Annotated in this window: 51 protein-coding genes and 2 pseudogenes (1 of these 53 running past the window's edge); 34 read left to right on the plus strand and 19 right to left on the minus strand. The window is 67.0% G+C overall.

Features of this window, described 5'->3' with window-relative positions:
* The 12 genes and pseudogenes from WS62_RS23450 to WS62_RS23500 form a co-directional block, all read left to right on the plus strand.
* Positions 1–212 (plus strand): annotated as a pseudogene (locus tag WS62_RS23450) (multidrug transporter); the annotation flags it as partial.
* Between the two features lie 27 nt (positions 213–239).
* Positions 240–442, plus strand: a pseudogene (locus WS62_RS38400) (hypothetical protein); the annotation flags it as partial.
* 18 nt (positions 443–460) lie between these two features.
* Entirely contained in the window at positions 461–1105 is a 645-nt protein-coding gene (locus tag WS62_RS23455; protein WP_066575911.1) for a GTP cyclohydrolase II, read from the plus strand.
* The gene (locus tag WS62_RS23460) at positions 1102–2796 is read left to right on the plus strand and encodes a WD40 repeat domain-containing protein (RefSeq protein ID WP_066575918.1); all 1695 of its coding nucleotides are present in this window, start codon (positions 1102–1104) and stop codon (positions 2794–2796) included. Before WS62_RS23455 ends, WS62_RS23460 begins: the two co-directional genes overlap by 4 nt.
* Positions 2793–3485 (plus strand): 1,6-didemethyltoxoflavin N1-methyltransferase, encoded by a 693-nt coding sequence (locus tag WS62_RS23465; protein ID WP_066575921.1) that lies wholly within the window; start codon positions 2793–2795, stop codon positions 3483–3485. The genes WS62_RS23460 and WS62_RS23465 overlap by 4 nt, the downstream gene beginning before the upstream one ends.
* A 15-nt stretch (positions 3486–3500) precedes the next feature.
* Positions 3501–4484 (plus strand): formylglycine-generating enzyme family protein, encoded by a 984-nt coding sequence (locus WS62_RS23470; RefSeq protein WP_066575924.1) that lies wholly within the window; start codon positions 3501–3503, stop codon positions 4482–4484.
* A 106-nt stretch (positions 4485–4590) separates the two neighbouring features.
* Positions 4591–5712 (plus strand): bifunctional diaminohydroxyphosphoribosylaminopyrimidine deaminase/5-amino-6-(5-phosphoribosylamino)uracil reductase RibD, encoded by a 1122-nt coding sequence (ribD, locus tag WS62_RS23475; protein WP_066575926.1) that lies wholly within the window; start codon positions 4591–4593, stop codon positions 5710–5712.
* 61 nt (positions 5713–5773) lie between these two features.
* Complete coding sequence (locus WS62_RS23480) at positions 5774–6826, plus strand: methyltransferase (RefSeq protein ID WP_066575928.1); 1053 nt, start codon at positions 5774–5776, stop codon at positions 6824–6826.
* 2 nt (positions 6827–6828) lie between these two features.
* Positions 6829–7692, plus strand: coding sequence for a VOC family protein (locus WS62_RS23485; protein ID WP_066575929.1), 864 nt, complete (start codon positions 6829–6831; stop codon positions 7690–7692).
* Positions 7693–7724: 32 nt separating this feature from the next.
* On the plus strand, positions 7725–9128 hold the full coding sequence (locus WS62_RS23490) for an MFS transporter (protein WP_066575936.1): 1404 nt from the start codon (positions 7725–7727) through the stop codon (positions 9126–9128).
* Between the two features lie 64 nt (positions 9129–9192).
* Positions 9193–9684, plus strand: coding sequence for a DUF2165 domain-containing protein (locus tag WS62_RS23495; protein ID WP_066575939.1), 492 nt, complete (start codon positions 9193–9195; stop codon positions 9682–9684).
* Positions 9685–9702: 18 nt separating this feature from the next.
* The gene (locus WS62_RS23500; RefSeq protein WP_066575942.1) at positions 9703–11100 is read left to right on the plus strand and encodes a DUF6687 family protein; all 1398 of its coding nucleotides are present in this window, start codon (positions 9703–9705) and stop codon (positions 11098–11100) included.
* Here WS62_RS23500 and WS62_RS23505 read toward each other — a convergent pair.
* The 3 genes from WS62_RS23505 to WS62_RS23520 form a co-directional block, all read right to left on the minus strand.
* Positions 11097–11882, minus strand: a complete 786-nt coding sequence (locus WS62_RS23505; RefSeq protein ID WP_066575945.1) for a helix-turn-helix transcriptional regulator — start codon at positions 11880–11882, stop codon at positions 11097–11099. The genes WS62_RS23500 and WS62_RS23505 overlap by 4 nt on opposite strands.
* 402 nt (positions 11883–12284) lie before the next feature.
* Positions 12285–12725, minus strand: a complete 441-nt coding sequence (locus WS62_RS23515) for a nuclear transport factor 2 family protein (RefSeq protein WP_066575949.1) — start codon at positions 12723–12725, stop codon at positions 12285–12287.
* Positions 12726–12820: 95 nt separating this feature from the next.
* Complete coding sequence (locus WS62_RS23520) at positions 12821–14842, minus strand: NADPH-dependent 2,4-dienoyl-CoA reductase (protein WP_066575950.1); 2022 nt, start codon at positions 14840–14842, stop codon at positions 12821–12823.
* A gap of 151 nt (positions 14843–14993) precedes the next feature.
* Here WS62_RS23520 and WS62_RS23525 point away from each other — a divergent pair, with 151 nt between their 5' ends.
* The 5 genes from WS62_RS23525 to WS62_RS23545 all read left to right on the plus strand — a co-directional run bounded on the left by WS62_RS23525 (position 14994) and on the right by WS62_RS23545 (position 20403).
* Positions 14994–15551, plus strand: coding sequence for a PadR family transcriptional regulator (locus tag WS62_RS23525; protein ID WP_066575951.1), 558 nt, complete (start codon positions 14994–14996; stop codon positions 15549–15551).
* Positions 15552–15797: 246 nt separating this feature from the next.
* Positions 15798–16580, plus strand: coding sequence for a hydroxyethylthiazole kinase (gene thiM / locus WS62_RS23530; RefSeq protein ID WP_066576482.1), 783 nt, complete (start codon positions 15798–15800; stop codon positions 16578–16580).
* Between the two features lie 593 nt (positions 16581–17173).
* The gene (locus WS62_RS23535; RefSeq protein WP_066575953.1) at positions 17174–18007 is read left to right on the plus strand and encodes a TauD/TfdA family dioxygenase; all 834 of its coding nucleotides are present in this window, start codon (positions 17174–17176) and stop codon (positions 18005–18007) included.
* Positions 18008–18171: 164 nt separating this feature from the next.
* On the plus strand, positions 18172–19059 hold the full coding sequence (locus WS62_RS23540) for an AEC family transporter (protein ID WP_066575956.1): 888 nt from the start codon (positions 18172–18174) through the stop codon (positions 19057–19059).
* 384 nt (positions 19060–19443) lie between these two features.
* Positions 19444–20403, plus strand: coding sequence for a universal stress protein (locus WS62_RS23545; protein WP_066575958.1), 960 nt, complete (start codon positions 19444–19446; stop codon positions 20401–20403).
* 448 nt (positions 20404–20851) lie between these two features.
* Here the strand turns inward: WS62_RS23545 and WS62_RS23550 are convergent, their stop codons facing one another.
* The 7 genes from WS62_RS23550 to hyfB form a co-directional block, all read right to left on the minus strand.
* Complete coding sequence (locus WS62_RS23550; protein WP_066575959.1) at positions 20852–21268, minus strand: hypothetical protein; 417 nt, start codon at positions 21266–21268, stop codon at positions 20852–20854.
* 447 nt (positions 21269–21715) lie between these two features.
* A complete protein-coding gene (locus tag WS62_RS23555; protein ID WP_066575962.1) occupies positions 21716–22240 on the minus strand; it encodes an NADH-quinone oxidoreductase subunit B family protein in 525 nt (174 codons plus the stop codon).
* A complete protein-coding gene (locus WS62_RS23560) occupies positions 22240–23853 on the minus strand; it encodes a hydrogenase large subunit (protein ID WP_066575964.1) in 1614 nt (537 codons plus the stop codon). Before WS62_RS23560 ends, WS62_RS23555 begins: the two co-directional genes overlap by 1 nt.
* Before the next feature lie 3 nt (positions 23854–23856).
* Complete coding sequence (locus WS62_RS23565; protein ID WP_066575965.1) at positions 23857–25317, minus strand: hydrogenase 4 subunit F; 1461 nt, start codon at positions 25315–25317, stop codon at positions 23857–23859.
* Complete coding sequence (locus WS62_RS23570) at positions 25310–25969, minus strand: formate hydrogenlyase (RefSeq protein ID WP_010118847.1); 660 nt, start codon at positions 25967–25969, stop codon at positions 25310–25312. The genes WS62_RS23565 and WS62_RS23570 overlap by 8 nt, the downstream gene beginning before the upstream one ends.
* Positions 25970–26920, minus strand: a complete 951-nt coding sequence (locus WS62_RS23575) for a respiratory chain complex I subunit 1 family protein (protein ID WP_066575968.1) — start codon at positions 26918–26920, stop codon at positions 25970–25972.
* The gene (hyfB, locus tag WS62_RS23580) at positions 26914–28920 is read right to left on the minus strand and encodes a hydrogenase 4 subunit B (protein WP_066575970.1); all 2007 of its coding nucleotides are present in this window, start codon (positions 28918–28920) and stop codon (positions 26914–26916) included. The genes WS62_RS23575 and hyfB overlap by 7 nt, the downstream gene beginning before the upstream one ends.
* A 377-nt stretch (positions 28921–29297) precedes the next feature.
* Here hyfB and WS62_RS23585 point away from each other — a divergent pair, with 377 nt between their 5' ends.
* The 6 genes from WS62_RS23585 to WS62_RS23610 all read left to right on the plus strand — a co-directional run bounded on the left by WS62_RS23585 (position 29298) and on the right by WS62_RS23610 (position 32915).
* Positions 29298–30071: a YoaK family protein gene (locus WS62_RS23585; RefSeq protein WP_066575972.1), complete on the plus strand. Its 774-nt coding sequence runs from the start codon at positions 29298–29300 to the stop codon at positions 30069–30071.
* A gap of 536 nt (positions 30072–30607) precedes the next feature.
* Entirely contained in the window at positions 30608–31054 is a 447-nt protein-coding gene (locus WS62_RS23590) for a hypothetical protein (protein WP_066576485.1), read from the plus strand.
* Between the two features lie 63 nt (positions 31055–31117).
* Positions 31118–31381 (plus strand): HPr family phosphocarrier protein, encoded by a 264-nt coding sequence (locus WS62_RS23595; RefSeq protein WP_066493549.1) that lies wholly within the window; start codon positions 31118–31120, stop codon positions 31379–31381.
* A gap of 35 nt (positions 31382–31416) precedes the next feature.
* Positions 31417–32223 carry a fused MFS/spermidine synthase gene (locus WS62_RS23600; protein ID WP_066575975.1) on the plus strand — a complete coding sequence of 269 codons (807 nt, stop codon included), beginning with the start codon at positions 31417–31419 and terminating at the stop codon, positions 32221–32223.
* Between the two features lie 106 nt (positions 32224–32329).
* Positions 32330–32548: a ribbon-helix-helix protein, CopG family gene (locus WS62_RS23605; protein ID WP_010109026.1), complete on the plus strand. Its 219-nt coding sequence runs from the start codon at positions 32330–32332 to the stop codon at positions 32546–32548.
* Between the two features lie 40 nt (positions 32549–32588).
* Positions 32589–32915, plus strand: coding sequence for a hypothetical protein (locus tag WS62_RS23610; protein ID WP_066493554.1), 327 nt, complete (start codon positions 32589–32591; stop codon positions 32913–32915).
* 4 nt (positions 32916–32919) lie between these two features.
* Here the strand turns inward: WS62_RS23610 and WS62_RS23615 are convergent, their stop codons facing one another.
* From WS62_RS23615 to WS62_RS23640, 6 genes are all read right to left on the minus strand, one after another.
* Complete coding sequence (locus WS62_RS23615; RefSeq protein ID WP_066575978.1) at positions 32920–34194, minus strand: MFS transporter; 1275 nt, start codon at positions 34192–34194, stop codon at positions 32920–32922.
* Between the two features lie 24 nt (positions 34195–34218).
* Complete coding sequence (locus WS62_RS23620; RefSeq protein ID WP_066575981.1) at positions 34219–35016, minus strand: peptidylprolyl isomerase; 798 nt, start codon at positions 35014–35016, stop codon at positions 34219–34221.
* Positions 35017–35023: 7 nt separating this feature from the next.
* On the minus strand, positions 35024–35707 hold the full coding sequence (gene narI, locus WS62_RS23625; protein WP_066575984.1) for a respiratory nitrate reductase subunit gamma: 684 nt from the start codon (positions 35705–35707) through the stop codon (positions 35024–35026).
* Positions 35708–35846: 139 nt separating this feature from the next.
* Complete coding sequence (gene narJ, locus WS62_RS23630; RefSeq protein WP_066575986.1) at positions 35847–36539, minus strand: nitrate reductase molybdenum cofactor assembly chaperone; 693 nt, start codon at positions 36537–36539, stop codon at positions 35847–35849.
* Positions 36536–38065 (minus strand): nitrate reductase subunit beta, encoded by a 1530-nt coding sequence (gene narH / locus WS62_RS23635; RefSeq protein WP_066575988.1) that lies wholly within the window; start codon positions 38063–38065, stop codon positions 36536–36538. The genes narJ and narH overlap by 4 nt, the downstream gene beginning before the upstream one ends.
* Positions 38062–41868 (minus strand): nitrate reductase subunit alpha, encoded by a 3807-nt coding sequence (locus tag WS62_RS23640; RefSeq protein WP_066575990.1) that lies wholly within the window; start codon positions 41866–41868, stop codon positions 38062–38064. Before WS62_RS23640 ends, narH begins: the two co-directional genes overlap by 4 nt.
* A 68-nt stretch (positions 41869–41936) precedes the next feature.
* On the opposite strand from WS62_RS23640, the gene WS62_RS36850 reads away from it, so the two are divergent.
* From WS62_RS36850 to fnr, 6 genes are all read left to right on the plus strand, one after another.
* Positions 41937–42479, plus strand: a complete 543-nt coding sequence (locus WS62_RS36850) for a hypothetical protein (RefSeq protein WP_156441101.1) — start codon at positions 41937–41939, stop codon at positions 42477–42479.
* Complete coding sequence (locus WS62_RS37585) at positions 42476–42616, plus strand: hypothetical protein (RefSeq protein ID WP_197422915.1); 141 nt, start codon at positions 42476–42478, stop codon at positions 42614–42616. The genes WS62_RS36850 and WS62_RS37585 overlap by 4 nt, the downstream gene beginning before the upstream one ends.
* Before the next feature lie 20 nt (positions 42617–42636).
* Positions 42637–44685 carry a PAS domain S-box protein gene (locus WS62_RS23645; protein WP_066575992.1) on the plus strand — a complete coding sequence of 683 codons (2049 nt, stop codon included), beginning with the start codon at positions 42637–42639 and terminating at the stop codon, positions 44683–44685.
* Positions 44682–45329: a response regulator gene (locus tag WS62_RS23650; protein WP_066493562.1), complete on the plus strand. Its 648-nt coding sequence runs from the start codon at positions 44682–44684 to the stop codon at positions 45327–45329. The genes WS62_RS23645 and WS62_RS23650 overlap by 4 nt, the downstream gene beginning before the upstream one ends.
* A 402-nt stretch (positions 45330–45731) precedes the next feature.
* A complete protein-coding gene (locus WS62_RS23655; RefSeq protein ID WP_066493564.1) occupies positions 45732–46142 on the plus strand; it encodes a response regulator in 411 nt (136 codons plus the stop codon).
* Positions 46143–46154: 12 nt separating this feature from the next.
* Positions 46155–46937, plus strand: a complete 783-nt coding sequence (fnr, locus tag WS62_RS23660; RefSeq protein WP_156441102.1) for a fumarate/nitrate reduction transcriptional regulator Fnr — start codon at positions 46155–46157, stop codon at positions 46935–46937.
* A gap of 327 nt (positions 46938–47264) precedes the next feature.
* Here fnr and WS62_RS23665 read toward each other — a convergent pair whose 3' ends face one another.
* Both WS62_RS23665 and WS62_RS37590 read right to left on the minus strand, forming a co-directional pair.
* Positions 47265–48983 (minus strand): CocE/NonD family hydrolase, encoded by a 1719-nt coding sequence (locus WS62_RS23665; protein WP_066575995.1) that lies wholly within the window; start codon positions 48981–48983, stop codon positions 47265–47267.
* A 162-nt stretch (positions 48984–49145) separates the two neighbouring features.
* Entirely contained in the window at positions 49146–49511 is a 366-nt protein-coding gene (locus WS62_RS37590) for a hypothetical protein (RefSeq protein ID WP_197422908.1), read from the minus strand.
* 450 nt (positions 49512–49961) lie between these two features.
* Between WS62_RS37590 and WS62_RS23670 the strand changes: the two genes are divergently transcribed.
* The 3 genes from WS62_RS23670 to WS62_RS23680 all read left to right on the plus strand — a co-directional run bounded on the left by WS62_RS23670 (position 49962) and on the right by WS62_RS23680 (position 54335).
* Positions 49962–51173, plus strand: a complete 1212-nt coding sequence (locus WS62_RS23670; RefSeq protein ID WP_066575998.1) for a Rieske 2Fe-2S domain-containing protein — start codon at positions 49962–49964, stop codon at positions 51171–51173.
* A 330-nt stretch (positions 51174–51503) separates the two neighbouring features.
* Entirely contained in the window at positions 51504–52724 is a 1221-nt protein-coding gene (locus tag WS62_RS23675; protein ID WP_066576001.1) for a 3-oxoacyl-[acyl-carrier-protein] synthase III C-terminal domain-containing protein, read from the plus strand.
* A 192-nt stretch (positions 52725–52916) separates the two neighbouring features.
* Entirely contained in the window at positions 52917–54335 is a 1419-nt protein-coding gene (locus tag WS62_RS23680; RefSeq protein WP_066576005.1) for an amidase, read from the plus strand.
* Between the two features lie 501 nt (positions 54336–54836).
* Here WS62_RS23680 and WS62_RS23685 read toward each other — a convergent pair.
* Complete coding sequence (locus WS62_RS23685; RefSeq protein WP_066494448.1) at positions 54837–54971, minus strand: entericidin A/B family lipoprotein; 135 nt, start codon at positions 54969–54971, stop codon at positions 54837–54839.
* 264 nt (positions 54972–55235) lie between these two features.
* On the opposite strand from WS62_RS23685, the gene WS62_RS23690 reads away from it, so the two are divergent.
* Positions 55236–56531, plus strand: a complete 1296-nt coding sequence (locus tag WS62_RS23690) for an aspartate carbamoyltransferase (protein WP_066576008.1) — start codon at positions 55236–55238, stop codon at positions 56529–56531.
* Between the two features lie 593 nt (positions 56532–57124).
* Positions 57125–57527 carry the 5' end (the start) of a TonB-dependent receptor gene (locus WS62_RS23695; RefSeq protein WP_066576010.1) on the plus strand. It continues 1844 nt past the right edge of the window, so only the first 403 of its 2247 coding nucleotides appear in the window; the start codon lies at positions 57125–57127; its stop codon lies beyond the right edge, outside the window.

Here is a 57527-nt window from a genome sequence, read left to right on the forward strand (position 1 = left end):
CGGATCTGTACTCGGCGCAGCAGCAGCTCATCAGCGCGCGGCTCGCACGCTGGTCGAATCTCGTCGACCTGTATCGTTCGCTCGGCGGCGGCTGGATCGAGCGCGCGGGCGAGACGCCGCGCCCGGCTGACGCGCCGGTCGACTACGGCAAGGCGGCGGTGGGTGCGGCCGCGGGTGCGGGTGCGGGTGCGGGTGCAATTACGATTGGTTGAGCACGCAACCAATCGCGTGACGAAGACACGGATCGATCAATGATCGGCGATACCGTAATCGGTACGGATGCACAATCGGCGATGCTTTTGCACAATCGGACGCAGCAGCCAATCAAGAGCTCGCCGAGAACCCGAGAGACAGCAACAAACCGGAAGTCGATTCACCCCTTCGACATAACAACAAAGCAGCAAAGCTTCCGTGTTCTTCGCGATGCGAATCTCAATGTTGAATAACCTTGAGGCACAGCATGAATGATGGTCGAATCCCCCCAACGCTGAGCGCATCCGTCCGTACGCGCGTGAACGTGCCCATTCGCCCGCGCACCGCTCAGCAGAAGTTCGAGCCCGAGATGGTGACGTTCCAGGGCCTTTGCGACAACGCGGAGCATCTCGCGCTCGTCTTCGGGCCGCTCGCCGAGGCACCGCTCGTGCGCGTGCATTCCGAGTGCCTGACGGGCGACGTGTTCGGCTCCGCGCGCTGCGATTGCGGCGAGCAGCTCGACGAGTCGGTCGCGATGTTCGGCCGCGAAGGCGGTATCCTGCTCTATCTGCGCCAGGAGGGCCGCGGCATCGGGCTGTACAACAAGCTCGACGCGTACCGCCTGCAGATTTCGCAGGGCCTCGACACGTTCGCCGCGAACCGCGCGCTGAACTTCCCCGACGACTTGCGCGATTTCCGCGTCGCCGCGCAGATGCTGCAGGCGCTCGGCGTCATCGATATCTCGCTCGTCACCAACAACCCGGACAAGATTTCGCAGATCGAGAAGTACGGCATCCGGATCATGCGCGTGCTGCAGACCGGCGTGTTCGTCAACAGCACGAACCACGGCTACCTGCGCGCGAAGATCGATCACCACCGTCACGCCATCAACCTCAGCCAGGAACTTCAATGATCACTCACCGCGCACCGATCAGCGGGATTGCCGCGCACCGCGACAAATACGTCCTGACGGCGGGTTACGACAACCAGGTCATCCTGTGGGACGCGAAAACCCAGCGGCCGCTCGCCCGCGCGATGCACGACCACCTCGCGAACCAGGGGGCGTTCTCGCCCGACGGCGCATACGTCGTCACGTCGTCGTCCGATTACAGCGCCCGCCTCTGGACCGTGCCCGACCTGCGGCTCGTCGCGGTGTTCGCCGACCAGGAAGACGACGTCGAAATGAGCGTGTTCCATCCGGACAAGCCGCTTGTCGCGACCGCGTCGCGCGATCACCGCGTGCGGGTCTACGACTTCAGCGGCAAGCTGCTGAACACGTTCAGCGGCCACGCCGCCGACGTGATCTCGGTCGAATGGATGCGCGGCACCGACGAGATCGTGTCGTCAAGCGACGACGGCACGATCAAGCGCTGGTCGCTCGGCCACAACGGCCTCGTCGCCGACATCGATCTCGACGGCATCGAGACCGACACGATCGCGATCGCCGCCGACGGCCGCATTTTCGCGGGCAACGACGAAGGCGAGATCATCGTGATCGGCGACGGCGAACGCGCGACGCTGCAGGCGCACGATGCGGGCGTGAAACGCCTCGTGCTCGACAGCGATCGCGGCCTGCTCGTGTCGCTGTCGTACGACCGCACGATGCGGCTGTGGAAGATCGGCGCGTCCGGACAGCCGGAGGCGCTCGGCGGCGCGGCGCTGCCGCCCGAAGTGTGGCCGCGTTCGTGCTCGTTCGAAGGCGAAGAGCACATCGTGTTCTCGACGTTCCATTCGAGCTACCGCCGCTACAACTGGAAGGCCGAGCGCTGGGATGCGGCCGAGCTGCCGCCGACGCACGGCGTGAACGCGGCGCTGGCCGTCGACGGCCATCTGTGGACGATCGGCGACGCGGGCATCGTGCGCGTCGACCAGCGCGAGCATGCGCGCACAGGCAGCCTGTGCAACTTCCTGACGCCCGCGGGCGAGCTGATCCTGACGGGCGGCCAGCTCGGCAAGGTGTTCGACGCGCGCAGCGGCCGCGAGCTGCACCAGCACCGCTCGCCGCTCAACTGCGGCGTGTCGTTCGCGCGCGACGGCGCAGCGCATGCGGTGATCGGCGCGTACACGGGCGAAGGCATCGTGCTGCGGATCGACGGCACGAAGGCGACCCACGTCGCCGACCTGCCGCTGCACGCGAACGCGGTCAAGGGCATCGCGATCTCGGGCGACCTGATCTTCTCGGTCGCGGCCGACGCGTCGGCCACGTGGTATCGCGCGTCGACGCTCGAGCCGGTGTTCACGCTCAAGCGCGCGCACGACAAGATCGCGAACGGCTGCGCGGGCCTCGACAACGGCTTCTTCGCGTCGGTGAGCCGCGATCTTAAGCTGCGGATCTGGTCGCCCGACCATCACGCGGACGTGATCGCGACGCCGCACACGCACTCGATCAAGTGCGTCGCGGCGAGCGCCGACGGCCGCTACGTCGCGACGGGCAGCTACAACGGCCGCGTCGCCGTCTACGACCGTACCGACGCGCGCTGGACGCTCGACGTGCGCGTGACGACCGCAGGCGCGTCGTCGCTCAGCTACGACCCCGCCGCGCATGCGTTCCTCGCGAGCTCGTACGACGGCAACGTCTACCGCATTCCGCTGGAGCGCGTATGAGCGCCGCCGAACCGCACTACATCGACGCGCAGCGCACGATCGCGCCCGTCGACGGACCGCTCGCGGCGCCGCACGAGTACGCGGCGGTGCTGCGCTCGGATTTCGTGTCGAGCTACCACGACGGCCGCGACGTCTGGACCGACGAGGCGGCGATGCGTCCGGCGAGCGCGATCCTGCACGAGCATCTCGGCAGCCCGGCCGACGTCCTCGACGCGGGCGCGGGCCGCGGCCGCGACACTGCGTACTTTCTCGAGCACGGTCACCGGGTGACGGCGGTCGACCTCGTCGAGCCGCCAGAGTGGGCGCAGCTCTCGCAGCGCTGGGGCGAACGCGTGCGCTTCGTGGCGAGTCCCGTGTCCGAGCTCCAGGGCGAAGCCCAGTTCGACGGCGCGCTCGACAACGGTTGCCTGCACCACCAGCATCCGGACGCGTACGCCGCGTATCTCGCGCGCGTCCATGCGCTGCTGCGGCCCGAGGGGCTCTTCACGATCTCGGTGTTCGAGGCCGACGGCGCGGGGCGGCTGTACGCGAACCACGCACAACGCCTCTATCGCGAGTTCACCGAGCCCGAGCTCGTCGAACTGCTAGGCGCCGCGCATTTCACGCCCGTCAGCAGCCACCGGGTGCCGCGGCCGAAGGCCGGGCTGCACTACCTGGTGCTGACGGTCCGCAAATCCCGTCCCGACTGACGCGAGTTCATGCCCATGACACTCAAGCTGGCCGACAACCCGAACTCTCTCAGCGACCGCGCGGCGATGGCGCTGCCGGAAGATCTGTTCGTCGCGCGCACGCCCGCGACGGTCTTCTCGACGCATCTCGACCTGCTGCGCCTCGCGCCGGCGCAGTGGGTCGCGATCGCGCAGGATCCGGGCGCACCGTTCGAGCGGCGCTACGCGGCGGGCGCGCTGCTCGGTTTTGCCGGCGACCCGCGCATCCGCGCGCTCGATCCGGAGATGTGCGACGTGCCCGCCGCGCAGGCGCGGCTCGGCACCGAGCCGGAGCAAGTGCCGCAGGTGATCGCCGAATGGGAGCGCGTCGGCGTGATCGAGGAATGGATCGCGAAGGAATGCCCACGCTACACGACCGAGCTCGCCGCGTACCGGATGATGCGCTACCCGGTCACGAACCTCGAATACCGGCGCTTTCTCGAAGAGACGGGCGCGCCGTGGCTGCCGACGTCGTGGGCGTTCGGCGTCTATCCGGTCGAGCGCGCGAATCATCCGGTCTGGTCGGTGCCCGCCGAGGCGGCCGACGCCTACGCGGCCTGGCTGAGCGAAGCGACCGGCCGGCGCTTCCGGCTGCCGAGCGAGGCCGAGTGGGAATACGCGGCGTCGGGCGGCACGGGCGTCGAGTATCCGTGGGGCGACGCGTTCGATCCGCGCGCGGCGAACACGGTCGAAGCCGGGCCGCTGTCGACGACGCCCGTTGGCATCTTCCCGCTCGGCCGCAGCGTGTTCGGGATCGACGACCTCGCCGGCAACGTCGAGGAATACGTCGCGGACGACTATCACCCGTATCCGGGCGGTGCGGCGATCGACGACGACCTCGCGCTCACGCAAGGCAGCTACCGGATCGCGCGCGGCGGCAGCTTCACGCGCTTCGGCGATCTCGCACGCTGCGCGCGCCGTCACGGCCGCTATCAGCGCGACATCTACGCGATGGGCTTCCGGCTCGTGGAGACGCGATGAGCGCGAAACGGACCGCCATTCGGCGCGCGCGCCGCGCATCGGCTTCTCCGGCACGCGGCCGCGCCGGGCATTCGGCACCCGCCGCGCACCAGGCGGACGGCAGACGATGAATACGTTTTCCGATATCGACCGCCTGCACATGGCCCATGCGCTGCGGCTCGCCGAACAGGGCCTGTACACGACGCGCCCGAATCCGCGCGTCGGCTGCGTGATCGCATGCGGCGAACAGGTGCTCGGCGCCGGCTGGCACCGGCGCGCGGGCGAACCGCACGCGGAAGTGCACGCGCTGCGCGAAGCCGGCGAACGCGCGCGCGGCGCGACCGCATACGTGACGCTCGAGCCGTGCGCGCATGACGGCAGGACGCCGCCGTGCGCGAACGCGCTCGTCGCGGCGGGCGTCGCGCGCGTCGTGATCGCGGCGCGCGATCCGTTCGAGCAGGTCGCGGGGCGCGGCGCCGCGCGACTCGCCGACGCGGGCATCGTCGTCGAACAGGGGTTGATGGAAGCCGAGGCGCGCGAGCTGAACATCGGCTTCTTCAGCCGGATCGAGCGCGGCCGCCCGTGGACGCGCGCAAAGCTGATCCTGTCGATCGACGGGCCGCTCGACGAGATCGACCGGACGGTGCTCGACGCGACGGAAGCCGAATCGCGCGACGACGTCCGGCACTGGCGGGCGCGCAGCTCCGTCGTGCTCGCGCCGCACGGCGCGCCCTCCCCAGCGGCGCGCAACGGCGCCGCGTCGGGCTACGTCGTCCGCTCGCGCGACTTCGCGGCGCTCGACGCGTCGCCCGCAACGGTGGAAGGCGTGCCGACGCTCACGCTGCATCGGGAGGACGCGTGCGTCGCCGCCGGTTACGCGACCGCGCGCGCCGATGCGCCGGCCGCATCCGCATCCGCATTCGTATCATCCACCGATGCCGACGCCGACCTCCGCTTGCCCGACGCACTCGCACGCCTTGCGGCGCGAGGCGTCAACGAGCTGTTCATCGACGCCGATCTCGCGCTATGCGACGCGTTGTTCGAAGACGATCTCGCCGACGAGCTGCTGCTGTACGTGCATCCGTCGCGCTGCGGCGTGCCCGTGCCGGCGCCGCGGCTCGTCGCGTCGATCGACGACGTCGCGCACCGCTGGGGCCTGCAGCCGTTCCAGCATCGCGCGATCGGCTGCGGCCAACGCATCCTGCTGCGCCGTCGCGCGCGGCAACCCGAGCAGACAGTACGTCAATAGCCGCGCGGCGCCCGTCGCCGCGCACCGGTTTTTCCCAGGACCACATCGAACGAGGACCTCAATGAACGCATCTGCAGTCGAGACCATCTACGAGTCGACCGAAGACAAGGCGGCACTGACTTCGGTCGTCGACTTGGTGAAGCTGTCCGACCAATACCGGCAATCGGCGATCCTGCATTACGCCGTCGCCGAAAAGCTGTTCGATTTGACGCAAACGAGCCGCACGCCGGCCGAAGTCGCCGCAAGCTTCGGCATGGTCGAGGGCAAGGTCGCGATCCTGCTGCACGCGCTCGTCGCGCTCGGCCTCTTGAACAAGGAAGGCGACGCGTTCCGCAACACCGAGCTGACCGCGCGCTACCTGACGAGCACGAGCGCCGATTACATCGGCCCGATCGTCGAGCACCAGCATCTGCAATGGGACAACTGGCCCCGCCTCGGCGAGATCCTGCGCAGCGAAAAACCGCTCGGCTTCCAGCAGGAGAGCCGCTTCGCGCACGACACCCGCGCGCGCGACGCATTCAACGACGCGATGGTGCGCCTGAGCCAGCCGATGGTCGACGTCGTGAGCGGTCTCGGCGTGTTCGCCCATGCGCGCACCGTGATCGACCTCGCGGGCGGCCACGGCACGTATCTCGCGCAAGTGCTGCGCCGCCACCCTGAGCTGACGGGCCAGATCTGGGATCTGCCGACGACCCGCGACGCCGCGCAGAAGACGATCAAGGCGCACGGCCTCGCCGGCCGCGTCGAGTTCTTCGAGAAGAACCTGCTCGACGCGCGCAACTTCGAGGGCGGCGCGGCGGACGTCGTGATGCTGAACGACTGCCTGCACTACTTCGACGATCCGGAAGCGCGCGCGGTGATCGGCCATGCGGCCGGCCTCGTGAAGCCGGGCGGCGCACTCCTGATCCTCACGATGACGATGGACGACAACCGTGTCACGCCGGCGCTGTCCGCCGATTTCTCGCTGCACATGATGGTGAACACGAATCACGGCGAGCTGCATCCGACGCCGTGGATCGCCGGCGTCGCGCGCGACAACGGCCTGTCGGTCAGCGAGCGGTCGATCGGCCGCTACACGCTTCTCATCGGTCAACGTCCCGCCAGCGAGGTCTAACCATGCTCGTCTTCGAACTGATCAATCTCGACGTCAATCCCGCCGACGCGGAACAGATCACGCGCACGCTGTCCGCGCAATGCACGGCGGCCGGCTACCGGCTGTGCGCGCCGCAAGCGGACGGCGCCGCACCCGACGGCGTGTTCGTGCTGTCGCGCACGGCTTCGGCCGCGGCGAACGCCGAGCGCGTCGGCCCGGCCGGCTGGGCGGCCGCCGCGCAGATCCACATCGATCCGGCCGGCGCGAACGGCGAAGCGCCCGCCGTCTGGCGCGAAGGCCATTCGAGCGCGTTCTGCTATCCGCTCGCGCTCGAACTGACGGCGGCCGACGCATCGTCCGACATCGCGCGCGACTGGCTCGCGAGCTTCGCGACCTTCACCGCTTGCATCAAGATGTGGCGCCGGCTGCGCGACGAGCCCGAGCAAGGCCGGCCGCGCGAATTGCGCGTGAACCACATCAACATCCTCGCCCGCGATCTCGATAAATCGGTCGATTTCTACCGCCGAATCTTCGGAGCCGCCTACTGCTACAACCTCGGTCCGAAGAAGGTTGTAATGGAGCTGAACGGCTTCGATTTCTTCATCGAGCAGGCGGACGTGGTCGCCTACCCGCCCGGCTTTCACTTCGGCGTACGCTCGGATCCGGACGGCGTCAAGTCGATCGCCGAACTCGTCGAGGCGGACGGCGGCATCAAGATCGTCAAGGGCAACGGCCCGGCGCCCGGCTATCACGCAGGCCCGGACCGCGTGCGCACCGCCTTCTACTTCCAGGACCCCGACGGGCTCGAAATCGAAGTCTATTCCCCGGAGATCGAAATGCTCGAGAGCAATCCGCACCTGATCTCGCAGCATCTGTCGCCGTCCTGACGCACCCGACCCAGCAACCGACGAGGTAGTCCATGAGTTCCATCACCGCCCCTTCGTGGGGAGAACTGCTGTCCGGCCGCAACGGCCTGCGCTCGATCGCGCTCGCAGGAGGCGTCGCGCTGCACGCGATCAACATCTATATCGCGACGACGATCCTGCCCTCGGTCGTGCGCGACATCGGCGGACTCGAGTACTACGCATGGAACACCACGCTGTTCATGGCCGCCTCGATCATCGGCGCGCCGCTGTCCGCGAACGTGCTCAGCCGTTTCGGACCGCGCGCCGCCTATCTCGTCGCGCTCGTCGTGTTCTGCGCGGGCACGCTCGCGTGCGCGGGCGCGAAGGACATGCCGTGGATGCTCGTCGGCCGCTTTGCGCAGGGCTTCGGCGGCGGCATCCTGTTCGCGCTCAGCTATGCGCTGATCCGCATCGTGTTCGACGAGCGCCTGTGGTCGCGCGCGATGGCGATGGTGTCCGGCATGTGGGGCGTCGCGACGCTGTGCGGGCCCGCGATCGGCGGGATCTTCGCGCAATCGGGCACCTGGCGGCTCGCGTTCGTCGCGCTCGTGCCCGTCGCCGTCCTGCTTGCGCTGATCGTGATCGTCCAGTTGCCCGCGCGCGAAGCGTCGGGCGCACGGGCCGCGCGGCCCGCGATCGGCAAGATCCTGCTGCTCGCGGTGTCGGTGCTCGTCGTGTCGGTCGCGAGTCTGTCGAAGGAGATCGTCGCGAATGTCGGAGGCGTCGCCGCGGGCCTCGCGATCGCCGTGCTGATCGCGCGCTTCGAGCGCGGCGCGACGATCCGGCTGCTGCCGACGGGCGCGTACGACGTGCGCACGCCGCTCGGCGCAATCTACGCATGCATGAGCCTGCTCGTGATCGGGATGACGACCGAGATCTTCGTGCCGTACTTCCTGCAGATCATCCACGGCTACCCGCCGCTCCTCGCCGGCTACCTGACCGCATTGATGGCGGCGGGCTGGACCGTCGGCTCGCTGTTCAGCTCCGGGCGCAGCGCGCGCACCGCGCAGGCGCTCGTGCGCGGCGGGCCGCTCCTCGTCGTGCTCGCGCTCGTCGCGCTCGCGATCGTCGTGCCGCCGCGGCATCTGCTGAGCGCGGGCCCCGGCCTCGCGCTGCTGTGCGCGGCGCTCGCGGCGGTGGGCTTCGGCATCGGCGTCGGCTGGCCGCATCTGCTCACGCAAGTACTGACGAGCGCGCCGGCCGGCCAGGAGGATCTCGCGTCGACATCGATCACGACCGTCCAGCTCTATGCGACCGCGATCGGCTCCGCGCTCGCCGGCCTCGTCGCGAACCTCGCGGGCTTCTCGGAGCCGGGCGGCCTCGCCGGCGCGCAGCACGCGGCCGCCTGGCTCTTCGCCGTGTTCGCGGCGGCGCCCGTGCTCGCCGCGCTCGTCGCGCGCCGCGTGCGCACCCGATGACCGCCGCGCGCGCCGCACTCGCGGCGCGCGTCGCCCGGACACGCCCCGCAACAGGACAAGCACGATGAGCCCGCCGACCGACATCGATCTGTTCAAGAGCCTTCACGCGTTCGCGATCGCCGGATGGGCGACGATCGTCACGATCAACAACGTGCAGACGTTCGCCGCGACGACGGGCACCGTCGGCCGCACGATGAGCATGGCGCTGCTGAAGCAGGACCCGCCCGTCGACACGCCGCTGCTGCGCCGCGCGGCGACGTCGCGCGGCCTGCACCGGGCCGCGCTCGCGATCATCGTGCTGCTGCAGGCAATCACCGCGATCGCGATGTGGGGCGGCGTCTGCCTGCTGCTGACGACGCCGGCGCCTCACGCGGCCGCGCTGCCGTGGCTCGACGCCGGCGCGACCGGCTTCGCCGCGTGCGCGCTCGTGCTGCTGCTCGGCGGGCTGTGGTACGGCTACTGGATACGTCAGGAAGGCCTGCAATTGACGCATGTCGCGCTCGTCATCTGGTCGATCGCCGCCTACCTGCTGTTCCACCTCGGTACGACAACTTGATTTGACAGGATCCCTGCGATGACGACTCTTCTTCCCCTCCACGACGGCGATCGCGTCGTGCAGCTCGACGACGACGTCGCCGCCCGGCTCGACGGCTTCGAGCTGCGGCTGCTCGCGGGCCGCATCGTCGCGATCCGCGACAACCAGTTCATCGATCTGCAAAACCTGATCGCGGGCAGCGGCGCCGTCACGCGCGACGGCAATCCGTACGACCTGCGACGCCGCAATCTCGGTGCGCTCCATTACGACTTCGGCCGCCACGGCGAGCTCGAACTGCGCGATGCCGCCACCGACGGCGCCGGCCTTGCCGCCGCGCTCGCACCGCAGACAGCGGCCGCGCCGCCGTCTCCGGTTGACGCAGTCCGGCTCGCGCCCGGCGGCCGCCTCGCGTTCCTGCCGTTTGAGCGCGCGCGCGACGTGCCGAACATCTCGGCGGACGCGACCCACAACGCGGCGACGCGGATCACGCTGTCGCACTGGCCGGCTAACCGCACGCCCGCGCGCTACAAGGCGAATCTGTCGACCGAGAGCGTGCTGCGTTTCGTGCCCGAATGGGTCGACGATCCCGACGTGCGGCACGTGACGACCGATCACTTCGATCTCGACGGGCTCGCGTCGGTGTACGGGCTGATCGCGCCCGACCATGCGTTGCGCCATCAGGCGCTGCTCGTCGATGTCGCGCGCTTCGGCGATTTCGCGCGCGGCCGCTCGGACGTCGCCCGCCGGCTTTCGTTCGCGCTGAATGCGGTCGCGGCGCAAGCGGCGCGCGACATCGGCACGCCGTGCGACGAGAGCACGCGCATCGCGCGGGTCTTCCGCGCGCTGCTGCCGGCGCTGCGCGATCTGCTCGACGCGCCGTCGATCCCCGACGCGCTGTGGCGCGACGCCGACCGGCACCACGCGGCGACGGAAGCGCTGCTCGACCATCCGGACGCCACGCTCGAGCAGCATCCGGAACTCGATCTCGCGGTGTTTCGCCTGCCCGCCGCGGAGGCGCTGCGAGGACGCGTGTCGCAGCGCTACTTCGGCCTGTCGCCGATCGGCTTTCACAACCGGACGCCGCTGTCGACGGTCGCGCTCGTCGCGCACGGCGACGTCGTCGTGCATCAGCGCTACGAGGGATGGGTCGAGCGCGTGTCGGCGGCGCCGCGGCCGCGGCGCGATCTGTCGATCTTCGTGCGCGCGCTGCAAGCCGCCGACCCGCACGCGTGCCGCTGGCAATACGACGGCGTGCAGCACATCATGCCGCGGCTCGGCCACGACGGCACCCGGCCGAGCGGCATTCCGGCGGAAACGATCGTGCTCGAGCTGAAGCGCCTGCTCGCGGTCGCGCCCGCCGCGTGGCAGCCGACGCCCGCGCCCGAGCGAAGCGCCGAAGCGCCGCTCGCTCGCGTCGCGGGCGGCGCGCTCGGCTAGAGCATCGCGACGACGGCTGGCGGCGCGGCGGCCGCCAGCACGTCGGCAGGCATCGGCGGCGCCGCGCGCTCGAGCACGACCGAAAGCTGATTGCGCAGCAGCGATTGCGGAATGCGGTTGCAATAGCCGGCGCCCGCCGCGAGATCGATCAGTTCGTTCTTGCTCGACGCGGAGAACTTGCAGCGCAGGCTTTCCATATATTGCTCGATTGTCCGCACCGACAAGCCGAGGATGTTCGCGACGTCCTTCGCTGTCTTGTTGCGCGCGAGGAAGAACAGCACCTGCCGCTCGCGCTCGGTCAGCGCGAGCGCGTCCTTCCGCGAATCGATCCGGTACGAGCCTTGCTCGACCGGATCGCCGACCCGCTTGCCCGCATACGAATCGCCGATCACGCGGCCGAGCGTGATCATGTCGATCTGCGACAGCTCCGCCGCATGAAAGATCGTGCCGACGATTTCCTGGTTCCTGTCGACAAGCGGGATCTTCGTGAAGACGAACGCCATCCAGACGTCCGACGCATACGGATGGACGTCGAGCACCTTGATCGCCCGGCCGGTTTCGCGGACCTCGCGATCCTGCGCCTGGAATTGGTCCGCGCAATTCGACGAGCCGCATGGCAAATCGAATGCGGATTTGTTTTCGAGTTCGCGCGGATTGCGCACGCCGACCACTCGGGCGAACGCATCGTTGACGTGAATGAATCGCGACTGGCGGTCCTGGCAGCCCCAAAGACCGGGATAATGATCGAAAATCAACTTCAGTTGGTCAACGAAACACGTCATCTGGCCTCCAATTGGTATTTTTCGGTCACACCTGCGAGTTCGTCGCGCGCGCAAAAGCGCGCGCGGACGAAACAATCTCCTCCACTGCTTGATCGATCACTGCAAGTCGGCATGCGGAACGACGCCGCGCGATGCGCGTCGGCACACGCGCTCGCTCGAATCCGATCGGGACATCGGTGTTCCGCCACGCCGTGAAACACGGCTGTCGCGCATTCGAAATAAAACGATTCGCGACAACGTTCGCGAATCGTTCATGATAAGGATCGATCACGCGTGCATGGCACAACGACCGCGCGACCTGTTTCGGAGTTTAAAGCAATGCAGTTGTAAGATTTAGCTTGAAAACGCTATTAGTGTTTTATAAAGCGAAAATCTCTATTTCTATTTTTATTCGCTTGTTGTTCACACATTCGACTTGAACTCGGGCAGCCGCGTACCAATGCGCGCCGCCATTTCCGCGCCGAGCGCCTGCAGGCCGCTTGCCGGTCGCACCATCACCTCGAACTCGACGATCTTGCCGCGCTCGTCGAAGCGGATCAGATCGACGCCCTTCAACTGCTTGTCGCCGACTCGCGCGCTGAACTCGAGCACGACGTTCAGGCCGTCGTCGGTCGCGAGCTGACGGTGATAGACGAAATCGTCGAACACCTTCACGACCGTGCCGATCGCGAGCACGAGCGCCTGCGCGCCTGCATAGGCCGAATGCGCGATCGGCGAACGGAACACCGCGTTCGGCTCGGCGATGTCGGCAAGACCGGTCATGTCGCACGCCGCGACCATCGCGTGCCAGCGCTCGAGCGACAGCCGCACGGCCGGCTGCACGCCGGCGGGAATCGAAGTCATGTTGCGTCTCCTTTTCGGTAAGTCGGAAGTGTCGTCATGTCATGCGATGCCGCGCCGCACGAGCCTCCGCGAGCACGGGCGGCGAGCGGCGCTCGTCAGATCGACGCGGCGAGCGTCGTGCCCTGCACGATCGCGCGCTTCGCGTCGAGCTCCGCGGCGACGTGCGCCCCGCCGATCAGATGCACCGAGCAGCCGGCCGCGCGCAGGCCGTCGTACAGTTCGCGCCGCGGCTCCTGGCCCGCGCAGACGACGACGCTGTCGACGGCGAGCGTCTGCGGCTCTCCGTCGATCCGCACATGCAGCCCCGCGTCGTCGATCCGCTCGTACGACACGCCCGACGACATCGCGACGCGCCGCGCCTTCAGCGACGTCCGATGAATCCAGCCCGTCGTCTTGCCGAGCCCGTCGCCGACCTTCGACGCCTTGCGCTGCAGCAGATGCACGTTGCGCGGCACGGCCTCGACGTGCGGCGTGCGCACGCCGCCGCGCCCTTCGTAGCCGACGTCGATGCCCCATTCCGAATAGAACTTGGGCGGCGCGACGCTCGCGCTTTCGCCCGTCTGCGTCAAATACTCGCTGACGTCGAAGCCGATCCCGCCCGCGCCGATCACGGCGACGTTCGCGCCGACCGGGCTGCCGTCGCGCAGCACGTCGAGATAGCCGAGCACGTTCGCGCGATCGATGCCGTCGATGTCGGGCACGCGCGGCATGACGCCCGTCGCGAGCACGATTTCGTCGAAGCCGCCGCTCGCGAGCCCCGCGACGTCGACGCGCGTATTCAGATGCAGCTTCACGCCGCTCAATTCGATCTGCCGTTGAAAATAGCGCAGCGTCTCGTGGAATTCCTCCTTGCCGGGCACCTTCTTTGCGATGTTGAACTGTCCGCCGATCTCGGACGATGCTTCGAACAATTCGACGTCGTGCCCGCGCTCGGCTGCCGTGACCGCGAAGCTCAGCCCCGCCGGCCCCGCGCCGACGACCGCGATCCGCTTGCGCGTCGCGGCGGGCTCGATCACGAGCTCGGTCTCGTGGCACGCGCGCGGATTGACGAGGCACGACGTGATCTTGCCGCTGAAGATGTGGTCGAGACACGCCTGGTTGCAGCCGATGCAGGTGTTGATCTCGTCCGCGCGCCCCTCGCGCGCCTTGCGCACGAACTGCGAATCGGCGAGGAACGGCCGCGCCATCGACACCATGTCGCAATAGCCGTCGGCGAGCAGCTGCTCGGCAACGTCGGGCGTGTTGATCCGGTTCGTCGCGATAAGCGCAATGCCGACCTTGCCGACGAGCCGCTTCGTCACCCACGCATACGCGGCGCGCGGCACCTTCGTCGCGATCGTCGGGATGCGCGCTTCGTGCCAGCCGATCCCGGTGTTCAGGATCGTCGCGCCAGCCGCCTCGATCGCCTGCGCGAGCTGGATCACTTCGTCGAGCGTCGAGCCGCCTTCGACCAGATCGAGCATCGACAGCCGATAGATGATGATGAAGCGCGGCCCGACTCGCTCGCGCACGCGCCGCACGATCTCGACCGGAAAGCGAATGCGGTTCTCGTACGGGCCGCCCCATTCGTCGTCGCGATGGTTCGTGCACGCGGCGATGAACTCGTTGATCAGATAGCCCTCGGAGCCCATGATCTCGACGCCGTCGTAGCCCGCGTATTGCGCGAGCGCCGCACAGCGCGCGAAATCGTCGATCGTCGCTTCGACCTCGCTTGCCGACAGCGGATGCGGCGTGAACCTGTTGATCGGCGCCTTCAGCGCGCTCGGCGCGACAAGCGTCGGATGATATGCATAGCGGCCGAAATGCAAAATCTGCATCGCGATCTTGCCGTCGGCGTCGTGCACCGCGCGCGTGACGATCCGATGGTGCTCAGCCTCTTCTTCGGTCGTGAGCATCGAGCCGCCCGGCACCATCCGGCCCCGCTCGTTCGGTGCAATCCCGCCCGTGACGATGAGCCCGGCCTCGCCGCGCGCGCGCTCCGCGTAGAACGCGGCCATGCGCTCGAAGCCGTTTGGCGCTTCCTCGAGCCCGACGTGCATCGAGCCCATCAACACGCGATTTTTCAACGACGTGAAACCGAGCTCCAGCGGAGCTGTCAGGTGGGGATAGTGGGTCATCGGTCGCTCTTTTTTGCAACGGGTTGCATAAATATATCGACGTGCGCCTGCGAATGCAACGCGTTGCATAAAGTGGGCGCTCTAAACGGGCAGGCATCCCGCGATATGGCAAGATGCAAGAGTCTCCACCACCCGCTGCGCTCGATCGTCAATGTCCCTGCCTCACGCGCTGCTCACCTCCCTCGCCGAACGCCCGGGCTCCGGCTCCGAGCTGACGCGTCGCTTCGACCGCTCGATCGGCTACTTCTGGCACGCGACTCATCAGCAGATCTACCGCGAGCTTGCGCGGCTCGAGGATGAAGGCTGGGTCGAGTCGGCGCCCGTCGAGCAGGCGCGCGGGCGCAAGCGCGCGTACCGAATTCGGCCGGCAGGCCGCAAGGAGCTGAAGCGCTGGATCGCGCTGCACGACGATCCTAAGCCGCTGCGAGACGAGCTGATGATCCGGCTGCGCGCGGAGGCGGTCGTCGGGCCGACCGGGCTCGCCGACGAAATCAGGCGGCGGCTCGAACTGCATCGGCAAAAGCTCGCGGCCTATCGCGAGATCGAGGCGCGCGATTTCGCGCACGACATGGACACGAAGGATCGGCGCTTGCAGCATCTCGTGCTGCACGCGGGGATCATGCAGGAGAGCCTGAGCGTCGAGCTGATGCAGCATGCGCTGGACATTCTGTCGATGCCGGACGAGAAGTCGAAGCGGCGAAGCACGTGACGTCGTGCACGCATGCGAGCCGACGCATGCACACGCGATCATGCAAGCCGCGAGCTCCTGCGGCAGAGAATCGATCGAAGACCTTTGACGGCGATCCACGCATGCGCGCGCCGCAACGGTTACAGTGCGGCGAGCGCACTTCACGAAGACCGCCGGCAGACATCAGAGCACGCTTCACGCATGCACGAGCAGTCGCGCATGCACGCTCGAATGCTCGAATGCCCGAATGCGACGAGGAACCACCACATGAAATCGATCTCCTGGAATACGCCGTCCGTCCGCCACGAGTTGGCCGCGCTCAGGCAAGCCGCGCCGTTCGTCTACGGACTCACGAACTACGTCGCGGCAAATCTCAGCGCCAACGTATTGCTCGCCGTCGGCGCGGCGCCCGCGATCGGCGCGGCGGCCGACTGGCCCGCCCGCTTCGGCGCCAGCGCCGGCGCGCTTTGGATCAACACCGCCGCACTGATGAGCAGCGGCGCCGACTCGCTGCGAGCGGCCGCGCGCGCCGCCGCCGAAGCGGGCACGCGCTGGGTGCTCGATCCGGTCGCGGTCGGCGCGGGCGCGCCCGAATACGACGCGATCGTGCGCGATCTGCTCGCGTTCAAGCCGACCGTGATCCGCGGCAACGCGAGCGAGCTGATCGCGCTCGCGGGCGGCGCCGCCGCCGGCAAAGGCGTCGACACGACTGCGAGCTCGGAAAACGCGCTCGCGTTCATTGGCGATCTCGCGCGGCGCAGCGGCGCGATCGTCGCGGTGAGCGGGCCGACCGACTACGTGACGGACGGCGTCGACACGCTCGCGATCGCAGGCGGCGACGCGCGCTTGACGCGCGTGACGGGAGCCGGATGCGCACTCGGCGCGTTGATCGCGGCGCTCGTTGCGCAACGCGGCGCGCCGCTGCTCGCGACGGGGGCGGCGCATGCGATCTACGCGATTGCCGCGGAGCGCGCGGCGGATGCGCGCGGCACCGCTTCGTTCGCCGTCCGGTTCGTCGACGAATTGTCGTTGCTCGCGCCGGCCGAATAAGCGTTTGAAACGATTTGCTTGACGAGACGCGCGCCGTTCACGCGTCTCGCGCACGGCCGTCTCGTTCGCCTTTTTCTCCGTCGCATCCGAAGCACGCCGCAATATCCATGGGGCCGCGATCGAATTCTCGAATCGGCACCTGCCGCCAGCCTGCCTCTTCATTGCCCATGTTTTAAAACGTTCGAATTTTTATCACCCAGCACCGAATATCGGATGCGATCGCCAATCAGAAAATATTTAATAATTTCGCCGATTTGCATATCCCGAAACGGTGCCGGCGCTTGTACTGCGCGCCTGACGCTTGAGCAGACACAACATCCGGAATGCAATGCCGCTTGAATTGCGCCATTGCATACGATGCGGAAATAAAACGAGCTCCGTCAGTAAAACAACGCATCACTCCCCACTCCGACTTTCCAATCTGAAATTAGATCTATCAATCTATTTGTAAACTATTTTGCAGCACATTTATGTATTTGTAATATAAACGATAGAAAGTGGAAAGAGAGACAGGCGGAGACGGCGCCCGATAATAAGCATTATCGAAACACTTGGGCGAAAACCGTGTGCAATCCACGTTCCGAGGGCCGATTATGTTGACTTTGACTTCCAGCATTTCTACGCAATCGCTTCGTCAACCGTTCGACAGCACGTTGCCGCTGACCGACGTGACGCTGTCTGTCCACTCTCCCAGCACGATGACCGACGACGAGATCTCCGACATGATCGGAACCTTCAATCGTTACGGCTTCGTGATCCTCGACTGCGAGTCGTCGGAAAGGGAGAACCTGCTCGCGCTCAAGCCGCTGCTCGGCAACGCCGCGCCGCATAAGCGCGCGGATGCCGACGGCGTCGTCCCCATCAACGCGTTCAAGCCGGTCGCCGGACACATCGACTCGTCGCACGAAGCGCATCTGCCGCATACGGACGGCGCGTTCTCGGACGCGCCCGAGCGGATCATCACGCTGCAATGCGTGAGACCGGCGCAGGAAGGCGGTCTGTCGACGCTGTCGAGCGCGAAGGCCGCGTATCGTCACATCGTCGAGCACTACGGCGACGTCGCGCCGCTCGTGCGCGCCGATGCATTGACGATCGAGCGCACGACGCAGAAGAGCACGGCGGCCGTGTTCAAGCCGGAAGACGACGGCTGGTCGATCAAGTTCCGGATGAACGACGGCGCCGCCACCGCAACGCCCGCGCCCGCCGCCGCCGACATGTACGACAGCCTCGCGCGCTTCCTGACCGATCCGGACAATGTGCTGCTGTTTTCGCTCGAGCCCGGGCAGATCCTGATCGGCGACAACACTGCGGTCACGCATGGACGCACCAGCTATCCGCAGGACCAGCGCCGCAACATGCGCCGTCTGAATTTCGACGGCCGCGGCGCGCTCGAACGCGAGTTCGTCTTCGGCTTCGGCGAAGACTGATCCGGCTTCGCCCGCGCCGCGTCACCGAGCGCCGCGCGCCGGCCGCCGTGCGACGGCCGCCGTGCGACGGCCGCCGTGTGACGGCCGCCGCGATTGCGTCGCGCGGCCGGCGCGCACTACGCCGCATCGGCGGCCCACGCCGCCGTCTCCTTGAGATCGTCTGAATGCAAAACGATTTTTCGCTGGTCGTCTTTCCGATCTTCGTGTGCTCGCTGATCGGCCTGCTGTGGGTCAAGCTCAAGCTGCCGATGAACGCCGCGTGCCTGAGCGCGCTCGTGTCGAACATCGGCATTCCTTGCCTGCTGCTGTCGTCGCTCGATCGGCCGAACCTGACGGCGCGCGTGCTCGTCCATACGTTCGCCGCGGGAGCCGTCGCGCTCGTGTGCTTCGCGGCGCTCGGCGCGCTCTTCCTGCGCGTGCTGCAGCTGCCGCTGCGGCAATACCTGCCGTCGCTGATGCTGCCCAATACGTCGAATCTCGGCTTGCCCGTCGCGCTTTTCGCGTTCGGCGAGCCGGGTCTGCTGTATGCGGTCGCTTTCTCCGCGCTCGTGCAGATCGGCCATTTCACGATCGGCGTCTGGCTGTTGTCCGGTCATGCATCGTGGAAATCGATCGCGGCGAGCCCGACGATCTGGGCGGTCGTCGTCGCGCTCTTCATGACGTTGAACGGCCTGCACCTGCCCGCGCCGCTCGCGGCGGCCTCGACGCAGCTCGGCAACATGGCGCCGCCGCTGATGCTGCTGATGCTCGGCGCGTCGCTCGCGAACATCCGGCTCGCCGGCTTGCACCGGGTCGCGGTGCTCGCGGTCGTGCGCGTCGCGGGCGGACTCGGCGTCGGGCTCGGGCTCGCGTACCTGCTCGGATTGCCGAGCGTCGCGGCGGGCGCGTTCGTCGTTCAATGCACGATGCCCGTCGCGGTGCTGAGCCACCTGATCGCACAACAGTACGACGGCCCGACCGAAGACATCGCGGGCATGATCCTCGTGTCGACCGGGCTCGCGCTCGCCGGGCTGCCGTTGATGCTGGCTTCGACGAAACTGGTTGTCGGTTAGGCGGAGGAGTTCGGTTTCCGGTTTCCGGTTTCCGGTTTCCGGTTTCCGGTTTCCGGTTTCCGGTTTCCGACTTCCGACTTCCGACTTCCGACTTCCGACTTCCGACTTCCGACTTCCGACTTCCGACTTCCGACTTCCGACTTCCGACTTCCGACTGTCGGCTTTCGGCTTTCGGCTTTCGGCTTTCGGCTTTCGGCTTTCGGCTTTCGGCTTTCGGCTTTCGGCTTTCGGCTTTCGGCTTTCGGCTTTCGGCTTTCGACTGTCGCGCGCACGCCGACGCCGCACATGCGCCATTCCGCCGTGCTCGAAAAGATTGATTTCGCTCAACGAATACCGGGACCGTTGCCGCAGAATGACCAGACAGTGGGTCTGTCCAGCACGTTGATGGAGTCGCCGATGTCCACCGATACCTCGAACCACGCCCCGTTATCGCTGCCCGAACGCATTCTCGTCGCGATCGATGCGTCGAAGGCATCGCTGCGCGCGCTCGCCTATCTGAAGCTCGTGGTGCCCGCCGGCGCGACCGTGCGCTTCGTCAGCGTCGTCGACACGCCGCGCGCGTACACGCTGCCGCACACGTTCGCGCCGTCCGAATTCGCGGCGGCGCACGTCGAGCTCGTCAACGATGCGTCGAATGCGCTCGACGACGCAACCCATGCGTTCGGCCGCGCCGACGTCATCACCGAAACGGCGATCGTCGATCTTGCGAAGAAAGGCGGCGACGTCGTCGACGCCCTCCTCGACGAAACGCGTGACTGGAGTGCCGATCTTCTCGTCGTCGGCTCGCGCCAGTACCAAGGGCTGCTGCGCTGGGTCGACCGCAGTGTGTCCGAGCCGCTGCTCGCGAAGACGGATTGCGCGATCCTCCTCGTGCCGCCCGGCATCGAGACCGCCGAGCATGCGCCGAAGCGCATCATGCTCGCAACCGACGGCAGCCCGATCGCCGCACACGCATTGCGGTACGGCGCGCAATTCGCGACGTCCGACACGCATTTGCGCGCGATCTACGTGATCGACCGCGCGGTGCGGCTCACCGATTTCGTGCCGATCCATGTGCTCGAAGACGCGTTCGTCGAGGAAGGCGAAAAGGCGCTGGCGGTGGCGCGTCAGTTGCTCGACGAAGCGCCGGGCCAGTCGAGCACCGCGGTCGTCAGCACCGACCGCACGAGCGACGACGTCGCGCACACGATCGTCCGCGAAGCCGACCGCTGGCCCGCCGACCTGCTCGTGATGGGCACGCACGGCAGACGCGGCGTGTCGCGCTGGCTGCTCGGCAGCGTTGCGTTGCGCGTCGCGCGGCTCACGCAGATTCCGCTGCTGCTCGTGCACGCGCCGGCTGCCTGAGGCGCGAAAGCGGCCGCTGCGGCATGCAAGCGGCTCATTGTTTTGCTTTGCGCACGTTTGGGCAAACGCGGTGGCGCGAGCATTTGGATGCTCGTTTCGGCTTCGGTTTCGGCTTCGACGCGAAGTCGGCTCGCGATCCGGCGTTGCTCAAACGGGATTCGCCAGTGTCGATTACGGCGAAGCGATTCGCCTCTCCAAAGCACCGCGCCCATCGCGGCCGCGCTTTCTCCGCGTCGCCGTCATCCGGAAACGAGAGGTATCCGCACGCGGCGCTCCGTCCCCGTCGCCTTCCGCGTATTTGATCGAGCACTGGCGCTGTCGCTCGCGGTTCTTACATGCGGCTACCAGCATTGTCCGGAATCCCGAGTCGGCGAAACAGCCACATCGGCAAAACGCGGTAGCCGTTCGCCGCCGCTCGCTTCGTTCATTCGCCGGCTCACGCGCGCCGCTACGTACCCGAGCGAGGCTTGTCCGCGCCGTCCGTCTTTTCATCGAGCAGCACGGCCAACCCGCCCGGCCCGAGCTTGCTCACGCTGACCCAGAAGGGGCCGCCGCCCGGCGTCTCGCCCGTCGGCACGATCGGCACCTTGTAGTAACGGTTCAGCATCATCAGGAACGCGAGCGCGTAGCCGCGCCGCCGCTCCGACGGCGCGATCTCGAGGCTATGCACGTACAGTCGGTCGGTCAACCGCGAAAGGCCATATATCGCTTCGCCGACTCGCGCGCCTTCCGCATTGCGGATGACTACCGCCCATTTCGCATGCGCCGCAGGCTCGATCTCCACTTCGGCCGCCTTCGTCTCGATCTTGATCGACGGCAGGCGGCGCAGCTTGCGCCAGGCTCGGAAACTCCGCAGTAATCCCATCGACTTCGTGCCTTTCTATTCCGTTGCTCGCTCGGCCGAAATTGGCTTTGACAGTGAGTTTTCGCGTCTTTCGGGAAACTGGCTGGCGTACGGACTAGGTACAGCTTCGAGCAGGCGCGGCAACTTATTGTATTTTTCGATCCAGCAAGAGTGCGATAAAAAGTGCCTGATTGGAAATCAGCAAAAGACGAGAGCGGCGTAGGATTCTGCGCAGCAGATGTAGGAATTCCCCTACGTAAAAAATGGATATGTTCGCGGGCCGCGCGTGCGTTCGCGCCTGGCGCGGCAACGCACCGATCGTACGGTTTGAATGTGTCTCGATGTGGGGAGGAATCCGCAGGTTCGTGCGCGCGATTCGCGTTGCAACGCGACGCCACGGCCGCCGGCATAAACTCCGCCGCCGCCTTTCCCGGCCAGGAACCGGGGAGCGTCGGCGCTACGTTGGAATCAACGCCCGCCCGTGCGCGTATGCGCGAGCGCGCCGCGAATCCCGCGCAACAGATCGATCGGCCGCGGCGGACAGCCCGGAATCGTCAGATCGACCGGCACGAGTTTCTCGAGCGGCCCGCACACCGCGTAGCTGTCCGCGAACACGCCGCCCGTGCATGCGCAATCGCCCGCCGCGACGACGAGCTTCGGCGCGGGCGTCGCGTCGTACGCGAGACGCACGGCGTCCCGCATGTTGAGCGTCAGCGGCCCGGTGATCAGCAGCATGTCCGCATGCCGCGGGCTCGCGACGAACTTGATCCCCAGCCCCTCGATGTTGTAGTACGGATTGCCGAGCGCATGCAGTTCGAGCTCGCAGCCGTTGCACGAGCCGGCGTCGATCGCGCGAATGCACAGCGCGCGCCCGAGGATGTCGAGGATGTCCTGCTGGAGGGGCTGCGCATCGCGCTGCCACGCGTCCTCGCCGGGCGGCGCGGGCTCGCCCGGCCGTCCGGTGCGTGCGATCTGTCTGATGAGCTGCCACATTACAGGTCGTGCCCCGCGTAGTTCAAGTTGAACGACTTGTTGATCAACGGAAAGTCGGGAACGATGTTGCCGATGATCGCATGTTCGAGCGCCGGCCAGTTGTGCCACGACGGATCGTGGCAATGGCAGCGCTCAACGTCGCCGCGCGCGCCGAGTTCGAGCGCGACGAGCACCGGGCCGCGCCAGCCTTCGATCCAGCCGACGCCGCGCCGCGCATCGTCCGCGCCGCGTCCCGCCACTCGCGTATCACCCGAGCCGCTCGGCGCGTCCGCAACGGATGCAACCGACGCGGCAATCCCGTCGCCCGGCAGATCGGCAAGCAGCGCGCGTATCGCCCGCATCGATTCGTACGTCTCCGCAAAACGCACCGCGACCCGCGCGGCGACGTCGCCGCGCTCGTCGCTGACGACGTCGACAGGGACCGCATCGTACGGCGCGAGCCGGTGGTCGACGCGCACGTCGCGCGCCCGCCCGCTCGCGCGCGCGGCGAGCCCGCAGACGCCGAAATGCGCGGCCGTCTGCGCGGTGAGCCGCCCCGTGCCCGCGAAGCGGTCCTGCAGGCCGGACTGATCGTCGTAGATCGTCTGCATGGCGCGCACCTCGGCCTCGATCCGGCCGCACTGCGCGGCGATCGCCGCGGCATCGTCCGCCGTGATGTCCCGCTCGACGCCGCCGGGCACGATTCGATCCATCAGAGAGCGATGCCCGAAGATCCCGTCGTTCAGACGCAGCCAGTCCTCCTTGAGCCGCGAGAACTGCGCGAGGCCGACCGCGAAGCCCGCGTCGTTGCCGAGCGCGCCGAGATCGCCGAGATGATTCGCGACGCGCTCGCGCTCGAGCAGCAGCGCGCGCAGCCGCAGCGCGCGGTCCGGCACACGGACCTTCATCGCCTGTTCGAGCGCCATGCAATACGCCCACGTGAACGCGACCGTCGAATCGCCGGCGATGCGCGCGGCGAGCCGGCTGCCCGCAAGCGCATCCGCGCGCTCGAACAGCCGCTCGACGCCGCGATGCGCGTAGCCGAGCCGTTCCTCGAGCCGCAGTACCTTCTCGCCGACGACCGAGAAGCGGAAATGGCCGGGCTCGATCACGCCCGCGTGAATCGGTCCGACCGCGATCTCATGCACGCCGTCGCCCACGACCGGCACGAACGGATAGTCGGCCGCCGCGCCGTCGAAGCGCGCCTGGCCCGTCACGTTCTTGCGCAGCGGATAGTAATCGCGCGGCCATGCGCCGTGATCTAGCCATGGCCGCGTATCGCCCGCGCCGCGCGCGCGCAGCCCGACGAGGTCGAAGACGGCGCGCTGCATCCGCGCGGCGCTCGCGAAAAGCGTCGACAGATCCGGGTAATCTCCCGCTTCGTCCGTCGCCGGCTCGACCGGCAGCCGCAGCCACAGCAGGCCGTCGTCCAGCTCATACGCGGCGCACATCTCGAAGCGGCCCGCGACGGGCTCGCCGCCCCATAGCGTGACGAGCCGCCCGCCCGCTTCGCGGATCGTCGCGGCGGCGCGCGTCCACGCGTCGGCGTCGATCGATGCGAACACGACGCGCGGCTGCCCCGCCGCGCTCGCCAAGCGCGTTTGGCCGGGAATGTGGAACGATTCGATTCGCATCGCCTACCCCGCGATCATCGCCGCCGCCTGCCGATACCAGGTCGCGAGATACGGCGGCACGTAGAGCCCGAGCATCAAGCCGAGGCCGAGATGCACGAATACCGGCAACAGCGCCGGCGGATGCTCGAGCGTCGCGACGTTCGGTTCGCCGAACACCATCCGCTGCACGCGCATGAAGATCGCCGCGAACGCCGCCGCGAGCGCGACGAGCAGGAACGGCGCGCTCCACGGCAGCTTCGCGATCGCCGTCGTCAGGATCAGGAATTCGCTCGCGAACACGCCGAACGGCGGCATGCCGAGGATCGCGAGCGCGCCCAACATCATGCCCCAGCCGACCGTGGGGCTCACCTGCAAGAGCCCCTGAATGCCGTCGATCGCCTGCGTGCGCGCTTTCTGCGCCGCGTGCCCGACCGTGAAGAAAATCGCCGACTTGACGAGCGAATGGACCGTCATGTGCAGCAGCCCGGCGAACGTCGCGACCGGGCCGCCCAAGCCGAACGCGAACGTCATCAGCCCCATGTGCTCGATCGACGAATACGAGAACAACCGCTTCACGTCCTTCTGCCGGAACAGCGAAAACGATGCGACGAGCACCGACACGAGCCCGAAGCCGACGAGCAGATGGCCGGGCAGCCCGTTGCCGAGCGCGCCGTCGGCGAGCACCTTGCAGCGCAGCACCGCGTACAGCGCGACGTTCAGCAACAGCCCGGACAGCACCGCCGAGATCGGCGTCGGGCCTTCGGCGTGCGCGTCGGGCAGCCAGCTGTGCATCGGCACGAGCCCGACCTTGGTTCCGTAGCCGACGAGCAGGAACACGAACGCGATCGACACGATCGTCGGATCGAGCTGCGTCTTGACGGCATTCAGGCTCGTCCACAACAGCGCGTCGCCGTCGGCGAGCCGCCGGCCCGCCGCGAGATACAGCAGGATCGTGCCGAACAGCGCCTGCGCGATGCCGACGCCGCACAGAATGAAGTACTTCCACGCGGCTTCGAGGCTCGCCGCGGTCCGGTAGACGCTGACGAGCAGCACCGTCGCGAGCGTCGCCGCCTCCATCGCGACCCACAGCACGCCGACGTTGTTCGTCAGCAGCGCGAGCAGCATCGCGAAGATGAACAGCTGGTACATGCAGTGATAGAGCCGCATCCGCCCGTCGCTCATCTTGCCGCGGTCCTGCTCGATGCGCATGTACGGATTCGAGAACAGCGACGTCGTCCAGCCGACGAACGCCGTCAGCGTGACGAGGAACACGTTGAACGGATCGACGAAGAACAGCTCGCCCAGCGCGAACATCGGCCCGTGCGCGACCGTGCGGGCGGCGAGCAGCAGCGCCGCCGCGCACGTGAGGAAACTGAAGCCCGCGTTTAGCGCGCGCGCGACGTGCTGCCGCCGCACGAACGCAAGGCACCCGCCCGCGACGAGCGGAATGCCGAGCGACGCCAGCAGCAGATAGACGTCAATCATCTTTCAGTTTCTCGAGATGGTGTATGTCGAGGCTGTCGAACTGCTCGCGAATCTGGAACATGAACACGCCGAGGATCAGGATCCCGACGAGCACGTCGAGCCCGATCCCGAGCTCGACGATCATCGGCATTCCGTTCGTCGCCGCCGCGGCCGCGAAGAACAGACCGTTTTCCATCGACAGGAAGCCGATCACCTGCGGAATCGCCTTCGCGCGCGTGATCATCATCATGAACGACAGCAGCACGCACGCGAGCGCGATGCCGAGCGTGCCGCGCGCGGCCGATTCGGCGAGCCGGCTGATCGGCGCCGCGACGTTGAACGCGACGATCACGAGCGCGATGCCGGCGACGAGCGTCGTCGGGATGTTGAGGAGCGGCTCGACATCGGCCTTCACGTTCAGCCGCTGCACGAGCCGGTAGAGGATCCACGGGATCAGCCCGACCTTCAGCAGCAGCGTGAGCGCGGCGGACACGTACAGGTGCGTGTCCGCGGTCACGAAGCCCAGGATCAGGTTCGCCGACACGAGCGCGACGCCCTGCAGCGTATACAGATGGATCAGCGACAGGATTCGCCGCTGGCTCAGCATCGCGAACGACAGCAACAGCAGGATCGCCGCGAGGAAATTGATGAGCTGGGTCGCGTAGCCGTGCATCTATGCCCCCAGCAGGAAATGGACGAGCATGCCGATCACCGCGAGCAGGAACGCGGTCGCGAGGAATTCGGGCACGCGAAAGAGGCGCATCTTCGCGTTCGTCGTCTCGACGACCGCAAGCGCCGCGCCGCCGACGAAAAGCTTCACGAAGAGCGCCGGCAGCGCGAACAGCAGCGCGAGCGGATTGCCCGCCTCGGCGATCCCCCACGGCATGAAGAGCGCGAGGCCAATGCACGAATACGCGAAGAGCTTGAGGCTCGCCGCCCATTCCATCAGCGCGAGATGGCGGCCCGAATATTCGAGGATCAGCGCCTCGTGGATCATCGTCAGCTCGAGGTGCGTCGCCGGGTTGTCGACCGGCAGCCGCGCGTTTTCCGCGAGCGACACGAGCGTAAACGCGATCCCCGCGAACGCGAGGCTCGGATAGATCACGAGCTCGCGATGGCCGAGCGTCGCGACGATGCTCGTCAGGAGCGTCGACTGCGTGATCAGCGACGCCGAGAACAGCACCATCAGCAGCGCCGGCTCCGCGAGAAAGCCGATCAGCATCTCGCGGCGCGCGCCGAGCGTGCCGAACGCGGTGCCGATATCCATCGCCGCGAGCGACAGCGCGACGCGCGCGAGCGCGAACAGGCCGACGAGCGCGATCGCGTCGGCGGCGGGCGAGAACGGCAGTTCGGTCGACAGCGTCGGCACGATCGCGCACGCGAGCGTCATCGCCGCCCACACGACGTAAGGCGCGCCGCGAAACAGCGGGCTCGCATGCTCCGCGACGACCGATTCCTTGTTGAACAGCTTGTGCAGCATCCGGTACGGCTGCCAGATGCTCGGCGCGCGGCGGTTCTGCAGCCACGCGCGGCACTGGTTGACCCAACCCGTCAACAGCGGCGCGGCCGCGAGCGCGACGAGAATCTCGAGCGTCTGCGACAGGATGCCGGAGCCGGTCACCATCGTCTCACCACCGTCAGGAGAACGATCAGCACGACGAAGCTGTACGTCAGATAGATCGCGATGCGGCCCGTCTGCAGCAGCCCGACGAGCGCCGCGACACGGTTCACGAGCGCGGCGATCGGCTCGTAGAGCAGATGCCACGTGCGGTCCGCGACGCTCATCCGGTATTCCGGGCGCCCGTCGTACGGCGACGGCAGCCGCCGCTCGATCCGGAAGAACGGCGTGAAGATCTCACGGATCGGCTGGCCGAAACCTTCGGCCGTATCCTGCATCCGCGCGGTCACGAACGGATGGCCGCACGACCACGGCGCCGAGCGCCGCAGACGCCCGTGATAAAAGCGCCGCACGAGCAGCCACGCGAGCGCGCAGCACGCGAGGAAGAACAGCATGAAGAGCGCCGGCATGTAACTCGCGCGCGCGGTGGACACGGGCGCGAACAGCAGCCAGCCATGGTTGACGCCGCCGATGCCCGCGCCGATCAGCGAGCGCGTCACCGCGTCGAGCACCTTCACGTACTGGACGGGCGCGAGGCCGAGCAGCACGCTCGCCGCCGCGAACCAGCAGAACGCGACGCGCTCCCACGGACTCGCGTCGCGCGCGCGCGCGAGCTTCGCCTCGCGCGGCTGGCCGAGGAAGACGATGCCGAAGAACTTGACCATCGTGTAGCCGGCGAGCGCCGCGGTCAGCGCGACGAGCGCGGCGACGAGCGGCACCGTCATCCCGAGCACCGAATCGGGCAGACCCGGCGTGAAGAGGAAGCTTTGCACGAGCAGCCACTCCGACACGAAGCCGCTCGACGGCGGCAGCCCCGCGCTCGCGGCGACGGCGGCGAGCATCGCCCACGCGGTCCACGGCATGAAGCGGATCAGGCCGCCGAGCCGCCCGAGATTGCGCTCGCCCGTCGCGTGCAGCACCGCGCCCGTGCCGAGGAACAGCAGGCTCTTGAAGCACGCGTGCGCGACGATCTGATACAGGAGCGCCGTCAGCGACAGCGCGGCGAGCGCGGGCAGACGGTAGCCGAGGAACAGGATCGTGAGACCGAGGCTCACGCACATCAGGCCGATATTGTCGATCGACGAGTACGCGAGCAGCCGCTTCATGTCGGTCTGGATCGTGCTGAACACGACGCCGAGCAGCGCGCTGAAGAGGCCGAGCGCGAGCATCAGCACGCCCCACCATGCAACCTGCACGTGCAGCAGATCGAGGACCGTCCGCAGTATCCCGTACAGGCCGACCTTCAGCACGAAGCCGCTCAGCAGCGCGGACACGGGCGACGGCGCGGCCGGATGCGCGGCCGGCAGCCACACGTGCAGCGGGAAGATGCCCGCCTTCGCGCCGAAGCCGACGAGCGCGAGCACGAACGCGGCCGACGCCGCAAGCCCGTCGAGATGCTGGACGCGCATGCTCGCGAACGTGTAGTCGCCCGTGCCCGCCTGCAGCAGCCCGAAGCACAGCAGGAGCGCGAGCGCGCCGACGTGCGAGATCAGGAAGTACAGGAACGCGGCGCGGCGGATCTCGGCGATCCGGTGGTTCGTCATCACGAGGAAGGTTGCCGACAGCGTCAGCGTCTCCCACGCGACCATGAAGCAATAGGCGTCGTCCGCGACGAGCAGCAGCACCATGCTCGCAACGCAGACGTGGTATTCGAAGCAGATGAGGCCGGGCGCCGTGCCCTCGCCCTTGCGGAAATAGCCGGACGAGAATGCGCCGACGCCCGCCGTCACCACGCCGAGCACGAACAGGAAATAGGACGACAGCGCATCGATGCGCAGATGGAACGGCAGATCGGGCAGGCCGAGCGGCACCACGACGGCGGACGGCGCGGCGAACACGCCGGCGAAGCCGACGCCCGCCAGCGCGAGTCCGGCGAGCGCGCCGAGCGGAAAGAGCCCGTGTGCGACCACGCCGGTGCGGCGCAGGTTCGCGAGTCCGGCGCAGCCGAGCACGAGCCACGCGACAGCGACGAGCAGCACGCATCGGAGAAGCAGGCCCTGTTCCATGTTGTCTGACTCGCGGATCGACTAGCGTCGCGCCAACGGACGTGCGGACGAGTATGGCGAAGCGCCGCGCGCCGTGCAAGCGGCGAAAAGCCGCGCGCATGCGGCGCCGCAGCGTGCGCGACGCGCGCTCGGGCTGCGCGTCTCCTCTTTCTCCTCTTCGATTCGGTGCGTCGAGCCGGGCGTCATCGCAGGACCATCTCGTTACAAGAGTATGATAATGGCGTTATCATCCTAGCACCATTGTCGATCTGTCACCATACGCGCCGATACGCATCGCCTCGCTCCCCGGTACGCCTCGCGTCGCGGCTGTTCGGCGCCCGAATACGCCCGTCCCCGGATAGGTGAGCAGAACGCGCTGGACCATCCGCCGCCACGCCATGCCAGTCGTCTACTTTCGCAGTCTCGCCGGAAAGGACCGCAATCTCGACGCCAACCGGCACCTCGGCTTTTCCCTCGCGTTCGTCGCGGGCGCCGCGAACGCCGGCGGCCTCCTTGCCGTCAAGCAGTACACGTCGCACATGAGCGGGATCGTGTCGGCGATCGCCGATCAGGCGGCGCTCGGCAACGTCGTGCTCGTGTTCGCGGGAATCGCGTCGCTCGTGTCGTTCCTGCTCGGCGCCGCGTCTTCGGCCGTGCTCGTCAACTGGGGGCGGCGCAAGCGGCTGCACAGCCGCTACGCGTTCCCGCTGCTGCTCGAGGCCTTCCTGCTGCTGTGCTTCGGCCTGCTCGGCAGCCATCTCGCGCTCTGGCGGACGTTCTTCGTGCCCGTCACCGTCGTCCTGCTGTGCTTCATCATGGGCCTGCAGAACGCGATCATCACGAAGCTCTCGAACGCCGAGATCCGCACGACGCACATGACGGGCATCGTCACCGATCTCGGCATCGAGCTCGGCAAGCTGTTTTACTGGAATTCGACGCAAGCCGAGCCCGGCGAGCCCGATGTGTACGCGAACCGGCAGAAGCTGCGCGTGCTCGGCGCGATGCTGGCGATGTTCTTCGCGGGCGGCCTCGCGGGCGCGCTCGGCTTCAAGCATGTCGGCTATTCGGTGACGATCCCGCTCGCCGGCCTCCTCGTCGTGCTGGCCGGCGTGCCGATGCTCGACGATCTGCGCGAATGGGCGAGCCGGCCGGGCGACGGGCCCGCGCATTGATGGTGCGCGGGAGCGCGGCGGCGCCCGCCCGCGTCGATCCGCGCGCGTAGATGGGCGGCGGTTGCCGGCGCGGACTCGGGCGGGGTTGCCTGGCTCGGCACGGCACGATCATGGGCCGGCGGCTTGCGCGCTCCGCCCGAACGACAGGTTCGCGTTCCGGGTCCGGCATCCCGGACCCGAAGGCGAGAGCAAGTTCCGAATACCGGCGCTTGCCGCCACCCGGCCGGTCGCGAGCCCACGCCCACGCCCACGCCCACGCCCACGCCGGCAGCAGTGTCGCGCAGGCCGCGACGGCCGGTTACAATTTCACACTGAAAGCCGCCCGTCAGGTGCCGGAGTGCGCGCCGCCTCCCTTCCGGCACCTAGGCCAGCCTCGTCCGGCACATTCGCCCACTTTCCGATCACGCACATATCATGCTAATGTTATGTGCATATACATCCCTTGACACGAAAATGATCGATCGCGCGCCGGCCCCGTCCGGCGATTGGCTCAACTGCACGCGCCGCCCGATGCGCGGCCCGTCCCGGATGCACGCATGTTCGACATGCATGTAGCGCTCCTGGCGCACGACTACGCGCGTCGCGAGCCGCGGGACGTGATGGGCGCGCAGGGGCTCGTGATCGTCGGCGTCGGCCGGAGCGGCGAGCGCGGCTTCCAGATGCTGTACCGCTTCGCGGACGCCTGCGAGCGCCTCGAAGCGCTCGGCACGAACGTCATCTTCGTCTACCCGAAGGAATCGGCGCGCCACGTGCTGGATCGAATCTCGGTCTCGAGCGCGCGGATCCGGCAGCGCCCCTGCCTCTTCCTCGACGACGACGGGCACTTCTTCCGGCGGCCGTGCCCGCCCCGGTCGCTCCTCCTCATGCATCTGAACCGCGACATGAAGCCGCTCGACACGGCGAAGATCGTCCTGCAGGATGACGCGTGGGATGGCGAACTGCTCGCGTTCCTCGCCCGTGCGCAGGCTCGCGTCATGCACTGAGCAGGCACGCGCGAAAGCCGGATGGAACGGCCGGCGCGCGATGAATTACTTGAAGGAATCCGGGTGGCACAAGCATTGATCAAGATCGGCCTGAAATGGCGGCGCTACGACGCCGCGCTCGCCGGTCAGGCGCTCGCCGGCACGGCCTGCCGCTTTCAGAGCGATATCGTCGTCGTCGCGAACGGCCGCCGCGCGAACGCGAAGGACGTGATGTCCGTCGTCGCGCTGCGCGCAAAGTGCGGCACGCAGGTGCAAATCCTGTCGAGCGGCCCCGACGAGGACGACGCGCTCGATTCGCTCGCTTCGTTGCTGACCGCGAGCCGATGAGCGGAAATCGGCCGATGCGACCACGTTTTCCCGGCATGTCCGCGAACGCGTCCGAGCCGCTGTCCGCCCCGCACCGCTGCGGGCGCGCGAACTCGCCGGTCGTGATCGAAACGCCGCACCTCGTGTCGCTGTGCTTCGACGACCGCGGCATGCAAAGCTGCATGTACGTCGACAGTCCGGACATGCTCGCGCTCGGCTACACGCGCACGGTGATGGGCTTTCTGCTGCTGCATCCCGAGCCGCGCCGGATCGCGATGATCGGCCTGGGCGGCGGCTCGCTCGCGAAGTATTGCCACCGGCACCTGCCCGATGCGCGAATCACGACGGTCGAAATCAATCCGGACGTGATCGCGCTGCGCGACCGGTTCCTGATTCCGCCCGACGACGCGCGCTTCGCGATCCTGTGCGCCGACGGCGCCCGCTACGTCGCGTCCGGCGATGCATCCGCCGACGTACTGATCGTCGACGGCTTCGACGCCGCCGGCCTGCCGCACGAACTCGGCAACCGGCAATTCTATGCCGACTGCCATCGTCATCTCGCGGAAGGCGGCGTGCTCGTCGTCAACCTGCTGACCGACGATCCGCGCGTCGCCGACTGCCTCGCCGCGCTGCGCGACGTGTTCGGCGCGTCGGCGACGCTCGCGCCCGCCGAGGACAGCGCGCTCAATCTGATCGGCTTCGCGTGGAAAGGCGACGCGCCGCTGCCGCCGCTCGAGACGATGATCGAGCGCGCGAACGCGATGGCGGATCGGCACAGCGTCGATCTCGTCGAGGCGGCGGTGCGCATCGAACTGGGCGTGAGCTACGACTGGAGCCGGTTCGGCGAACCGGTCGAGGCTTGATCCGCGGCGCGCGAAGCCGCGCCGGAAATGAGGGAACGGACGAAAAATCGTCCGGGAATCGGCATGTATTATAATTTGATTAACATACTCGCCACTGTATCCCGCCATGGAAACGAAAAGCGCTCGTCTGACCGTCCTGATCGACCCTTTCAAGAAGAAGGCGTTCGAGCAGTTGTGCGCCGCGCAGGATCTGACGCCGTCGCAAGTCGTGCGTCAGATGATTCGCGACTATCTCGAGCAGCACGGCGTGAGCTACAAGACGCGCAGTCCGGTTGCCGTCCGCGGCGCCGCGAAGCCGCAGCCGCGCCGCAAGACCGTTGCCTGATTCATGGGCGCGTGCGCGCCCGCGTCGTACGAAAGCCGCAATGATACCTTGCGATGTCTGTCAGCCGCTCCTCGCCGAGCGGCATCCCGCGAGCGGCGTCCCGCTCGTCGCCGTCGGCAAGCCGACCAGGCTGCGGCCGCTGCTGCGCAAGCCGGTCGAGATCGGCAAATACCGCTGCGGCGTCTGCGGCGCGAACTGGATTCGCGAGACCGACGCGTGCGCGCCCGATCAGGTCCACTGGCTCTTCCTCGGCAACGCCTCGAGCATTCTCGAGCCGGCCGCGCGCAAGCGCTGGTCGTCGCACGGCGAGCGTGCGCCGGCGGGCGAACCGCAAGCGCAGCCGGCCGACGCCGAGCGCGTGGCGTGACCGTTCAGCGCTTGACGCCGCCCGGGACCGGCACGCGCCGGATCTCGGACAGATAGAGGATGATCAGCGACACCCAGACGATCCCGTACAGGAACATGAAGCACGTCGAGCGCACGCGGAACAGATCGACGAGCGCGCCGAAGATGATCGGCAGCAGGAAGCCGCCGAGTCCGCCCGCGAGCCCGACGATCCCGGTGACGACACCCATGTTGTCCGGAAAATCGTCGGCGACGTACTTGAACGTCGACGCCATCCCGAACGCGAACACGGCGCCGAGCACGAACGTCAGCGCGACGAACCCGGCGAGCGGAAGGTGCAGCCGCAGCGTCGCGGTGCCGTCGACCGTATGGATCACGAGGTCGGTCGGCGGATAGGACAGCAGGAACAGGCAGATCCACGCGACCCACAGCCCCCACCAGGTCACCGCATGCGAACCGTAGCGGTCGGACAGCCCGCCGCCGAGCGCGCGCAGCACCGAGCCCGGCAGCGAGAATCCCGCCGCGAACGCAGACGCGGCGACGAGCGACATCCCGTAACCGTTCTTCAGATACTGCGGTATCCACAGCGACAGCGCGGTGAAGCCGCCGAACGTGATCGAATAGTACTGGCAGAGCTTCCACACGCGCGGATCGCGCAGCACCCTGAACGAGTCGAGCCACGCGCCCTTTTGCGCGCCCGCGCCGGGATCGGGCGCCGACGCGAGCCAGAAGATCGCCGCGGTGACGACGAGCGCGACGGCGTACACGCGCGGCACGAAGCGCCAGCCATACGCGGCGAGCAAGAGCGGCGTGACGAACAGATTGACCGCCGCGCCGGCCGTGCCGGCGCCGAACACGCCCATCGCGAGCCCGCGCCGCTGCGGCGGAAAGAAGCGCGCGACGTACGGCGTGCCGACCGCGAACGACGCGCCGACGCAGCCCAGAAAGAGTCCGATCAGCAGGAACTGCCAGAGCTCGGTCGCATAGCTGACCGCATAGACGGGCACCGCGCAGATGACGAGCAGCACGGTCATCACGATGCGGCCGCCGAAGCGGTCGGTCCACGCGCCGAGCGGCAGCCGCATCAGCGCGCCCGTCAGCACCGGCGTCGACGTGAGCAGCCCGAATTCGGTCGCGTTCAGATGCAGATCCTCGCGCAGCTGGATGCCGAGCACGCCGAACATCATCCAGACGACGAAGCAGACGAGAAACGCGAGCGTGCTCGCGAAGAGCACCGACCATGCGCGCGCCGGGATAGCGGGGACATGGTCGAACGCGCCGGAACCGTGCTGTGAGGCCATGTCCGCCCTCCTTTGTCGATCAGGTCACTGAACCAGCGGGCCGTTCGCGTCGCCGAACGCGACGCCCTCGATCCGTGCACCGCTCGCGAGGATCGTCACGTATTGCTGGATCGCCTTGTGCCGCACGCGCTCGGCGAGAAACGCGGCGATGTCGGACGCGACCGCATCGAACGGCACCGGATCGCCCGGCACGCGACGATCGATCCGCACGATGTGGAAGCCGAAGCGCGTATTCACGAGGCGCGGCAGCACGCCCAGGTCCGGCGTATCGAACACGGCCGCCTCGAACTCCGGCACCGAATCGCCGCGCAGTAGCTGCCCGAGGCTGCCGCCGACGTTCGCCGACGGACAGTTCGACAGCTCGCGCGCGCGCGCCTCGAACGTCTGCGAATCGGCGAGCACGCGCGCGAGCGTCGCCTCGGCCTCGCGGCGCAGCGGCGCGAGCGGCGTCGCGTGCGTCACCGCGAACAGGATATGGCTTGCGTAGACGATGTCGCGCCGGCGAAAGCGCGCCGCATGGTTCCGGTAATAGCGCTCGCAATCCTCGCGCGTCGGCTCCGGCAAATGCGTGAGCTCGCGCGCGAGCAGCGCGTCGAGCGCGCCGTCGTCGAGCGGCGCGCCGCCCGCATCGAGCCCGAGCGCGACCGCGCGCTGTCGCAGCAACTCGCGCACGACGAGCGCGCGCCGCGCCGCATCGAGCGGATCGTCGGCATCGCCATGATGCGCACGCTCGTCGTCGATGTCGGACACGCCGATCTCGACGCCGTTCACGCTGACGCGCGCGGGCCGCTGCGCGCCGAGGGTTTCGTCGATCGCGTTCATCGGCGTCTCAGCGCTTGCGCACTACTTGATACGGCCGAATCAGATACGCGACCGACGCGAAGCCGCTCCAGATGTGCACCATTCGCGTGAACGGCGACACGAGGAAGATCGTGAAGCCGAGCAGGATGTGCGCGCGATAGGTCCACGGCACGCCGGCGAGCAGCTCGGCGACGCCCGGCCGGAACGTGACGACGCCCTTCACGTAGTCGGTCAGCACTTCGAACATCGCGCCGTCCATGTGGCGCGCCGACAGCACGACGGTCCCGAGCCCGAGCGCGAGCTGCGCCCACAGCATCAGCACGATCAGGATGTCGGACTTGCGGCTGTTGCGGCGGATTCGCGCATCGCCGAGGCGTCGCGCGATCAGGATCGTGAGCCCGACGATCGCGACGGCGCCCGCCGCGCCGCCCCCGACCATCGCGATCAACTGATGCGCGGACGCCGACATGAGCGGCGACACGAGCCAGTGCGGCGCGAGAAAGCCGACGAAATGGCCGATCACGACGACGAGCACGCCCCAGTGGAACAGGTTGCTGCCGAGCCGCAGCGCACCGTGCCGCAGCAGTTGCGACGAATCGCTCTTCCACGTGTATTGCTCGCGATCGAAGCGGATCAGGCTGCCGATCAAAAGCACCGCCAGACACAGATACGGATAGATGCCGAACAGAAACGTATTCAGGTAATCGCTCATGGGCTTCTCCTGATCCTTCGTCGAGTCCTTCGCCGAATCCTTCGGCGAATTTTTCGTTGGGCCTTCGTCAGCGCTTCCGCCCGTGACCGGCGACGCTTGCCGGCTGCGCGTCGACCTGCGGCCGCCCGTGTCCCGCCGTCTACCGTCCCGGCCGCTTGTCGTAGAAGCGCACGGGCTCCGTCGCGCCCGGCGTCGCCGCGCCGACGAAACGTACCGGTTCGTCCACGTAGTCGGCGTCGAGCGCGCGATGGTCGACGACCGTGTGCGCGTCGTCGTCCGGCGCATCGGGCACGTCCGCCTGCCCCTTGCCCGCGAGCGACAGCAGCGCGCCGATCACGAAGCCGTAATGGCTGCCCCGCTTGGCGAGCGCCGCCGCGAGCGCCTGCAGGATCTCGGCCGTCTCCGCGAGCAGGTTGCGCGCGTCGCGCTCGGGCAGGCGCGACAGATATTCGAGGAACACCGGCAGATAATCGGGCAGCTCGTGCGCGCTCAGATACAGCCCGTGTTGCTCGTACATCCGCAGCAGATCGACCATCGCCTGGCCTCGATCGCGCGATTCGCCGTGCACGTGCTCGAACAGATGCAGCGACGTCGCGCGCCCGCGATCGAACAGCGCGACGTAGTTCTCCTGCAGCGTCAGCAGATCGCGCTCGCCGAGATACGCGAGAAAGCGGGCGAGCCCCGCGCGCGCGTCTTTCGTCAGTCCTTTCGCGTCGCGCAAGCAGGCGTCGATCGCGGGCAGCGCGTCGACGAGCGCGTCGCCCGGATAATCGAGCAGCGCCGACAGCGCCGAATACACCGCGCCGCGCGGCTCGAGCGGTGCGTCGCTCATCCCCCCACCTCCTTGATCGGAATCGTCTTCCGGCTTTTTTTCATGCCGAAGAGACTCGTTTCCGACGTCCCGCCCGAGCAGCCGTTGCCGAACGAGAAGCCGCACGACGCGCGCAGATCGAACGCATCCTCCGCGTATTCGCGATGGGCCGTCGGGATCACGAAGCGATCCTCGTAGTTCGCGATCGCGAGATAGCGGTACATCTCGTCGACCTGCGCGATCGACAGGCCGCCCTGCTTCAACACGCCCGGCGCATCGACGCGATCGACGTGCCGCGCACGCATGAACGCGCGCATCGCGAGCAGACGTTCGAGCGCGAGCTTCACCGGCGCTTCGTCGCCCGCCGTCAGCAGGTTCGCGAGATAGCGCAGCGGAATCCGCAGCGATTCGACGTCCGGCAGATAGCCGTTCATCCCGAGCGCGCCGCTGTTCGCGGCCGCGTTGATCGGCGACAGCGGCGGCACGTACCACACCATCGGCAGCGTGCGGTATTCCGGATGCAGCGGGAACGCGATCTTCCACTCGATCGCCATCTTGTAGACGGGCGAGCGCTTCGCCGCGTCGAGCCACGCGGCGGGCACGCCGTCGCGCTCGGCCTGCGCGGCGATCGCGGGATCGTTCGGATCGAGAAAGAGCGAGAGCTGCGCTTCGTACAGATCCGTCTCGCGCTCGACGCTCGCTGCCTCGCCGATGCGGTCGGCGTCGTACAGCAGCACGCCGAGATAGCGGATGCGGCCGACGCAGGTCTCCGAGCAGACGGTCGGCTGGCCCGCCTCGATGCGCGGATAGCAGAAGATGCACTTCTCCGCCTTGCCGCTCTGCCAGTTGTAGTAGATCTTCTTGTACGGGCAGCCCGACACGCACATCCGCCAGCCGCGGCACTTGTCCTGGTCGATCAGCACGATCCCGTCTTCCTCGCGCTTGTAGATCGAGCCCGACGGGCACGCGGCGACGCATGCCGGATTCAGGCAATGCTCGCAAAGCCGCGGCAAGTACATCATGAACGTGTTCTCGAACTGGCCGTAGATGTCCTTCTGCACGTTGTCGAAGTTGTAATCCTTCGAACGCTTGTCGAATTCGCCGCCGAGAATTTCCTCCCAGTTCGGCCCCCACTCGATCTTCTCGAGCCGCTCGCCGCTCACGAGCGAGCGCGGGCGCGCGACGGGCATCGCCTTCGCGTCGCCCGCTTCCTGCAGATGCGCGTAGTCGAATGTGAACGGCTCGTAGTAGTCGTCGATCTCCGGCAGATGCGGATTCGCGAAGATCTGCGCGAGCAGCCGCCACTTGCCGCCGAGGCGCGGCTCGATCCTGCCGTCCGCGCGCCGCTTCCAGCCGCCGCGCCAGCGCTCCTGGTTTTCCCAATCCTTCGGATAGCCGATGCCCGGCTTCGTCTCGACGTTGTTGAACCACGCGTACTCCATCCCTTCGCGGCTCGTCCATACGTTCTTGCACGTGACCGAGCACGTGTGGCAGCCGATGCACTTGTCGAGATTGAGCACCATCGCGATCTGCGCGCGGATTTTCATCGGGTTTCTCCTGCATCGACGTTGCGTTCGCCCGGTGCGGCCGATGCGCCGGCGGCAGTCGCGCCGCCTTCGCGTTCCTCTTCGCCGTCGAGCCAATCGATCCGCTTCATCTTGCGCACGATCAGGAACTCGTCGCGATTCGAGCCAACGGTGCCGTAATAGTTGAAGCCGTACGACAGTTGCGCATAGCCGCCGATCATGTGCGTCGGCTTCAGCGACACGCGCGTCACCGAGTTGTGGATGCCGCCGCGCGTGCCGGTGATCTCCGAGCCCGGCGTGTTCACGATCTTCTCCTGCGCGTGATACATCATCACCATCCCGCGCGGCACCCGCTGGCTCACGACGGCGCGCGCGCACAACGCGCCGTTCGCGTTGTAGCACTCGATCCAGTCGTTGTCGGCGACGCCGATCGCTTGCGCGTCGCGCTCCGACATCCAGACGATCGGCCCGCCGCGCGACAGCGTCAGCATCAGCAGGTTGTCCGTGTACGTGCTGTGAATGCCCCATTTCTGGTGCGGCGTGATGAAGTTCAGCACGATCTCGGGATTGCCGTTCGAGCGCTGGCCGACCATGTGCGCGTAGCTGCCGGTATCGATGGGCGGCTTGTACGCGCAGAGCGACTCGCCGAACGCGCGCATCCACGGATGATCCTGATAGAGCTGCTGCCGGCCGCTTAGCGTGCGCCATGGCACGAGCTCGTGCACGTTCACGTAGCCCGCGTTGTACGACACGTGCTCGGACTCGATCCCGCTCCACGTCGGCGATGAGATGATCTTGCGCGGCTGCGCCTGGATGTCGCGAAAGCGAATCTTCTCGTCCTCGCGCGCGTGCGCGAGATGCGCGTGCTCGACGCCCGTCACGCGCGACAGCGCCTGCCACGCCTTCACCGCGACCGCGCCGTTCGTCTCGGGCGCGAGCGCGAGGATCACTTCGGCCGCATCGAGCGCGCTGTCGATACGCGGGCGGCCCTGCGCGCAGCCTTCTTCGGTGACGCGATAGTTGAGCGCGCCGAGCAGCGCGACCTCGTCCTTCGTGTCCCAGCCGATCCCCTTGCCGCCGTTGCCGAGCCGGTCCATCAACGGCCCGAGCGACGTGAACTTGCGGTACGTGCCCGGGTAGTCGCGATCGACGGCGACGACGGCCGGCATCGTCTTGCCGGGAATCGCATCGCATTCGCCTTGCTTCCAGTCGCGCACGTCGAACGGCTGCGCGAGCTCCGCCGGACTGTCGTGCGCGATCGGTGCGAGCACGATGTCGCGCTCGATCCCGAGATGCCCGTCGGCCAGCTCCGAGAAGCGCTTCGCGATCCCCTTGAAGATCTCCCAGTCGCTCTTCGACTGCCACGCCGGATCGACCGCCGCCGACAGCGGATGGATGAACGGATGCATGTCGGACGTGTTCATGTCGTCCTTCTCGTACCACGTCGCGGTCGGCAGCACGACGTCCGAGTACATGCAGGTGGTCGACATCCGGAAATCGAGCGTGACGAGCAGGTCGAGCTTGCCGCACGGCGCGTCGGCATGCCACGTCACTTCCTCAGGGCGCCGGACGCCATCCCCTTCGCGGATCTCGTCGCCCTGCACGCCATGCGTGGTGCCGAGCAGGTGCTTCAGGAAGTACTCGTGGCCCTTGCCCGACGAGCCGAGCAGGTTCGAGCGCCATACGAACAGGTTGCGCGGAAAATTCTCGGGCGCGTCCGGGTCCTCGCACGCCATCTTCAGCTCGCCCGACGCAAGGCGCCGCGCGATCTCCGCACCCGCGTGCGCGGGATCGGAGATGTCCGCGCCGACGCGCAGCGGGTTCGCGCCCAGTTGCGGCGCGGACGGCAGCCAGCCCATGCGCTCGGCGCGCACGTTGTAGTCGATCGGCGCGCCGTGGAAGCGGCGCTTGTCCGCGAGCGGCGACAAGAGCGCGGCCGGGTCCATCGGGTCGTAGCGCCACTGGTCGGTATGCGCGTAGAAAAACGACGTCGAATTCATCTGCCGGGGCGGCCGGTGCCAGTCGAGCGCGAACGCGAGCGCGGTCCAGCCGGTCTGCGGCCGCAGCTTCTCCTGCCCGACGTAATGCGACCAGCCGCCGCCCGACTTGCCGACGCAGCCGCACATGATCAGCATGTTGATGATCGCGCGGTACGTCATGTCCATGTGGAACCAGTGGTTGATCCCCGCGCCGACGATCACCATCGATTTGCCCTGCGTCTTGTGCGCGTTCTCCGCGAACTGGCGCGCGACCGAGATCGCGTCCTCGCGCTTCACGCCCGTGATCGCCTCCTGCCACGCGGGCGTGTACGGCACGTCGTCGTCATAGCTTGTCGCGACGTCGCGGCCGCCGAGGCCCTGGTCGAGCCCGTAGTTCGCGACGAACAGATCGTAGACGGTCGCGACGAGCATTTCTCCGTCCGGCGTCGCGACGCGCCGCGCGCCGATCCTGCGCGACAGCTCGGACGCATGCGCGGTGTGGTCGAAATGCGCGTGCGGCTGGTTGCCGAAGTACGGAAACAGCACGTCGACGACTTCGTCATGCGCGCTCGCCAGCGACAGGCGCGGCGCGAGCGCGCCGCCGCGCGACGTCTCCGCCTTCAGGTTCCACTTGCCTCGATCGCCGCCGTCCTGCCGCGCCCACCGGAAACCGACCGAGCCGACCGGCACGACGAACTCGCCCGTCGCGTCGTCGATCATCACGGTCTTCCAGTCCGGGTGCTCGGCCTCGCCCAAGGCGCCGTCGAAATCGGACGCGCGCACGAGCCGCTCGGGCACGTAGCCGGCGCCGTGCGGAACGAGCCGCACGAGGCACGGCATGTCCGTGTAGCGGCGGCAATAATCGGAGAAGTAGTCGCTCGATCCCTCGACGTGGTATTCCTTCAGGATCACGTGGCCCATCGCGAGCGCGAGCGCCGCGTCGGTGCCCTGCTTCGGATGCAGCCACAGGTCGCCGAACTTCGCGCCTTCCGCGTAGTCGGGAAACACCGATACGATCTTCGTGCCCCGGTAGCGCGCCTCGACGAGAAAGTGTGCGTCGGGCGTGCGGGTCTGCGGGACGTTGGAGCCCCACATCATGATGAACGTCGAGTTGTACCAGTCGGCGGACTCGGGCACGTCGGTCTGCTCGCCCCACGTCTGCGGCGACGCGGGCGGCAGGTCGCAATACCAGTCGTAGAAGCTGAGGCACACGCCGCCGATCAGCGACAGATAGCGCGAGCCCGCCGCGTACGACACCATCGACATCGCCGGAATCGGCGAGAAGCCGACGACGCGGTCCGGCCCGTGGCGCGCAATCGTATGGACGTTCGCCGCCGCGACGATCTCGTTGACTTCGTCCCACGTCGCGCGCACGAAGCCGCCGAGGCCGCGGCGGCTCTGATAGCCGCGCCGCGCGGCTTCGTCGTCGACGATCGAGCGCCATGCGTCGACGGGCGCCATCGTGCGGCGCCGCGCGCGCCACAACTTGACGAGCGCGCTGCGCACGAGCGGATACTTGAGCCGGTTCGCGCTATAGAGGTACCACGAGTACGATGCGCCGCGCGAACAGCCGCGCGGCTCGTGATTCGGCATGTCGGGGCGCGTGCGCGGATAGTCGGTCTGCTGCGTCTCCCACGTGACGATGCCGCCTTTCACGTAAACCTTCCACGAGCACGAGCCGGTGCAGTTCACGCCGTGCGTCGAACGGACGATCTTGTCGTGCTGCCAGCGTTGCCGGTAGCCCTCTTCCCATTTTCGGTCCTCGTCGGTTACCGCGCCATGTCCGTCGGAAAACTGCGGGCGGGTCGTCGTGAAAAAGCGCAGCCTGTCCAGGAAATGGCTCATGGCGATCCTTGTGGGGTGAGGCGCACGGTTTTGAATCTAGCAACGACCATTCACAAAGTAAAGATAACGTGAACAATCTCGACAAGAATGCGAGCCGTGCGCCGGATGCGGCATCGCGCGCGCGATCGCAATCGCGGGCAGATCCGCGCGGTCGTCGTGGGCATCGCGATCGCGGCGCGCGGGCATCGCGGGCCCGTCCGGTGCGGCGCGCTTGGGCGTGGGCAGCGCAATCCGCCGGTCGCCCCGGCTTCGGCTTCGGCTCGGGCTTCGACATTCGACACTTCATGCGTCGCCACCGCGCGGCCGGAATCCGCCGAAGCGGCGTCGAGAAAAACAGTCGTGGAAAGGACTGCGCGCGGTCGAATACGGCTAGAGACGTGGAAATCGCCAATGGCAATGCGTCGCCGAATACCGGCGAATTGGACGGCGCACTTGTGACAGCGGCGGAAAAAGCGCGGCGTCGAGTGTCGCGCATTGATTGTTCGGCGCGCCGATGCCGCACCGCACGATGCGCAGCGCAGCGGGCATCCATACGCCGCCGACAAGGCGCGAGCGTCGGCGCGGACGGCCGCGCCGGGTTCGAACGGATTGCCTGGCGGCGTAATATTTGAAAGAATTCGATCCGCAGCACCTCGGCGATGTCGCATTGCCGAAAATGGCCGGCATCACGCAAAATATCGACATTCCAATTCCCGCCGCGTATCGAACCCATACGCTCGGCGCTCCCCAACCAGCAACACCGGCATAACGAAGCATAGGTATGAATTCATGACCGCCAGCGGGATGAGCCCTGGCGCATCGAGCGATGCGTCCCGTACCGACCGGCGCGGCGCGCTCGTCGCCGTGATCGTCGCCGCGCTGGGATTCGCCGCGTCATACGGCGTCGCGCGGATCGTGCTGCAGCAAGAGCGCGACGCCGCGCAAGCCCGCTTCGAGCGGCGTGCCGGGCACGTGACGACCACGCTGCGGCAAGAGCTGCTGACGGCCGCGACGGTGCTGCGCGGCGCGCGCGGCATGCTCGGCGCGAACGCTTCGCCCACCTCCGTCGGCTGGCCGAACTATCAGGCGCAGCTCGATCTCGACCGCGCGCGCTCGCCGATCCGCTCGCTCGGCTTCGTCGACGCGAAGATCGTCGTCGGCGCCGCGCAGACGAACGTCGATCCGCAGACGCGCGCCGCGCTGCTGCGCGCGGCGGATTCCGGCCTGGTCACGCTCGACGCGCATGCGACGCCGTCCGACGGCGCGTACGCGCCGGACAGCGGCGTCGGCGCGCTCGCGCTCTATCTGCCCGTCTACACGGCGAACGAAGCGCTGCCCGCCGCCGAGCGCCGCCGCGCCAACGCGTCGGGCTTCGTCGTCGCGACGCTCGATGCGCGGCGCCTCGTCGAGGTGTCGACCGCGAACGACCGCGACATCGACTTGCGCCTGACGGCGGGCGAGCCGGGCACGCTCGTCTACGCGACCGATCGCGAATACAACGGCGCCGACACGTCGCATCCGCCGCTCGCCCGCACCGAGCAGCTCAATTTCGGCGGCGCGCCGCTCACGCTCGCCTACACGACCGAGAACCGCTGGGCGGCGATCCGCTCGAACGCCGTCGCGACCACAGTGCTCGTCGCCGGCGCGGCGACGTCCGCGCTGCTCGCGGTGCTCGCGTATCTGCTCGTCAGCCGCCTCGGCGCGCGCGCCGCGAACGCCGAAGACAACCCGATCAACGAAGCGCGGATGATGGGCATCATCCGCTCGTCGATGGAAGCGATCATCACGATCGACGAGACACAGACCGTCGTGATCTTCAATCCGGCCGCCGAGCGCGTGTTCGGCGTGTCCGCGATGGACGCGATCGGCTCGCCGCTCGCGCGCTTCATTCCCGAGCGCTTTCGCGCAGCGCACGCGAGGCACGTCGAGCAGTTCGGCGTGACGGGCGTGTCCGACCGGCAGATGGGCCGCCAGCGCGTGCTGTTCGGGCTGCGCGAGAACGGCGAGGAGTTTCCGATCGAGGCGTCGATCTCGCAGATCCGCGACGGCTCCGGCAAGCTGTATACGGTGATGCTGCGCGACGTGACCGAGCGCGTGCGCGCCGAAACCGCGCTGCGGCAATCGCGCGAAGAGCTGCGCGAACTGTCCGCGAATCTGCAGAACGTGCGCGAGGAAGAAAAGACACGGATCGCGCGCGAGCTGCACGACGACCTCGGCCAGCAGCTCACCGCGCTCAAGATGGACGTGTCGGCGATCGCGCTCGCACTCGCCCGCTATCGCGACGCGCAGCCCGGTGCCCAGCCGGTCGTGGCCGTCGAGCAGCAATTGCACGGGATGCGCCGCCTGATCGATTCGACGGTCGCGTCGGTGCGGCGCATCGCGGCCGACCTGCGGCCCGTGATGCTCGACGATCTCGGCCTCGTGCCCGCGATCGAATGGCTCGCGAACGATTTCACGAACCGCTACGGGATCGACGTCGAGCGCCTGCTCGACACGGCCGACACGAGCTTCTCGAATGCCGGCGCGACAACGCTGTTCCGGATCGTCCAGGAGGCGCTGACGAACGTCGCGCGCCACGCGGACGCGACCCGCGTGACGCTGATGCTCGCGATCGACCAGGACCTCTGCGTGCTGCAGATCAAGGACGACGGCCGCGGCATGCAGCCCGACGAGCGTCGCGACGCGCACGGCGACAAGTCGTTCGGCCTCATCGGCATCCGCGAGCGCGCGCACATGCTGAGCGGCACCGTCACGACCGATTCCGCGCCCGGCCACGGCTTCTCGATCAAGGTCGCGCTGCCGCTCGCGGCGATCCGGCAACAGGACGCGTTTCCATGATCAAGGTCCTGATCGCGGATGATCACGCGCTCGTGCGCGACGGCCTGCGCCACATCCTCAGCAACACGTCGGGCTTCGAAGTCGCCGGCGAGGCGTGCGACGGCATCTCGACGATCGAGCTGATGCGCTCGGCCGATGCGCAGGTGCTCGTGCTCGACCTGTCGATGCCGGGCCGCAACGGCATCGATCTCATCAAGCAGATCAAGGAGGAGAAGCCGACGCTGCGCATCCTCGTGCTGACGATGCACGCGGAGCAGCAATACGCGTCGCGTGCGTTCCGCGCGGGCGCGTCCGGCTACATGACGAAGGAAAGCGCGAGCGCGGAGCTCGTCGGCGCGCTGACGAAAATCGCGGCAGGCGGCGTCTACGTGAGCCTCGCGATGGCCGAGCGGCTCGCGCAGAGCCTGAACGAGCCCGCCGAGTCGCTGCCGCACCAGCGCCTGTCGGACCGCGAGTTCGACGTGTTCCGCCGGATCGCCGCCGGCGAGACGATCACGGAGGTCGCGCAGGCGCTCAACGTCAGCGCGAAGACGGTCAGCACCTACAAGGCGCGCATCCTCGAGAAGATGCAGATGCCGCACGACGCGGCGCTCGTCCGCTACGCGATGCGGCACAAGCTGTTCGACGACAGCGACGAGGTCTGATCGCGGTCCCGGCGGCGCTCGCCGTCGCGCGACGGGCCGCCGCTCGTGCGGCTGTCGGCTGTCGGGCGGCTCGCCTGTAGGCCGTCGGGCGGGCGGCGGCGCACCGATGCCGAGCCGCCGCTCCGCGCACCGCACATTCCATCGCTCCGCCACCGCCCGCCACCACCGCCCCGCCGCCGCCCATATTCGCCCGCGACCGGCCCGCCCGTTTCGCCCCTTTACACTGCCCGCCAGCCCGCTCGTCCCACGCCCGTCCCTGAGGTCGCCAGCCGCCGCCCCGCCATTTGTCCGCTTCGGCTCAAACCTTCGTAGGGATATCCCTACAGCGACCGCGTCATCGCCTACCGCATTTTCACCCGGCGCTGATTTCGCGCCGCGATTAAGCAGACCATACTGCCGGTCATGGATGCACGCGAGTCAACTCCTCCGCTGAGAGTCTTTCTCGTCGACTACGCGGCCCCGATCAGAGCGCGCCTTGCGTCGCTGCTCGAAACGATCCTCGGGGTCGCGGTGGTCGGCGAGGCCGAGGACGTCCCGGCTGCGATGGCGGGCATTCTCGAATCGGGCGCCGACGTCGCCGTCATCGAGCTGAGATTGACGGGCGGCAGCGGACTGGAGTTGATTTCGGCGCTGACGCGCGCCGCGCCGAAGGTGGTCAAGATCGTGCTGACCAACCTGTCCGGAGCGGCATTTCGCGCGGCATGCAACGACGCAGGGGCGGATTTCTTCTTCGACAAGACCGCCGACGTGGACGCCGCATGCCGCGCCGTGAGAACCCTGGCCAGCGCGCGCCGAGCGAGCGCGGCCGAATGACAGGAGCAGATCATGTTGCAAGCGCAAACGCAGAACGCCTTCACGCCCGCCGCGCGGCAGCGCGCGACGATGCCGCCGCGTGCGGCCGCGCGCGACGACGCGGCGAAGCGTCCGGCCACGCGCTGCTCGAGCTGCGCGATGCGCAGCGTCTGCATGCCCGCCGATCTGACCGTCAACGAATTCGCCAAACTCGACGCGCTGATCTGCTCGACACGTCAGATCCAGCACGGCGACACGCTGTTTCGCACGCACGACACGTTCCAGAGCATCTATGCGGTGCGCACCGGTTCGTTCAAGACGGTCGTCATGCATCGCGACGGCCAGGAACACGTGACGGGCTTCCAGATCGCCGGTGAAACGATGGGGCTCGACGGCGTGTGCGGCGGCCGCCACAACAGCGACGCGGTCGCGCTCGAGGACAGCACCGTCTGCATCATCCCGTTCGCGCAGCTCGAAGCGGTGTGCCGCGAAGTGAAGCCGATGCAGCACCACGTCCACCGGCTGATGAGCGGCGAGATCGTCCGCGAATCGAGCCAGATGATGCTGCTCGGCACGATGACGGCGGAGCAGCGCGTCGCCGCGTTCCTGCTCAACATGTCGGAGCGCTTCCAGAAGCGCGGCTACTCGGCGGCGGAATTCAATCTGCGGATGACGCGCGAGGAGATCGGCTGCTATCTCGGGATGAAGCTCGAGACCGTCAGCCGGATGCTGTCGAAGTTCCAGCGCGACAAGCTGATCTCGCCGCGCGGCAAGCAGATCCGCATCATCGATCCGGTCGGGCTCGCGCGCGTGTGACGCGAGCGGGCCGCGCGGATCGCAGAACAATCGCTACGGGGATAGAAGAAAGGCCAGCAGGCCGAACGCGACGGCGAAAAAAGCTCGGCAAACCGGGCTGCGACGGGGCCGAACAATACGGGGAGCCAACTGGCCGGCCGCTACGAGGAAAACGAGATCGAAGATCGACGAATTGTCACCCTGCTTCGAAAGAGGCGCTTCGGGACGGCGTGGCAATACGGCCGTCCATTTTTTTGTCGACGCCCGGCCGCTTGCGCCGGGCGTTTTTACAAGGATGCGCGCGCCGGCTACCGCAGCGCGCGCATCGTCATCGACACACTGCGGGCGTCACGAGCGCACCGGCAGGACGAGCGTCGCCTGCCTGTTCGGATCGAACCGGAACGTCACGCTGAATCGCTCGCCCGGATTGACGGGCGGCTGATACAGGCTGTCGTACGTGTCGAGCACGATGCCGATGTGGTGACCCGCCGGCACGTCGTACGCGGTCGCCGAAAACTCGATCGGGAAATCGACCGTCGCGCCCGGCGTCGCCCAGTGCACGGTCCGCGCGCCGTGCGTGATCAGCTTGCCGAAGCCGAGCGCGTCGACGTCGTACAGATACGCGGCGACCTGCGCGCGCGCCTGCGACGGCGCCGCACGCAGGTTCAGCCTCGCGATTCCACGCAAATGCAGCGGCGACGCGAGCGGCGCGCCCTCGTAGCGGACGCCCGTCGCGAGATTGACGGTCGCGAGCTGATTGACGACAGGCGCGCCGAAGCTCTCGCCGAACGTCGACAGCACCGGAATCGGGCCGCTCGTCGCGGTCGTGTCCGAGAAGTTCTGGATCAGATCGGTGCCCGCGGCGCGGTTCGGCGCGCTCTGCAGCGTGCCCGACACGCCCTTCGTGCACAGGCACGACAGGTCCCACCGCAGCGCGCCGCGCGGCCCGACGTACAGCGTCTGCGCCTGCACGTTGCTCGCAGGCCACGTGTCGAACGACTCGCGCGTGTTCGTGAACTTGATCTGCATCGACACCTTCGGCTCGGTATCGACGCCGTTCTGCACGCCCTTCAGCCAGCGGTCGAACCAGCGGTGCGCCTGGTCGTACGGGTCGTTCGGCGCGCCCAAGAGCGCGCCCGGAATCTCGGCCTGCGCGTGGATGCCCGGATTCAGCAGCAGCTTTTTCGGCACCGTCAGTTGCGAGAACAGCTTCATCGACGAGTTCGGCGTGAACATGTCGTCTTCGAAGTTCTTGCTGATGAAGACCGGCGCGCCGCGGCGGTTCAGCGTGTCGAGATAGGTCGACGGCGAGCGCACCTGCGCCCACGCGACGATTTCGTCGACCTTCGCCTGCGTCGTGTTCGGATCGAGGAGCGCCTTCACGTACTGGTCGACGATCGGATCGAGCCGCCCCGTCACCTTGCCGGACAGGAACAGCACCGCGCTCCACGTCGCGTTCGGCGACTGCTCGCCGTATAGCTGATCGACGAGGTCGCCCCAGCCGGAGAGCGCCGCCGCCGTCTTTAGCCGCTTGTCCTGCGCGAGCGCGAGGAGCGACAGTCCCGCGCCGTACGAGATCCCGCTCACCGCGAGCTTGTCGGGATCGGCGGGCGTGTTCGCGGACACCCAGTCGAGCGCCGACGACACGTCCTTCACGTCCTGCGGGCTCGCGACCTCGACCTGTCCGCCCGACAGGTAGAAGCCGCGCGCCGTGTACGCGAGCACGATATAGCCGTCCTGCGCGAGCTTGCGCTGCTGGCCGAGATATTCGAAGAAGTCGGACGCGGCCCAGCTCGAGATCATCACGATCGCCGGAAATTTCTGGCCGGGGCTCGTGATCTTCGGCAGGAACACGTTCGCGGTGAGCCGCGCGCCGTCCGTCGCCGTCACGGTCTGGTTGTTGACCCAGCAGGTGCCATCCTTCGGCGAGCTCACGCCTGGAAACTGGAACGGCGTCGTGTAGACGGCCGCTTCGGCGGGCGTCGCGGGCCGGCAGGACACGCCCGCGTGGGCAAGCGACGCGGCGAGCGCGACGCTCGCGCCCGCGATGAAACGCGCAAGCTTCATATCTCCTCCATTTCTTCTTGGATCCTGTTGGTCAGATGGCGCCGCCGGCGGTCCGCACGGCTGGATTTCCGCACGACGCCGGCCGATTGAGCCATTCGTCGCGCCGAGGGTCAAGGCGGGCGAAACGCGCGAAAACGACCAACGACGCGCGCGCGTCATCGCTTACCGTTTGAGCAACGCCGCGAACGCGCCGTCATGCAATGCCGAGCCGTCGCCATCGCAGCCGATCTCCGTTTGAAATCGATACGCGCCGCACGAGTGAAGTAAACATTCGAAACGAACCGAGACGTCGAATCGCGAGCGCAAAAAACGCGGCAGAAAACGCATGTCCGCCATTTTCGACACAGGCCATCCATCTTGAATTGGGGCGTGGTCGTCGCGCGGATGGGATGGTGCATTGCGGCAAAGAAACGCGCCGGCGATCGGATGCGCTCGCCGCCGGCCAATCATGGAGCGGCATCCGCAATGGCAACGCTGTCGATGCGATATTGAAAATAATCCAAAACAATTGGAAATACCGATTTCCAATATTCAATCAACATCAAATAATCCGCATTCCATTAAAAATAAATCTCCATTAATTAGAGCAGCCATACCATAAAGTCTCAATCGATCAAAAACAATCGGACCTAGACTGATCTCAAACCGAAAAAAGAGTGTTGTAGAAAAACGCTTTCACCTCACGACATCCGGCAAGCGACACGCTACGAATACGGACCGCCACCGACGAGCGGTCTCCGCCAATCGACGCAACATTGCGCTCGGCGAGCGTTGAATCGCCATGCTTGAAGCAGCACAGTGCCGTTCCAGTCCGCCGACACAACGATGACATCACTCGTGAACAGCGCGACACACCTGCGATATCACGGCACGCCACACGCGTTCGCCGCAGCCTTCCGCGTTCCGGCACACGCACGCCGGATCGATCCGCGACCGGAAACAGACAGCGACACCGTATCTCGACGACAGGAGCTCGACATGCACTCACTGAATCTGAAGATCACCGCGACCGATACCACGCACGGCGGCCGTCAGCGGCAGCCGGACGACGACATGCGCAAGAACTGGTGGCCTGTCGCCTATTCGCACGAAGTGGGCGCGACGCTGCCGCACGGCGTTTCGCTGTTCGGCGAGCCGCTCGTGCTGTTTCGAAACGCGAACGGCCGCATTCAATGCCTGCAGGATCTGTGCCCTCACAAGTCGGTGCCGCTGTCGATCGGCACGGTCGAAGACGGCCATATCGTCTGCCGCTACCACGGCTGGCAGTTCAACGACTCCGGCCAATGCAGCCATCCGACCGGCATGGCGAACCGCATGGACGCGTGCCGCTACAGCTATCCGGCGCTCGACGACGGCCTGCTGATCTGGATCTACCCGGACGCGTCGGAACCGATCCCGTTCGTGCAGCCGCTCACGCACTTGCTCGGCGACGACGCGCCGCTGCCGAAATGCTTCAGGGCGGATGTGTTCAACTTCAACCAGCCGTGGGATCTGTGGACATCGGGATTCCTCGATCTGCTGCACACGCGGCACGTACATAGCAGGAGCGTCGCAAGCGAGCGGCACCAGAACCTGAACTATCGCTACGATCCGGAGCTCTCGCCGGCCGCGACGCTCGCGCAGCCGTACCTCAGCGAATGGTACGCGGTCTACATCTATCTGCTGATCGTCCCGACGCGCGAGCATTCGAACCGGCATTTCCTCACGATGATGCCTTCGTCGAGAAAGCTCGCAACGCCCATCACGAAAGTGATCTTCAACCTGACAACGCCGCGCAAGGCGTTCACGAGCGCGATCGCCTACGAGGACTTCTACGTCGCCGAAAAGCAGTTCGAGCGCTTGCAGCAGGGCGCGAGCCGCTTCGGCATCGGCGGCACGTCGCAGCTGTCCGACAAATTTGTCGCATGGTATCGCGCGCACTACAACGACAAGGTCTGGTTCAAGCGCTACGGCCCCGAGGGCATCGTGCTCGATGCGCTCGACAGCATCGAAACCCGGCTGACGCGCACGCAAAAGGACACCGCGGTCGAAATTGCGTCGATGCAAAGCGGACTGCGCTGGAACGTGCGGGACATCGGCATGGAATCGCAACTGCCGCTGCCGTTCACATGGGGCAAGCGCAAGCCGGTCGAATTCGCGATTCAGCGCTTCCGGGACTACGTGGGCATCGCCCTGCAGGGCAGGAAATGATCCGCGCGCGCCGCCCGGTGCGCGGATCGGCCGGGCTTGCTCGCATCGCCAGGCTCGCCGATCCGTCCGTGCAAAACCGATAGCGCGCCCCGGACGAATCGCTCGCGCATCGCGCCGGCCGTCGATCGCTTCGATCGGCGGGCATGCGCGGCCTATCGGACGAATCGCCGCCGATTCGCTCGCGGGACGGCCCGCGCGCCGATCGAAGCGATGCGGCCCGAGACGTGCGGGCCGACACCGCGTCGCGTCTCAGCGTGCGTTCCGTGCAAGCCGCCCCGACACGCCGTTTACCGTTCCCCACACCTCCCCCACTCGAATAGGGAGATCGTCATGGCCCACTCACTCGACGTCGTGCTGACGGATTTCCGTTCCGAACAATTGTCGCCGCCCATGCCACAGGCTCGATCGCTCGACTACATCGCATGGCTCATCGAACAAAAAAGCGACAGAGAATCGAATTGTGCCGAAGACGACGGCGACGGCGACGTCCAGACCGATCTGTCGTCATACATCCGCGACCGCGTCTGGCATTACGGCGTCGCACCCGAGAGCATCGGCCACCGACAGCTCCACGCACTGCCCGCATCGACCTGCATGAACGGCGACCCGGATACATGGGACCGGGCGGTATTCAACGAGGTCGGCGTCGAGTCGCCGCGCGGGCGCGGACTCGGCGATCGGCTCGACTACTTCGCCGCAGTCGCGGACACCTGCTTCGAGCGCTTCTACCAGGACGAGCGCGAAGCGCCCGACGACATCATCCATGTGAGCTGCTCCGGCTACCTGTCGCCGAGCGCCGCGCAAAAGCTCGTGTCGCGCAAGCGCTGGTTCTCGACCAACGTCACGCACTCGTACCACATGGGCTGCTACGGCGCGTTTCCGCCCGTCCACATGGCGTCGGGCTATCTGTCGGCCGCGCATTGCCTGCTGCCGAAACCGAAGCGCCGCGTCGACGTCGTGCACACCGAACTGCTGTCGATCCACGGCGATTTTTCCGATCTGTCGAGCGGCAACCTCGTCACGCTCACGCTGTTTGCGGACGGCTTCATCAAGTATTCGGCGTATCGCGGCGACGAGGCGCGCCACAGACGCAAACGCGGGCTACGCCTGCTCGCCGCGGAAACCGCGATCATCGCGGCGTCGACCCACGAGATGACCTGGAAGCCCGGCGGGCACAATTTCGAGATGCATCTGTCGAGACGCGTGCCGCTCTACATTCGCGACGCGATCGTGCCGCTCTTCACGAATCTGTGCAGCCAATGCGGAATCGACTTCGCGCACGAGCGCGACGCGCTGTTCTACGCGGTACATCCCGGCGGGCCGAAGATTCTCGATCACATCGTCGCGAGCGTCGGCGTCGATCGCGCGCGGATGCGCTGGAGCTGGGACATCCTGAAGCGGTACGGCAACATGTCGTCGGCGACGGTGCCGCACATCTGGCAGGCGATGCTCGACGACGACTCGGTGCCCGTCGGCGGCAAGATCGTGTCGGTGGCGTTCGGGCCGGGGCTCACCGCGACATCGCTGCTGTTCGAGAAGATCAACGGCTGAGCGGGGGCCGCGCGCTTCTCCGCTCGTTGGAGGAGCGCCGCTGTCCGGTCCGCGCGCGAACAAAAAAAGAGACGAGCGAAACCGCTTGCCCGATCAGCCAATTCCAATGATGGGAAAGACATAGCTGAAGCAATGAATGCGCAGCTCCGCTGCCATGCCAGCCGGCACACCAAATCCTCCTAATCATTTCAAATGGCCAAGTCCGACGAAATCGCATTTCTTGATGTGGCTCAGGTTTCGGCGCAGTTGCGAGAGCGCCGCATTTCCCCGGTCGAGTTGACCCGCGCGATGCTCGCGCGCATCAGGGCGCTCGACCCCATCCTGAACGCCTATATCTGCGTAACCGAAGCCACGGCATTGGAAGAGGCGAATCGAGCCGAACGCGAACGCGCGGATGGGAAGAACCGTGGGCCGTTGCATGGGGTCCCCATTGCCGTGAAGGACATATTCGACATGAAAGGCGTCCCGACGACGGCAGGCATGCGCATCCTCGGGGATGCCATCGCGACGGAAGACGCCACGGTCATCCGCCGCCTGCGGGACGCCGGTGCGGTCATTCTCGGCAAGCTCGCCATGACTGAAGGCGCGTACGCCGAGCACCGCGCTCCGTTTCCCACACCCCGCAATCCCTGGCACGCCGCATATTGGCCGGGCGCTTCGTCGAGCGGCAGTGGTGTCGCGGTGTCCGCGGGTCTTTGCTATGCGGCGCTTGCGTCGGAGACTGGCGGGTCCATTCGTCTTCCCGCCGCGGCCAACGGAGTGACGGCCATCAAGCCCACGTGGGGACGGGTGTCCCGAAATCGGACATTCGAACTCGCCGCGACGCTCGACCACGTCGGCGTAATCGCACGTTCGGCAGCCGACGTCGCGACGGTCCTGCAGATCATCGCCGGACCAGATCCCGCCGATCCGACCGCGTCGCCGCGCTCCGTCCCTCACGTGTCCACGGAATTGCGTTCCAATCTCGAAGGCGTGCGGCTCGGCGTTGACGAATCGTGGCTTGGAGCGCACCTTGACGAGGCAACCACGCGAGCGATGTCGGACGCCATCGCGATATTGCGTGATCTCGGCGCACAAATCGTTCAAGTGGCGCTGCCCGATGTGAACGGCATGATCTGGGATTGGTTTCCTGTCTGCGCGGTTCAAACGGCGCTAGCGCACGAGGCCACCTATCCGTCTCGCAAAGACGAATACGGCGACAGTCTCGCCATGCTGATTGAGCAAGGGCGCGCGCTGTCCGGTACCGAATACCATCGGCTGCTGCAGCGCCGGCGAGCATTTCGGAGGGAAGTCCTTGCGGTGTTCGATTCCGTCGATTTCGTCGCATTGCCGGTGCTTCCCGCGGGCGTGCCGACGATCGAACACATGTCGAAAATCGACGACGCACTGATTGCGGATATCCACCGCTTCACGTGTCCGTTCAATATGGCGAGCGTGCCGTCGGTGCTCTTGCCGTGCGGCGCTTCCGCAAACGGGCTGCCATTGGTTTTCCAACTGATCGGCGCCCCGTTCGACGAAGCCGCGCTCGTGAACGCAGCCGATGCATACCAACATGTGACCACATGGCACACGAGACATCCGTTCCTGTCGAACATCGCGGAAGGCCGTTGAGGAAGCGCGAATGCACTCTTGACAGGCCTGCGATGCGCCCTCCAGATACCGGCGAGCATGTTGAGCGTACGCGTGAAACTTCGGCGAAGGTCAGCCCAGCGAGCGGATGCGCATTCCCAATCGGTCGTATCCGTGTGGATTTCAGCAACGCCGTCATTTCGCTCCGATTCGATGTCGACGCTCTGGCAATAAGGCCGAAACACGCTTTTTGCATCGGTTTTCATCCAAGCTGCAACGACGCCGCGGTCGTGGGTTTCGAGCCATGCATCGACGTCCATGTGCGCGTGCACGTCCAGTCAATTCTGGTCAAATGAACGGGTCGGAATACCCGCCAACCTACCCATCACCAACCGATGCCTGCGCCGGTCGGCCCCGCGTCCGAGCGTGTCGCGAGGTTAGCCCAAGCGCGCGCCCCGAAACGACGCGGGCCCGGCATCTCGCCGGGCCCGCCCGCGCCGCCGTTTTCACGGCGGCCATCCCTTCAATAGGGAACAACGTCGCTTACTTCGTCTTCTCGGCCGTGTCCGAGATCGCCTGGCCGCCCTTCGAAATATCCTGGCCGACGCCGGCGATCGTGTTGCAGCCGGCAAGCGCGGCGGTCAAGATCAGCAGGGCAGCAGCAATCACGCGATTCATTCTCACTCTCCTTGTCAATGCGGGCTCTTTGCGAGCGACCGACGTATCCGAATCCCTCGCGCACGGCGGCGCGGGGACCGGTCCCGATTATACGGACGCACCCGCTGCGCGGGACAAAGCAATTGTTAAATGGGGTTGGGCGCATACGCCGCGTTTTCATGCGCCGCTGCGTCATCCGTCAACCTGCCCGCATTTTCTGCTTGACTTCGGCTGCCGGCGACCTAACATACGCATCGCGTATACTTTAGAGAGCCTAGCCGACCGATGACCGTTCCTCAGCAAGCGTTCCTGCGCGACGCGATGCGCCGCCTCAACATGACCCGCGAAGCCTTCGCAAACCGCATCGGCGTCAGCCGCCGCGCGCTCGACACATGGCTTTTGCCCGACGATTCGCAGGAATCGCGCGGGATGCCCGAAATCGTCGAGCGCTTCGTCTCCGAGATCGTCACGCGCCCGGAGTCCGCCGAAGGATATACGCAACGCGTAGATTCCCCGTCCCCGCTCGCGAACCAGTTCCTGTTCGAAGGCAAGCCGCAACTCCTGTCCGTCGACCAATTCTCGCGCGATTCGGTCGAGGCGCTCTTTCGCGTCGCCGACGTAATGCAGCCGATCGCGCGCCGACGCAAGATCTCGCGCGTGCTCGAAGGCGCGGTGCTCGGCAATCTGTTTTTCGAGGCGAGCACGCGCACGCGCGTGTCGTTCGGCGCGGCGTTCTGCCGGCTCGGCGGCTCGGTGTGCGACACGACGGGCTTCACGTTCTCGTCGATGGCGAAGGGCGAATCCGTCTACGACACGAGCCGCGTGATGGCGGGCTACGTCGACGCGCTCGTGATCCGCCACCCCGAGCAAGGCTCGGTCGCCGAGTTCGCGCGTGCGACGAACCTGCCCGTGATCAACGGCGGCGACGGCCCCGGCGAGCATCCGAGCCAGGCGCTCCTCGATCTCTATACGATCCAGCGCGAATTCTCGCGGCTCGGCAAGATCGTCGACGGCGCGCATATCGCGCTCGTCGGCGATCTGAAGTACGGCCGCACCGTCCACTCACTCGTCAAGCTGCTCGCGCTGTATCGCGGGCTGAAGTTCACGCTGGTGTCGCCGCCGACGCTCGAGATGCCGACGTACATCGTCGAGCAGATCTCGAAGAACGGCCACGTGGTCGAGGAAACGCACGATCTCGCGGCCGGCCTGAAAGGCGCGGACGTCGTCTACGCGACGCGGATCCAGAAGGAGCGCTTCACCGACGAGTCGTTCGAAGGCTACACGCCGGACTTCCAGATCAACCAGGCGCTCGTCGATACGGCGTGCGGCCGCGACACGCTGATCATGCACCCGCTGCCGCGCGACAGCCGGCCGGGCGCGAACGATTTGTCGACCGACCTGAACCGCGACCCGCGCCTCGCGATCTTCCGCCAGACGGACAACGGGATTCCGGTGCGGATGGCGATCTTCGCGGTGCTGCTTGGCGTCGAGCATCTGGTGCAGCACTCGATGCGCGACGCAACTTGGCGTCCGCCCGCGTATCTCGGGCCGGAGGATGCGGTGTTTCACGGGATCGACTGATTCCGGCGGAAACGCGGCGGGCATGGCGGGCGGCGGGCCGGGCGTCCACCGCCCGTTCGCTCGACGCGCCCGGACGACGTTCGCTTCACGCACCTTGCTTGCGGGCGTCGATTGCATCGACGGCCACCCAGCCTTCCCCGCACTTTTACCGCCCTCTCGATTTCCGCATTCCCGCATTCCCGCATTCCCGCATTCCCGCATTCGCGCGATCCGACGTCTCGCGAATTCCATGCGCGCCGCCGGCCGCCGGCCGCTCCGCCTCCGCCATCGCACTCGCGCGGATCGCCTCGGCGGCCGCCTCCGGGCGCGCGCCTGTCGCCCCGGCCGAGACACGCGGCGTCGGCCGCGCGCCCCGCAGCCTCCCGACGAACAAGCCGCTTGCCGACCAACGTCCACCGTTTACCTCTTTCCATTCAAAGAGATAGCCCGATCCATCGCTTATTGTTCGAGAAAACGTAACAAGAACGCTTCTCATTCATAAAATTATTCACTAAAATGGCGTCCGAAAACAATTTGTAATATTCGGGTGGGATGGCGTCGCGCATGCGATGGCCTCGCCCGATCGAGTCACACCTGGCGAGGAAATACCACCGATGAAGTCGCGCTCCGACGAGTTGAAGCTCGGAAAATTCACCACCCTTTGCAGCGTGCTCGCCGCGAGCCCGGCGTTCGCGCAGGACGCCGCGTCGCCCGCCGCGACCGCCGATCACGACAAGGAGCTTGCGCCGATCCAGATCAAAGGCGCCGCCGAGCACAGCTTCAAGGCCGACTTCTCGTCGTCGGTGAAATTCACCGCCCCGCTCGTCGACACGCCGAAATCCGTCACCGTGATTCCGCAGGAGCTGATCCACAACAGCGGCGCGGCGACCCTCACCGAAGCGCTGCGCACCGTGCCCGGCATCACGTTCGGCGCAGGCGAAGGCGGCAACCCGCTCGGCGATCGCCCGTTCATCCGCGGCTACGACACGCAGGGCAGCATGTTCATCGACGGGATGC

Origin of the sequence: Burkholderia sp. ABCPW 14 (assembly GCF_001523835.1) — a bacterium.
GTDB classification, from domain to species: domain Bacteria; phylum Pseudomonadota; class Gammaproteobacteria; order Burkholderiales; family Burkholderiaceae; genus Burkholderia; species Burkholderia mayonis.

Excerpts from the sequence above, each read along its gene's own strand:
- WS62_RS23455 (WP_066575911.1), top strand. The coding sequence starts at position 461 with ATGAATGATGGTCGAATCCCCCCAACGCTGAGCGCATCCGTCCGTACG.
- WS62_RS23460 (WP_066575918.1), top strand. The coding sequence starts at position 1,102 with ATGATCACTCACCGCGCACCGATCAGCGGGATTGCCGCGCACCGCGAC.
- WS62_RS23465 (WP_066575921.1), top strand. The coding sequence starts at position 2,793 with ATGAGCGCCGCCGAACCGCACTACATCGACGCGCAGCGCACGATCGCG.
- WS62_RS23470 (WP_066575924.1), top strand. The coding sequence starts at position 3,501 with ATGACACTCAAGCTGGCCGACAACCCGAACTCTCTCAGCGACCGCGCG.
- ribD (WP_066575926.1), top strand. The coding sequence starts at position 4,591 with ATGAATACGTTTTCCGATATCGACCGCCTGCACATGGCCCATGCGCTG.
- WS62_RS23480 (WP_066575928.1), top strand. The coding sequence starts at position 5,774 with ATGAACGCATCTGCAGTCGAGACCATCTACGAGTCGACCGAAGACAAG.
- WS62_RS23485 (WP_066575929.1), top strand. The coding sequence starts at position 6,829 with ATGCTCGTCTTCGAACTGATCAATCTCGACGTCAATCCCGCCGACGCG.
- WS62_RS23490 (WP_066575936.1), top strand. The coding sequence starts at position 7,725 with ATGAGTTCCATCACCGCCCCTTCGTGGGGAGAACTGCTGTCCGGCCGC.
- WS62_RS23495 (WP_066575939.1), top strand. The coding sequence starts at position 9,193 with ATGAGCCCGCCGACCGACATCGATCTGTTCAAGAGCCTTCACGCGTTC.
- WS62_RS23500 (WP_066575942.1), top strand. The coding sequence starts at position 9,703 with ATGACGACTCTTCTTCCCCTCCACGACGGCGATCGCGTCGTGCAGCTC.
- WS62_RS23505 (WP_066575945.1), bottom strand. The coding sequence starts at position 11,882 with ATGACGTGTTTCGTTGACCAACTGAAGTTGATTTTCGATCATTATCCC.
- WS62_RS23515 (WP_066575949.1), bottom strand. The coding sequence starts at position 12,725 with ATGACTTCGATTCCCGCCGGCGTGCAGCCGGCCGTGCGGCTGTCGCTC.
- WS62_RS23520 (WP_066575950.1), bottom strand. The coding sequence starts at position 14,842 with ATGACCCACTATCCCCACCTGACAGCTCCGCTGGAGCTCGGTTTCACG.
- WS62_RS23525 (WP_066575951.1), top strand. The coding sequence starts at position 14,994 with ATGTCCCTGCCTCACGCGCTGCTCACCTCCCTCGCCGAACGCCCGGGC.
- thiM (WP_066576482.1), top strand. The coding sequence starts at position 15,798 with ATGAAATCGATCTCCTGGAATACGCCGTCCGTCCGCCACGAGTTGGCC.
- WS62_RS23535 (WP_066575953.1), top strand. The coding sequence starts at position 17,174 with ATGTTGACTTTGACTTCCAGCATTTCTACGCAATCGCTTCGTCAACCG.
- WS62_RS23540 (WP_066575956.1), top strand. The coding sequence starts at position 18,172 with ATGCAAAACGATTTTTCGCTGGTCGTCTTTCCGATCTTCGTGTGCTCG.
- WS62_RS23545 (WP_066575958.1), top strand. The coding sequence starts at position 19,444 with ATGGAGTCGCCGATGTCCACCGATACCTCGAACCACGCCCCGTTATCG.
- WS62_RS23550 (WP_066575959.1), bottom strand. The coding sequence starts at position 21,268 with ATGGGATTACTGCGGAGTTTCCGAGCCTGGCGCAAGCTGCGCCGCCTG.
- WS62_RS23555 (WP_066575962.1), bottom strand. The coding sequence starts at position 22,240 with ATGTGGCAGCTCATCAGACAGATCGCACGCACCGGACGGCCGGGCGAG.
- WS62_RS23560 (WP_066575964.1), bottom strand. The coding sequence starts at position 23,853 with ATGCGAATCGAATCGTTCCACATTCCCGGCCAAACGCGCTTGGCGAGC.
- WS62_RS23565 (WP_066575965.1), bottom strand. The coding sequence starts at position 25,317 with ATGATTGACGTCTATCTGCTGCTGGCGTCGCTCGGCATTCCGCTCGTC.
- WS62_RS23570 (WP_010118847.1), bottom strand. The coding sequence starts at position 25,969 with ATGCACGGCTACGCGACCCAGCTCATCAATTTCCTCGCGGCGATCCTG.
- WS62_RS23575 (WP_066575968.1), bottom strand. The coding sequence starts at position 26,920 with ATGGTGACCGGCTCCGGCATCCTGTCGCAGACGCTCGAGATTCTCGTC.
- hyfB (WP_066575970.1), bottom strand. The coding sequence starts at position 28,920 with ATGGAACAGGGCCTGCTTCTCCGATGCGTGCTGCTCGTCGCTGTCGCG.
- WS62_RS23585 (WP_066575972.1), top strand. The coding sequence starts at position 29,298 with ATGCCAGTCGTCTACTTTCGCAGTCTCGCCGGAAAGGACCGCAATCTC.
- WS62_RS23590 (WP_066576485.1), top strand. The coding sequence starts at position 30,608 with ATGTTCGACATGCATGTAGCGCTCCTGGCGCACGACTACGCGCGTCGC.
- WS62_RS23600 (WP_066575975.1), top strand. The coding sequence starts at position 31,417 with ATGTCCGCGAACGCGTCCGAGCCGCTGTCCGCCCCGCACCGCTGCGGG.
- WS62_RS23605 (WP_010109026.1), top strand. The coding sequence starts at position 32,330 with ATGGAAACGAAAAGCGCTCGTCTGACCGTCCTGATCGACCCTTTCAAG.
- WS62_RS23610 (WP_066493554.1), top strand. The coding sequence starts at position 32,589 with ATGATACCTTGCGATGTCTGTCAGCCGCTCCTCGCCGAGCGGCATCCC.
- WS62_RS23615 (WP_066575978.1), bottom strand. The coding sequence starts at position 34,194 with ATGGCCTCACAGCACGGTTCCGGCGCGTTCGACCATGTCCCCGCTATC.
- WS62_RS23620 (WP_066575981.1), bottom strand. The coding sequence starts at position 35,016 with ATGAACGCGATCGACGAAACCCTCGGCGCGCAGCGGCCCGCGCGCGTC.
- narI (WP_066575984.1), bottom strand. The coding sequence starts at position 35,707 with ATGAGCGATTACCTGAATACGTTTCTGTTCGGCATCTATCCGTATCTG.
- narJ (WP_066575986.1), bottom strand. The coding sequence starts at position 36,539 with ATGAGCGACGCACCGCTCGAGCCGCGCGGCGCGGTGTATTCGGCGCTG.
- narH (WP_066575988.1), bottom strand. The coding sequence starts at position 38,065 with ATGAAAATCCGCGCGCAGATCGCGATGGTGCTCAATCTCGACAAGTGC.
- WS62_RS23640 (WP_066575990.1), bottom strand. The coding sequence starts at position 41,868 with ATGAGCCATTTCCTGGACAGGCTGCGCTTTTTCACGACGACCCGCCCG.
- WS62_RS23645 (WP_066575992.1), top strand. The coding sequence starts at position 42,637 with ATGACCGCCAGCGGGATGAGCCCTGGCGCATCGAGCGATGCGTCCCGT.
- WS62_RS23650 (WP_066493562.1), top strand. The coding sequence starts at position 44,682 with ATGATCAAGGTCCTGATCGCGGATGATCACGCGCTCGTGCGCGACGGC.
- WS62_RS23655 (WP_066493564.1), top strand. The coding sequence starts at position 45,732 with ATGGATGCACGCGAGTCAACTCCTCCGCTGAGAGTCTTTCTCGTCGAC.
- fnr (WP_156441102.1), top strand. The coding sequence starts at position 46,155 with ATGTTGCAAGCGCAAACGCAGAACGCCTTCACGCCCGCCGCGCGGCAG.
- WS62_RS23665 (WP_066575995.1), bottom strand. The coding sequence starts at position 48,983 with ATGAAGCTTGCGCGTTTCATCGCGGGCGCGAGCGTCGCGCTCGCCGCG.
- WS62_RS23670 (WP_066575998.1), top strand. The coding sequence starts at position 49,962 with ATGCACTCACTGAATCTGAAGATCACCGCGACCGATACCACGCACGGC.
- WS62_RS23675 (WP_066576001.1), top strand. The coding sequence starts at position 51,504 with ATGGCCCACTCACTCGACGTCGTGCTGACGGATTTCCGTTCCGAACAA.
- WS62_RS23680 (WP_066576005.1), top strand. The coding sequence starts at position 52,917 with ATGGCCAAGTCCGACGAAATCGCATTTCTTGATGTGGCTCAGGTTTCG.
- WS62_RS23685 (WP_066494448.1), bottom strand. The coding sequence starts at position 54,971 with ATGAATCGCGTGATTGCTGCTGCCCTGCTGATCTTGACCGCCGCGCTT.
- WS62_RS23690 (WP_066576008.1), top strand. The coding sequence starts at position 55,236 with ATGACCGTTCCTCAGCAAGCGTTCCTGCGCGACGCGATGCGCCGCCTC.